The sequence below is a fragment of the Stenotrophomonas sp. GD03794 genome, from assembly GCF_029842145.1.
GTDB lineage: Bacteria > Pseudomonadota > Gammaproteobacteria > Xanthomonadales > Xanthomonadaceae > Stenotrophomonas > Stenotrophomonas riyadhensis.
The window spans coordinates 1-45,255 of sequence record NZ_JAOCFV010000037.1 but is presented as its reverse complement, the minus strand read 5'-3'; the positions used below and the strand labels follow the sequence as shown (position 1 = coordinate 45,255).

The 45,255-nt window shown below is 67.4% G+C and carries 39 protein-coding genes; 22 read left to right on the top strand and 17 right to left on the bottom strand.

The annotated features are described in order from the left end of the window. The first annotated feature begins 440 nt into the window (after window positions 1–440). The 6 genes from N5D91_RS17290 (at window position 441) to N5D91_RS17265 (ending at window position 10,348) form a co-directional block, all read left to right on the top strand. A complete protein-coding gene (locus N5D91_RS17290; protein ID WP_180855113.1) occupies window positions 441–2,906 on the top strand; it encodes a GH92 family glycosyl hydrolase in 2,466 nt (821 codons plus the stop codon). Between the two features lie 96 nt (window positions 2,907–3,002). Beyond that, window positions 3,003–4,052, top strand: coding sequence for a LacI family DNA-binding transcriptional regulator (locus N5D91_RS17285; protein WP_014037023.1), 1,050 nt, complete (start codon window positions 3,003–3,005; stop codon window positions 4,050–4,052). Window positions 4,053–4,112: 60 nt separating this feature from the next. Then, the gene (gene fucP, locus N5D91_RS17280) at window positions 4,113–5,426 is read left to right on the top strand and encodes an L-fucose:H+ symporter permease (protein ID WP_049398498.1); all 1,314 of its coding nucleotides are present in this window, start codon (window positions 4,113–4,115) and stop codon (window positions 5,424–5,426) included. Window positions 5,427–5,433: 7 nt separating this feature from the next. Beyond that, window positions 5,434–6,429 (top strand): carbohydrate kinase, encoded by a 996-nt coding sequence (locus N5D91_RS17275; protein ID WP_180855115.1) that lies wholly within the window; start codon window positions 5,434–5,436, stop codon window positions 6,427–6,429. After that, entirely contained in the window at window positions 6,426–7,652 is a 1,227-nt protein-coding gene (locus N5D91_RS17270) for an AGE family epimerase/isomerase (RefSeq protein WP_180855116.1), read from the top strand. The genes N5D91_RS17275 and N5D91_RS17270 overlap by 4 nt, the downstream gene beginning before the upstream one ends. A 77-nt stretch (window positions 7,653–7,729) precedes the next feature. Beyond that, a complete protein-coding gene (locus N5D91_RS17265; protein ID WP_180855118.1) occupies window positions 7,730–10,348 on the top strand; it encodes a glycoside hydrolase family 2 protein in 2,619 nt (872 codons plus the stop codon). Window positions 10,349–10,477: 129 nt separating this feature from the next. Here N5D91_RS17265 and mtnC read toward each other — a convergent pair whose 3' ends face one another. From mtnC to N5D91_RS17240, 5 genes are all read right to left on the bottom strand, one after another. After that, a complete protein-coding gene (gene mtnC, locus N5D91_RS17260) occupies window positions 10,478–11,173 on the bottom strand; it encodes an acireductone synthase (protein WP_019336325.1) in 696 nt (231 codons plus the stop codon). A 3-nt stretch (window positions 11,174–11,176) separates the two neighbouring features. Then, window positions 11,177–11,734 carry an acireductone dioxygenase gene (locus tag N5D91_RS17255; protein WP_153854912.1) on the bottom strand — a complete coding sequence of 186 codons (558 nt, stop codon included), beginning with the start codon at window positions 11,732–11,734 and terminating at the stop codon, window positions 11,177–11,179. 91 nt (window positions 11,735–11,825) lie between these two features. After that, window positions 11,826–12,467, bottom strand: coding sequence for a methylthioribulose 1-phosphate dehydratase (locus tag N5D91_RS17250; protein WP_153854911.1), 642 nt, complete (start codon window positions 12,465–12,467; stop codon window positions 11,826–11,828). 730 nt (window positions 12,468–13,197) lie between these two features. Beyond that, the gene (locus N5D91_RS17245; RefSeq protein WP_153854910.1) at window positions 13,198–14,625 is read right to left on the bottom strand and encodes an amino acid permease; all 1,428 of its coding nucleotides are present in this window, start codon (window positions 14,623–14,625) and stop codon (window positions 13,198–13,200) included. 82 nt (window positions 14,626–14,707) lie between these two features. Then, entirely contained in the window at window positions 14,708–16,183 is a 1,476-nt protein-coding gene (locus tag N5D91_RS17240; protein ID WP_110712147.1) for an amino acid permease, read from the bottom strand. Between the two features lie 133 nt (window positions 16,184–16,316). On the opposite strand from N5D91_RS17240, the gene N5D91_RS17235 reads away from it, so the two are divergent. Beyond that, a complete protein-coding gene (locus tag N5D91_RS17235; protein ID WP_180855120.1) occupies window positions 16,317–16,940 on the top strand; it encodes an NUDIX hydrolase in 624 nt (207 codons plus the stop codon). 101 nt (window positions 16,941–17,041) lie between these two features. Here N5D91_RS17235 and serA read toward each other — a convergent pair whose 3' ends face one another. After that, window positions 17,042–18,283 (bottom strand): phosphoglycerate dehydrogenase, encoded by a 1,242-nt coding sequence (gene serA, locus N5D91_RS17230; protein ID WP_153854909.1) that lies wholly within the window; start codon window positions 18,281–18,283, stop codon window positions 17,042–17,044. Window positions 18,284–18,452: 169 nt separating this feature from the next. Here serA and N5D91_RS17225 point away from each other — a divergent pair, with 169 nt between their 5' ends. The 3 genes from N5D91_RS17225 to N5D91_RS17215 all read left to right on the top strand — a co-directional run bounded on the left by N5D91_RS17225 (window position 18,453) and on the right by N5D91_RS17215 (window position 22,040). Continuing rightward, a complete protein-coding gene (locus N5D91_RS17225; protein WP_180855122.1) occupies window positions 18,453–19,841 on the top strand; it encodes an FAD-binding oxidoreductase in 1,389 nt (462 codons plus the stop codon). 62 nt (window positions 19,842–19,903) lie between these two features. Continuing rightward, window positions 19,904–20,203 carry a DUF2388 domain-containing protein gene (locus tag N5D91_RS17220; protein ID WP_014037036.1) on the top strand — a complete coding sequence of 100 codons (300 nt, stop codon included), beginning with the start codon at window positions 19,904–19,906 and terminating at the stop codon, window positions 20,201–20,203. 40 nt (window positions 20,204–20,243) lie between these two features. Then, window positions 20,244–22,040, top strand: coding sequence for a DUF4105 domain-containing protein (locus N5D91_RS17215; protein ID WP_180855124.1), 1,797 nt, complete (start codon window positions 20,244–20,246; stop codon window positions 22,038–22,040). On the opposite strand, the gene N5D91_RS17210 is transcribed toward N5D91_RS17215, so the two are convergent. Both N5D91_RS17210 and N5D91_RS17205 read right to left on the bottom strand, forming a co-directional pair. Continuing rightward, window positions 22,018–23,094: an ATP-binding protein gene (locus N5D91_RS17210; protein WP_110712152.1), complete on the bottom strand. Its 1,077-nt coding sequence runs from the start codon at window positions 23,092–23,094 to the stop codon at window positions 22,018–22,020. The genes N5D91_RS17215 and N5D91_RS17210 overlap by 23 nt on opposite strands. Beyond that, entirely contained in the window at window positions 23,094–23,810 is a 717-nt protein-coding gene (locus N5D91_RS17205; RefSeq protein ID WP_180847781.1) for a response regulator, read from the bottom strand. Before N5D91_RS17205 ends, N5D91_RS17210 begins: the two co-directional genes overlap by 1 nt. Before the next feature lie 129 nt (window positions 23,811–23,939). Between N5D91_RS17205 and N5D91_RS17200 the strand changes: the two genes are divergently transcribed. From N5D91_RS17200 to N5D91_RS17185, 4 genes are all read left to right on the top strand, one after another. After that, window positions 23,940–25,088 (top strand): efflux RND transporter periplasmic adaptor subunit, encoded by a 1,149-nt coding sequence (locus tag N5D91_RS17200; RefSeq protein ID WP_049444827.1) that lies wholly within the window; start codon window positions 23,940–23,942, stop codon window positions 25,086–25,088. Between the two features lie 36 nt (window positions 25,089–25,124). After that, complete coding sequence (locus tag N5D91_RS17195; RefSeq protein WP_279909109.1) at window positions 25,125–28,274, top strand: multidrug efflux RND transporter permease subunit; 3,150 nt, start codon at window positions 25,125–25,127, stop codon at window positions 28,272–28,274. Then, the gene (locus N5D91_RS17190; protein WP_180855128.1) at window positions 28,255–28,647 is read left to right on the top strand and encodes a nuclear transport factor 2 family protein; all 393 of its coding nucleotides are present in this window, start codon (window positions 28,255–28,257) and stop codon (window positions 28,645–28,647) included. The genes N5D91_RS17195 and N5D91_RS17190 overlap by 20 nt, the downstream gene beginning before the upstream one ends. Window positions 28,648–28,730: 83 nt before the next feature. Further along, entirely contained in the window at window positions 28,731–29,432 is a 702-nt protein-coding gene (locus tag N5D91_RS17185; RefSeq protein WP_110712156.1) for an MliC family protein, read from the top strand. Window positions 29,433–29,596: 164 nt separating this feature from the next. On the opposite strand, the gene yeiP is transcribed toward N5D91_RS17185, so the two are convergent. The 5 genes from yeiP to N5D91_RS17160 form a co-directional block, all read right to left on the bottom strand. Further along, window positions 29,597–30,163, bottom strand: coding sequence for an elongation factor P-like protein YeiP (yeiP, locus tag N5D91_RS17180; protein WP_005409468.1), 567 nt, complete (start codon window positions 30,161–30,163; stop codon window positions 29,597–29,599). A 48-nt stretch (window positions 30,164–30,211) separates the two neighbouring features. After that, complete coding sequence (locus N5D91_RS17175) at window positions 30,212–30,982, bottom strand: SDR family oxidoreductase (RefSeq protein ID WP_032128786.1); 771 nt, start codon at window positions 30,980–30,982, stop codon at window positions 30,212–30,214. A gap of 100 nt (window positions 30,983–31,082) precedes the next feature. Beyond that, window positions 31,083–31,979 (bottom strand): hydroxymethylglutaryl-CoA lyase, encoded by an 897-nt coding sequence (locus N5D91_RS17170; RefSeq protein ID WP_180855129.1) that lies wholly within the window; start codon window positions 31,977–31,979, stop codon window positions 31,083–31,085. Beyond that, window positions 31,976–32,377 carry a VOC family protein gene (locus N5D91_RS17165; RefSeq protein WP_164162652.1) on the bottom strand — a complete coding sequence of 134 codons (402 nt, stop codon included), beginning with the start codon at window positions 32,375–32,377 and terminating at the stop codon, window positions 31,976–31,978. Before N5D91_RS17165 ends, N5D91_RS17170 begins: the two co-directional genes overlap by 4 nt. Before the next feature lie 2 nt (window positions 32,378–32,379). Continuing rightward, complete coding sequence (locus tag N5D91_RS17160; RefSeq protein WP_110712159.1) at window positions 32,380–33,168, bottom strand: enoyl-CoA hydratase/isomerase family protein; 789 nt, start codon at window positions 33,166–33,168, stop codon at window positions 32,380–32,382. A 119-nt stretch (window positions 33,169–33,287) separates the two neighbouring features. Between N5D91_RS17160 and N5D91_RS17155 the strand changes: the two genes are divergently transcribed. From N5D91_RS17155 to N5D91_RS17145, 3 genes are read left to right on the top strand one after another with little or no spacing between them, the layout of a single operon-like run. Next, window positions 33,288–33,542, top strand: coding sequence for a FeoA family protein (locus N5D91_RS17155; RefSeq protein WP_005409473.1), 255 nt, complete (start codon window positions 33,288–33,290; stop codon window positions 33,540–33,542). After that, window positions 33,539–35,404, top strand: a complete 1,866-nt coding sequence (gene feoB, locus N5D91_RS17150; RefSeq protein WP_180855131.1) for a ferrous iron transport protein B — start codon at window positions 33,539–33,541, stop codon at window positions 35,402–35,404. The genes N5D91_RS17155 and feoB overlap by 4 nt, the downstream gene beginning before the upstream one ends. After that, a complete protein-coding gene (locus N5D91_RS17145) occupies window positions 35,404–35,649 on the top strand; it encodes a DUF6587 family protein (RefSeq protein ID WP_180855134.1) in 246 nt (81 codons plus the stop codon). The genes feoB and N5D91_RS17145 overlap by 1 nt, the downstream gene beginning before the upstream one ends. An 86-nt stretch (window positions 35,650–35,735) precedes the next feature. Here the strand turns inward: N5D91_RS17145 and N5D91_RS17140 are convergent, their stop codons facing one another. The 4 genes from N5D91_RS17140 to N5D91_RS17125 all read right to left on the bottom strand — a co-directional run bounded on the left by N5D91_RS17140 (window position 35,736) and on the right by N5D91_RS17125 (window position 38,198). Continuing rightward, entirely contained in the window at window positions 35,736–36,197 is a 462-nt protein-coding gene (locus N5D91_RS17140; RefSeq protein ID WP_153854898.1) for a DUF4304 domain-containing protein, read from the bottom strand. A 184-nt stretch (window positions 36,198–36,381) separates the two neighbouring features. Then, window positions 36,382–36,963 (bottom strand): NAD(P)H-dependent oxidoreductase, encoded by a 582-nt coding sequence (locus tag N5D91_RS17135; RefSeq protein WP_110712163.1) that lies wholly within the window; start codon window positions 36,961–36,963, stop codon window positions 36,382–36,384. A 55-nt stretch (window positions 36,964–37,018) separates the two neighbouring features. Next, window positions 37,019–37,414: a MerR family transcriptional regulator gene (locus N5D91_RS17130; protein WP_097048037.1), complete on the bottom strand. Its 396-nt coding sequence runs from the start codon at window positions 37,412–37,414 to the stop codon at window positions 37,019–37,021. Between the two features lie 4 nt (window positions 37,415–37,418). Next, the gene (locus N5D91_RS17125) at window positions 37,419–38,198 is read right to left on the bottom strand and encodes a 3-oxoacyl-ACP reductase (RefSeq protein WP_180847789.1); all 780 of its coding nucleotides are present in this window, start codon (window positions 38,196–38,198) and stop codon (window positions 37,419–37,421) included. A gap of 72 nt (window positions 38,199–38,270) precedes the next feature. On the opposite strand from N5D91_RS17125, the gene dapB reads away from it, so the two are divergent. From dapB to N5D91_RS17100, 5 genes are all read left to right on the top strand, one after another. Beyond that, on the top strand, window positions 38,271–38,990 hold the full coding sequence (gene dapB, locus N5D91_RS17120) for a 4-hydroxy-tetrahydrodipicolinate reductase (protein WP_180855136.1): 720 nt from the start codon (window positions 38,271–38,273) through the stop codon (window positions 38,988–38,990). A 335-nt stretch (window positions 38,991–39,325) separates the two neighbouring features. Continuing rightward, window positions 39,326–40,453, top strand: coding sequence for a glutamine-hydrolyzing carbamoyl-phosphate synthase small subunit (carA, locus tag N5D91_RS17115; protein ID WP_042358678.1), 1,128 nt, complete (start codon window positions 39,326–39,328; stop codon window positions 40,451–40,453). 148 nt (window positions 40,454–40,601) lie between these two features. Further along, the gene (gene carB, locus N5D91_RS17110) at window positions 40,602–43,844 is read left to right on the top strand and encodes a carbamoyl-phosphate synthase large subunit (protein ID WP_071229307.1); all 3,243 of its coding nucleotides are present in this window, start codon (window positions 40,602–40,604) and stop codon (window positions 43,842–43,844) included. An 8-nt stretch (window positions 43,845–43,852) separates the two neighbouring features. Continuing rightward, window positions 43,853–44,317: a transcription elongation factor GreA gene (greA, locus tag N5D91_RS17105; protein WP_026347191.1), complete on the top strand. Its 465-nt coding sequence runs from the start codon at window positions 43,853–43,855 to the stop codon at window positions 44,315–44,317. A gap of 4 nt (window positions 44,318–44,321) precedes the next feature. Beyond that, window positions 44,322–45,239, top strand: a complete 918-nt coding sequence (locus N5D91_RS17100) for a phosphoglycerate mutase (protein WP_180855138.1) — start codon at window positions 44,322–44,324, stop codon at window positions 45,237–45,239. The last annotated feature ends 16 nt before the right edge of the window (window positions 45,240–45,255 follow it).

Here is a 45,255-nt window from a genome sequence, read left to right as displayed (position 1 = left end):
ATTGATCGACGCATGGCGTGGATCTACCGCAGATCGCGGAGATCTGTCGAAGGCGGGGTGGGTCCGGTTGCGGGGGCGTGAGCCGCATGGATGCGGCGACCGAGCCTACATGGACGTATTTACGGCGTCCCCCGCAACCGGACCCACCCCGCCATCCCACGGACAGCCGGCTTTTGCTGTTGTTTCGGCTCCGGCTTCGGCTTCGGCTTCGGCTTCGGCAGGTGCAGGGCGCAGCCCTGCCGAACACCCCCTCTCATGCTGCGCCGCAGAATGCATTCGGCTGAACCTGCATGCTCTACTTGAATCGATCTAAATTCGCGGTCTGGTGGGTCGGGCGTCATTCCAGGGGGAGCTCTGTGCCAGTCGAGGCGGGGCTCAGCGGAACGGTGCCGGATGGCCCCGGCCGCCTGCCTCCGCGTCATCGACTACAGGAACCCGACATGCGTCCAGTGCCGTCCGCTCCCGCCGTCCCAGTGTCCTCGCGCCCGCTGCTGCGCCTGGCCTGCCTGCTCGCACTGTCGTCAGTGCCGGTGCTGCTGCAGGCCGCGCCGGCTGCGCTGGAGCGCGAGGTCAACACCTTCATCGGCAGCAAGGACGACGGCAATACGTTCCCGGGCGCGTCGGCACCGTTCGGCCTGATCCAGGTCAGCCCGATCGGCAGCCACTATTCGGGCTGGCGCTACGACGACGAGAAGATCCGCGGCTTCGGCCACTCGTTCATCTCCGGCGCCGGCTGCTGGGAACAGGGTGGCCAGGTGTCGGTGCTGCCGGTCACCGGGTCGATCGGTCCGGGCGGCGATTTCGACACCGGCAACGCCAAACAGTTCGACCACAAGGCCTACGCCGCGTCCTACACCCACGACGGCGAGGTTGGCCAGGCCGGCTACTACAAAGTGCGCCTGACCAGCTATGGCGGCATCGACGCCGAGACCACCGCGCGTACCCGTGCTGCGGCCGAGCGCTACACCTTCAGCCAGCGCAGTGGCGATGGCCACGTGCTGGTCAATGTCGGCCAGGCCAACGAACGCCACTCGGTGATCGGCAGCGTGGTTGATGTGGTCGGCGACCGCGTGGTGGAAGGCAAGCTGGTCACCAAGAGTTTCTGCGGCGGCCATCAGTACACCACCTGGTTCCGCATCGAGTTCGACCGCCCGTTCAAGGCGCATGGCACCTGGGGTGAGGGCGGTGGCCTGCCCGGCGCGCGCCACAGCATGGAAGGCGAGCAGAAGCCGAATGGTGCCTGGCTCAGCTTCGACCTGGCCAAGGGCCAGTCGGTGACGGCGGTCAGCGCGATCTCGCATGTGGATGCCGAAGGTGCGCGCACCAACCTGCGCGCTGACGGCATGCAGGGTGGGGCGCTGCTCGGTTTCGACCGCATGCGCGCGTTGTCGCAGCAGTCCTGGCGCGAGCAGCTGGGCCGGGTGCGCGTGCAGGGTGGCAGTGCTGATGACCGCACCGTGTTCTACAGCGCGGTTTACCACGCGCTGCTGCAGCCGATGACCGGCAACGATGCCGACGGCCGCTACCGCGGCTATGACGATGGTATCCATCGCGCCGATGGCTGGACGTATTACGAGTACTTCTCGCTGTGGGATACCTATCGTGCGCAGAACCAGTGGTTGGCACTGACCCGTCCGGACGTGGCACGCGACATCGGCCGCACCCTGCTGGCGATCGACGAACAGGGTGGCTGGCTGCCGCGCTGGGGTTATGCCAACTTCGAGACCAACATCATGACCGGTGATCCGGTCACGCCGTTCATGGTCGACCTGTGGCGCTTCGGTGCGCTCAAGGGCCGTGAATCGCAGGCGTGGGATGCGCTGCGCCGCAATGCGTTCGGCACGCCGCCGCTGAACTCGCGGATGGCCGGCCGTTCCGGCAACCCGACCTACCTGGACAAGGGCTATGTGGTCTACGACCGCGCGTTCCCGTCCAAGGGCATGGACGTCGATCCGCATCACGGCGGTTCGGCCACGCTGGAGTATGCGCTGGCCGACTGTGCGCTCTCGCAGATGGCCGATGGCCTGGGCCACGCCCAGGACGCGGCGACGCTGCGTGAGCGCGGCCGCAACTGGCGCAAGGTGTGGGACCCGCAGGTGCGCGACGCCGAAACCGGCTTCACCGGGTTCCCGCGCCCGCGTACCGAGGACGGCCAGTGGTACACGCCGGCCGATGGCCATTACAGCCCGCGCTCGCACCATGGTTTCCATGAGGGTACGGCGTGGCAGTACCAGTGGCTGGCGCAGCAGGACGTGCCGGGCCTGGTCGAAGCGATGGATGGCCGCGAACAGGCCGGCCGCCGCCTCGATGCGTTCTTCGCGATGGACGCGCTGCAGGCCGACCCGCTCAATGCCGCCCGCAAGGAGTGGGTGGTCGGGCCGTACAGCTACTACAACCAGTTCCGCTACAACCCGAACAACGAGCCGGACCTGCACTCGCCGTGGCTGTACACGCTGATCGGCCAGCCGTGGAAGACCGCCGCCGTGGTGCGTGCCGCGCAGCAGTTGTTCACCAATGCCCCGAATGGCGTGACCGGCAATGATGACCTCGGCACGATGTCGGCCTGGTACCTGTTCAGTGCCATCGGCGTGTATCCGGCGGTGCCGGGCAGCGGCCAGTTCCTGCTGCACACCCCGCGTTTCAGCAAGGTGGAAGTGGACGTGGGCAATGGCCGCACCCTGCGCATCGACGCGCCGGGTGCCGATGGCCGCCGCCTGCAGTACGTGCAGGGCGTGAAGGTCGATGGCCAGGTGCATGCGCCGGTGTGGCTGGACTGGAACCAGCTGCAGCAGGGCCCGCGCCTGCAGTTCGCGCTCGACGCGAAGGTGCCGGAGCAGGGTTGGGGTACGGCGGTGAAGGACCTGCCGGTGTCCTGGTGCGCGGCACCGGGCAGCCAGCTGCGCTGAGCCGGACTGTGCCGTTCGCGGTGACCCAGCGAACGGCACGGCACGACAGGGCCCTGATCCATTAGGCTTGAGCATCCAGCGGAGTCCGGGAAGACGATGAACGACAACGGCAGCAGTCCCAGCAAGCGCGCCGGCAAGGCGGTGACGGTGACCGACATCGCGCGTGCCATCGGCGTGTCACGGGCAACCGTGTCGCTGGTGCTGCGCGGCAGCCCGCTGGTCAACGTCGATACCCGCGCCAAGGTCGAGGCCGAGCTGCGTCGCCAGCGCTATGTCTACAACCGCGCGGCGGCCAACCTGCGCCGGCGGACCTCGTCGAGCATCGCGCTGGTGATCAACGATCTGTCCAACCCGTTCTTCGCCGAATTCGCGTCCGGCGTGGATGAGGCGCTGGGCGGACGCGGTTACGTGACCCTGCTCGGCAGTACCGGTGAATCGCCGGAGCGGCAGCAGGCGGTGCTTTCGACACTGATGGAACACACCCCGGCCGGCCTGATCCTGTCGCCGGCCGAGGGCAGCGATACCGCGCTGCTGCGGCAGGCGCTGGGCGCCAATGCCAACGTGCTGCTGTTCAACCGCGAACTGGAAGGGGCCGATTGGGACTTCCTGACCCTGGACAACCAGCACGGCGCCTATCTGGCCACGCGCCACCTGATTGAGCGCGGCCATCGCCAGATCGCCTTCTTCGGCGGCCACGCTGCATCGAGCTCGTGCCACCAGCGCCGTGCCGGTTTCCAGCAGGCGCTGGCCGAGGCCGGTCTGTCGCTGCCGCCGGGCTGGATGATCGAGTCGGCACCGAACCGCCTGGAGGCCGCAGCGCGCACCGATGAGCTGTTTGCCGATGGCCATCGGCCGAGTGCAGCGGTCTGCTACAACGACACCGTCGCGCTGGGCCTGATGCTGGGCTTGAATTCGCGTGGCATCCGCCCGGGTGGCGACTTCGCCGTTACCGGTTTCGATGATATTTCCGAGGCGTCGGTCGCGGTGCCGCCGCTGACCACGCTCACCGCTGACCCGCGCGAGCGGGGCCGGCAAGCTGCCGCGCTGCTGCTGCAACGACTGGACGAACCGGATGCGCCGCCACGGCGCACGGTCGCGCCGGTACAGCTGCGCATCCGCGAAAGCAGTGCCGCACGACCGAACTGATTCCTTCCATATACCCCTTCCACGCAACAACGACCTTCCGCGCATCGAGGCGCGTACCGCATGCCGATCTCCGCAACGCCCCGTCCATCGGGTACCTCCAGCAGCCAGGCGCCGGTCATGAATGTCCGTGCTGCTCTGGCGGTTGCCACCACCATATTCTTCATGTGGGGCTTCCTGACCAGCCTCAACGACGTGCTGATTCCGCACCTGAAGGCGGTGTTCGAACTGAATTACACCCGCGCGATGCTGGTGCAGTTCACCTTCTTCGGCGCGTACTTCCTGATGTCGGTGCCGGCCGGTCGGCTGGTGGCCCACCTGGGCTACAAGAAGGGCATCATCGCCGGCCTGCTGATCGCCGGCGTAGGCGCGCTGGGCTTCTGGCCGTCGGCCGCATTGCGCACCTATGAAGCGTTCCTTGGTTCGCTGTTCGTACTTGCTACCGGCATTACCGTGCTGCAGGTGGCAGCCAATCCCTACGTTGCGCTGCTGGGCCCGGAACAGACCGCATCGAGCCGTCTGACCCTGGCGCAGGCACTCAACTCGTTGGGTACCACGCTGGCGCCGCTGTTTGGTGGTTTCCTGATTCTGAGCACCGCAGTGAAGAGCGGCGACGAGATCAACGCGCTGCCCGTGGCCGAACAGATTGCCTACCGTACCGCCGAAGCGCAGTCGGTGCAGGGCCCGTACGTGGGCCTGGCCATCGCACTGGTGCTGCTGGCAGTGTTCGTCTACCTGTTCCGCCTGCCCAGCCTGACCGAGACCACCGAGCAGGCCGACAGCGGCCACCACACGCTGCTGGATGCACTCAAGCATCCGCACGTACTTTTCGGCGTGCTGGCTATTTTCTTCTACGTCGGTGCTGAGGTGTCCATCGGCAGCCTGATGGTGAACTACCTGGCACTGCCGGAGATCGGCGGCATGACTGAACAGCAGGCCACGCACTATGTGTCGGCCTACTGGGGCTGCGCCATGGTTGGTCGCTTTGCAGGTGCGTGGCTGCTGGCCAAGTACTCGCCGCGCGGCCTGCTGGCCGGATTCGCAGTGGCCAATGTGGTGCTGCTGGGCGTCACGCTGGCGTCGGGTGGCAAGGTCGCGCTGTACGGCATCGTCGCGACCGGTCTGTTCAATTCCATCATGTTCCCGACCATCTTCTCGCTGGCCATCGAACGCCTGGGCCCGCTGACCAACAAGGCGTCCAGCCTGTTGATCATGGCCATTGTCGGCGGCGCGATCATCCCGCTGCTGCAGGGCATGCTGGCCGACCGCATCGGTCTGCACCTCAGCTTCGTGCTGCCGGTGGTCTGCTACGTCTACATCATCTTCTACGGTCTGGTGGGTTCGCGCCCGCCGGCTTCCGCAACGCAGGGAGGCTGAGTCGGAAATGGGTGCCATTGTCTGCTTCGGCGAAATTTTGATCGATCTACTAGCGCAGCCGCCGGCCTCGGCCGACACGCCGCGCGCGTTCCTGCAGTACGCCGGCGGTGCGCCGGCGAACGTCGCCGTAGCGGCAGCGCGGCTGGGTGCGAAGACCCAGTTCGTCGGCATGCTGGGCCGGGACATGTTCGGTGACTTCCTCGCCGACAGCCTGGTCGAGCACGGCGTGGGCACGGATTACATCGTGCGCACCGACGCGGCCAAGACCGCGCTGGCCTTCGTCGCGCTGGATGCCAGCGGCGAGCGCAGTTTCAGTTTCTACCGCCCGCCGGCGGCCGATCTGCTGTTCCGTGACAGCGACTTCCAGGCTGCGTGCCTCGACAGTGCGCAGTGCTTCCACGTGTGCTCCAACAGCCTGACCGAGCCGGCCATCGCCGAGGCGACCTTTGCCGGCATGGATCGCGCCCGCGCGGCCGGTGCGGTGGTCAGCCTCGACCTCAATCTGCGTCCTGCCCTGTGGCCGGCGAACGAGGACCCGACGCCGCGCCTGTGGCAGGCGCTGGAGCGCGCCGATCTGGTCAAGCTGTCGCGCGAGGAACTGGACTACCTGGCCGCGCCGCTGGGTGCCGATGGCGAGGCGGCGGTGCTGCGGCGCCTGCTGGCCGCGCAGGCGCGCTGGGTGATCGTCACCGATGGCGCGGCCACACTGCATTGGTACACCCGCGACAACCACGGCACGGTCACCAGCTTCCGCGTGGCCACGGTCGATACCACGGCCGCCGGCGATGCCTTCGTCGGTGGCGTGCTGGTGGGCCTGCTGGAGCGGGGTGGGGCGGGTGCTGGTTTCGCCGCGTTCTGCCAGGACCCGGAGGCGATCACCGCCACGCTGCGCTTCGGCGCCGCCGTGGGTGCGCTGGCTGTTACCCGCAAGGGCGCGTTCGCCGCGATGCCCTCGCTCGATGAAGTGCAGCAGCTGCTGCAGGCCCAGGACATTACCGCATGAGCACCTCGCCCGATTTCCGTTCGCCCGCGTTCCTGCGCGCGCATATCGCCGACACGATGGCGTTCTACCATCCGCGCTGCATCGATCCGGACGGCGGCTTCTTCCATTACTTCCGCGATGACGGCAGCATCTACGATGCCAGCCACCGCCATCTGGTGAGCAGCACCCGTTTCGTCTTCAACTATGCGATGGCCTACCGCGAGTTCGGCAATGCCGAATACCGGGAGGCTGTCGAGCACGGCGTGCGTTACCTGCGCGAGGTGCACCGCAACCCGGCCACCGGCGGCTATGCCTGGACCCTGCGCGACGGCAAGGTCGAGGACGACATGAACCACTGCTACGGCGTGGCCTTCGTGCTGCTGGCCTACAGCTGCGCACTGAAGGCCGGCATCGAGCAGGCCCGCGACTGGATGGACGAGACCTGGCAGCTGCTGGAAGCACGCTTCTGGGATCCGCAGCATGGCCTGTATAAAGACGAAGCCGATGGCCAGTGGAACTTCACCGGCTACCGCGGCCAGAATGCCAACATGCACATGTGCGAAGCGATGCTGGCCGCGTTCGAGGCCAGTGGCGAGCAGCGCTATGTCGAGCGCGCGCTGCAGCTGGCCGACAACATGACCCGCCGCCAGGCCGCCAAGGCCGGTGGCCTAGTCTGGGAACATTACGATGTGAACTGGGAAATCGACTGGGACTACAACCTGGACGACCCCAAGCACCTGTTCCGCCCATGGGGCTTCCAGCCCGGCCACCAGACCGAGTGGGCCAAGCTGCTGCTGATCCTCGATCGCCATGTGCAGGCCGACTGGCTGGTGCCGACCGCGCAGCACCTGTTCGACGTGGCCGTGGCGCGCAGCTGGGACGACGCGCGAGGCGGCCTGTACTACGGCTTCGCACCGGAATCGCGCCGGCAGCCCGGCATGGACGGCGCCCCGATCGGCGGCGACAGCTTCGTCTGCGACGACGACAAGTATTTCTGGGTGCAGGCCGAAACGCTGGCCACCGCCGCACTGATGGCCAAGCGCACCGGCGACGACCGCTACTGGCAGTGGTACGAACGCATCTGGGCCTACTCGTGGGAGCACTTCGTCGACCACCAGTACGGTGCATGGTTCCGCATTCTCGATGCCGACAATCGCAAGTACAGCGACGAGAAGAGCCCGGCTGGCAAGGTGGATTACCACACCATGGGCGCGTGCTACGAAGTGTTGAACGTGGTGCGTTGAGGCGCGTGTCGCCGTACGCATGATGAGCCGGAATCGGTAGCGCCGGGCCTCGCCCGGCGGAAAAACAGGAGTATCACGTGCATCGCCTTTCCCTCGTTGTCCGTCTGCTCCTGCTGCTGATCGCAGCCTCCGCCTTCCCGGCAACTGCGGCTCCACTGCAGGCACAGTGGCAGTTCCGCATGCTGCCCGGTGACGCGCAGGGTGCTGCGCATCCGGGTCTTCAGCAATGGCGTGCGGCGAAGGCGCCGGGTAGCGTGCACACCGACCTGCTCGCTCACGGATTGATCCGTGATCCCTATGTCGGTGCACCCGAGGCCGAGCTGCAGTGGATCGGCCTGGCTGACTGGGAATACCGTGCCCGTTTCGACGTGGACGCCACGACGCTGGCCAAGCCGAATGCCGAGCTGCGCTTTGACGGGCTGGATACCTACGCCGAGGTCAGCCTCAACGGCAAGCCGCTGCTGCGCGCGGACAACGCGCACCGCACGTGGCGTGCACGTGTGGACGGGCGCCTGCGCGCGAGCGGCAATGAACTGCAGATCGTGTTCCGCTCACCGATCCGGACCCTGCTGCCGGGCGTGCAGGCGATGCCGCACAAGATCGCCGGCAATTACCCGTCGCCCTATGGCGATGAACCGAAGGACGCGATGGTCGGCAATTTCGCGCGCAAGCCGGCCTACCACTTCGGCTGGGACTGGGGCCCGCGCTATGTCACCGCCGGGGTCTGGCGCGGGGTCGACCTGCAGGCCTGGGACGCGCACCGCCTGGCCGATCTTGCCGTGCGTACCGATGCATTGAGCGCGGAGCAGGCGAAGCTGGCGGTGTTGCTGCAGGTGGAGCAGGGCAGCGCTGCCGGTTCTGCGATGGTCACTGTGGATGTGCAGGATCCGGAAGGCCGCAACGTGACCCAGGTGCAACGCACGGTGTTGCTGAAGCCAGGCCAGAATACGGTTGAGCTGCCGGTTGAGCTGGCCACGCCGCGGCGCTGGTGGCCGGTGGGCCATGGTGCTCAGGATCGCTATACCGTGCAGGCTCGCCTGGATGGTGGCGCCGATGCAACGCTGGTGCGCGAGCAGCGCATCGGCCTGCGCACGGTTGAGCTGCGCCGCGAGGAGGACGGCAAGGGCGGGCAGGGCTTCGCCTTCGTCATCAACGGCGTGCCGATCTTCGCCAAGGGCGCCAACGTCATTCCGTTCGACGCCTTCCCCGCACGCGTCGATGCCGCACGCCTGCGCCAGGTGCTGACCGCCGCGCGCGATGCCAACATGAACATGCTGCGCAACTGGGGCGGTGGCTACTACGAGGACGATGCGTTCTTCGACATTGCCGATGAGCTGGGCCTGCTGGTCTGGCAGGACTTCATGTTCGGTGGTGGCATGCAGCCGGGCTACGATCCGGCCTTCCGTGCCAGCGTGGTGGCCGAGGCGCGCGACAACGTGCGCCGGCTGCGCCATCACCCCAGCATCGTGCTGTGGTGTGGCAACAACGAGGAAGAAACCGCCTGGAAGGACTGGGGCCACGGCCGCGACCTGAAGGCGGCCGACCCGGCGTTTGCAGCGAAGGTGTGGCAGGGCTATGTCGACCTGTTCGGCAACGATCTGCGCCAGGTGGTGGGTGAGGAGGGGTTGGGCGTGCCGTACTGGTCCAGCTCGCCGAGCAATGATCTGGACGAGAAGGCCAACGATTCCGCCCGTGGCGACAAGCACTACTGGCAGGTCTGGGGCAATCCGGCACTGCCGGTGCAGGCCTACCTGCGCGAGACCCCACGCTTCATGTCCGAGTACGGGCTGCAGGCGTGGCCGTCGGTGGCGACGGTGGACCAGATCGCCACCCGCGCCGAGCAGCGCATCGACAGCCCGGTGATCCGCGCGCACCAGAAGTTCATGGCCGGCGAGGGCAACAGCCGCCTGCTGCACTACATCGAACTGGGCTACGGCACGCCGAAGGACTTCGAGGACTTCGTCTACCTCAGCCAGGTGATGCAGGCCGATGGCATCGCACTGGCGGCGCTGCATCATCGCGCCTCGCGGCCGTACACGATGGGCTCGCTGTACTGGCAGCTCAACGACGTCTGGCCAGGTGCTTCATGGTCCAGCGTGGACTACTTCGGTCGCTGGAAGGCGCTGCACTTCGCCGCGCGGCGTTTCTTCGCGCCGGTGGCGGTGGCGGCGTTGCGCGACGAGGGCAGTACGCGGGTGCGCCTGATCAACGACGGTGCCGCGCTGGATGCACGCTGGCGGTTGCGGGTGATGGATGTAGACGGCAAGGTGCTGCGTCGTCGCGAGAACGCGGTGACGTTGACGGCGGCGGGTGTCACCTCGATCGGTGATTTCCGCGATGCCGAACTCCTGGCCGGTGCCGATCCGAAGCGCACGGTGGCAGTGTTCGAGCTGCTGCAGGACAAGTCGGTGATCGCGCGGCAGGTGGTCGGATTCGTCGAAGCCAAGGATCAGATCCTGCCGCGGCAGAAGCTCAAGGCCAGCCTGTCCATTGAAGGCGACCACTACCGTCTGCGATTGGAAAGCGCGGCCTGCGTGCGTTCGGCGTGGATCGACTTCGGTGCATTGGACGTGCAGGTGGAAGACAATCTGCTGGATCTGCTGCCGGGTGAAACCCGCGACATCGCAGTGCGTGGCCCAGTGGATCTGGCCGCCCTGCGCGAAGCACTGAAGGTGAAGACCCTCAACGATCGTTGAGGGCAGGTGAACCATGCCCTGGTAGGTGTCAACCTTGGTTGACACATCGGTCGTATGCCAACCAAGGTTGGCGTCTACCAAGAGCGGTACCCGGTAGCCGATGCCGCAGAGCCCATCGGCAGGCGGCGTTTACAACTGGATCTGCTGGAAATTCTCGACCCGTTCGTGGCCGTTGGCGGCCTGGCCGGTGCGCGGCAGCGGGTAGTCATCCAGTCGATCAATCAGCCGGGTCTGCAGGCCGGCTTCGCGGGCAGCATCCAGTTCTTCCACCACATCCGACAGGAACAGGATCTCGCCGGCCGGCACGCCAATGGCCTGCACGATGCGGCGGTAGCTGTCGGCCTCACGCTTGCCGCCAATCTCGGTGTCGAACCAGCCCGACACCAGCGGGCTGAGGTCACCAGCATCGCTGAAGCCGAAGAACAGCTTCTGCGCCGGCACCGAGCCGGAGGAGTACACGTACAGCGGCAGGCCGGAGGCGTGCCAGCCCTTCAGCACCGGCGCCACTTCCGGGTAGAAGTGCGCGGTGTAGTCGCCGCGGCGGTAGCCTTCGTCCCAGATCAGGCCCTGCAGCGCCTTCAGCGCGGTGTGCTTGCGGTCCTGGTCGATCCAGCCCTGCAGCGTCTCGGCCACCAGGCTGTCCTGGCAGGCGCCGCCGATCTCGGTGGCCACCGCATCCAGCCAACGGCGGACTTCCGGCTGCTGGCCGTGCTCGGCGACGAACGCGGGCAGCGCCTTGCGGGCATAGGGGAACAGCACGTTCTTGACGAACGAGATGCTGCTGGTGGTGCCTTCGATATCGGTCAGGATGACGCGGGGCTGCATGGATCAGGATGCCTGGGTAGGTACGTAACGGGGGAATTTCTGCGCGATGTCGGTGCCGGTGAAGTGCCCGACCCAGCCGTCCGGCTCGGTGAAGAAGCGGATCGCCACGAAGCTGGGCTCATCGCCCATGTCGAACCAGTGGGTGGTGCCGTCGGGCACGGCGATCAGGTCGTCCTTCACGCACTCGATCTCATAGACCTTGTCACCCACGTGCAGGGTGAACAGGCCGGAGCCTGCCACGAAGAAGCGCACCTCGTCTTCCTTGTGGAAGTGTTCGTCGAGGAACTTCCTGCGCAGCTCGGCGCGGTTCGGGTTGTCCGGGGCGATCGAGGCCACGTCCACGCTCTTGAAGCCGCGCTCGGCAACCAGGCGGTCGATGTCGGCGCGGTAAGCGGCGAACACTTCATCCTGGCTGGCGCCCGGTGCGACCGGTGCGGTGGCCTGCCAGCGCTCGAAGGTGACGCCGATCTTCTGCAGCTCGGCAGCGATGATCGCGCCGTCCTGGGTGTCCAGAAGCGGCGATTCGGGGCGGGTGTCGTCGTAGATGCGCAGTCGGCTCATGGCGGCAGCTTGAACGTCTCGGGGGAAGACAGGGTAGCAGGGTGGGGGCAGGGCGCAGATTCCGGATCGGCATCTACACCTGCATGCGGGTTCAGCCGCGCAGCTTGCGCAGCTCCAGCTCGCAATGCAGCAGGAACTCGAAGGCTTCCATGTGCCGGCGCGCTTCGGCCATGTCGCGGCCCCAGGCATACAGGCCGTGGCCGTCGATCAGGTAGCCCCACAGGTTCTGACGGTCGAGCAGGTCATCGACCTGTTTCGAAAGCACGTTCATGTCCTGGGTGTTGGCGAACACCGGCACGTCGATGGCCATCTCGTGGGTGCTGTTGCCGGCGAAGGCTTTCAGCAGCTCGTAGCCTTCCAGGCGGATGTGGCCCTGCGGCGCGTACAGGCGCGAGGCAATGGTCTGCACCGGCGAGTGGGTGTGCAGCACGCAGCCGATTTCCGGGAAGCGGCGGTACAGCTGGGTGTGCAGTAGGGTTTCGGCGGACGGGCGCAGCGGGCGGCCGACGGCCAGGCCGTCGAAGTCCACCACCATGATGTCGTCCTCGATCAGGCGGCCCTTGTCCTTGCCGGAGACGGTGATCGCGGCGTGGCGGTCGTCCAGGCGGTGGGAGAAGTTGCTGCTGGTGGCCGGGGTCCAGCCGGCATGGGCCAGTTCGCGGACGTTGTCGATCAGCAGCTGGGCCAGTTCGCTCAGGCGCGCGGTGTCGTAGGGGAAGGTGGGGGCGTTCATGCGGCCGATTTTACTGGATTCGGCCAACGGCTGAGCCCCTCGTGGCTGGGAGGTGGTTGGTTGGTCACGGAAAGCGGTTCATGGGGGTGGCGGGGCGGGTGGGCCGTGCAGGGGACGCTGCAAGTCCCCCTCCGGGGCCCGGCCCAGCCGCTGGCGGCTGGGCGTTCGGTCACTCGCGAAGCAGTGCTTCGCAGGCAAAGCGCCCTCACCCCTGTAAGCTCGATGGCGCCATCCATGGCGCCAACGCCCTGCACGGCCCACCCGCCCCGCCTCTGACAGGTTCCGGCGTGCGGCCAGCCACGGAGTGAAGAAGGAAAAGCGAAAAGCGGGTCGCTTCGCTGTGCTTGCTCGGAGCGGAGCATGGCTCCGCTCTACAGAAACATTCATTCCGGAACATTCGTTCATGAGAACGTTTCATCCACGCATGGCGTGGATCTACTGGACGTGCCAGGAGACTGTCGGAGGTGGGGCGGGTTGGGTGCGCGGGGGTGTCCGCGGCATGGGCCCGAGGCATGCCTCGGGCGGGTTGGGCAGGAGGCCCAACCCCGGTCTTGCCGTGTGCGCAGGACAGCGCACGCGAGCAAGCCGCGGCCAAGCCCCCAGGGACGGGTTCACGGCGTCCCCCGCGCACCCAACCCGTCCCGCCAAACCCTCAGCCCAGCTGTTGCCGTTGCCGTTGCTCCGGCTTCAAAGGCGGGTGCAGGGCCGCAGGCCCTGCAATGCAAGAACCTCACTTACCCCGCAGGCGGCTGTGCTTGAAGCCATAGCAGAAATAGATCACGAAACCGACGAACGTCCACACCCCCATCAGCATCCAGTTGTGCATCGTCATTGCCGACAGCAGAGCAAGGCAACTCAGCACGCCCAGGCTGCAGATCAGCCACGCCATCGGCATGCGGAACGGACGCGGCAGGTCCGGCTGGGTGCGGCGCAGGATCAGCACGCCCGCGCACACTGCCGCAAACGCGATCAGCGTGCCCATCGAGGTCAGCTCGCCGAGGATATCCAGAGGGAACAGCGCCGCCAGCAGCGCGATGCCGATGCCGGTGATCACCGTGTTGATATGCGGGGTGCGGTACTTCGGGTGGATCTTGGTGAACACTGGCGGCAGCAGGCCGTCGCGGCCCATGATCATGAAGATGCGCGGCTGGCCGATGATCATCACCAGCACCACCGAAGACAGGCCGACCAGCGCGCCGACCTCGACCACCCAGCGCAGCCAGCCCAACTGCGGATGCGCGGCCACCGCGGTCACCACCGGCTCGTCGGTGCCCAACAGCTGGTAAGGCACCAGGCCGGTCATCACCGCGGCCATGGCGATGTACAGCACGGTGCAGATCACCAGCGACAGCATCATGCCGAACGGCATGTCGCGCTGCGGGTTCTTCGACTCCTGCGCTGCCACCGACACCGCCTCGAAGCCGATGTAGGCGAAGAACACCATCGCCGCGCCACGCAGCACGCCTTCCATGCCGTACTTGCCCGGGCCTTCATTGGCGGGAATGAACGGTGTCCAGTTGCTGGTGTCCACGTACTTCCAGCCGACCACGATGACCAGCAGGATCAGGCCGGTCTTCAGCACGACCATCGCCATGTTCATCGCCGAGGACTTGCTGATACCGACGTAGCACAGCCAGGTCAGCAGCAGTACCAGCGCGGCGGCCGGCAGGTTGGCGATCGCGCCGGTGGGGCGCAGCTGTGCATCGAGTGGGGCACTGACCAGCGCCGCCGGTAGATGGATGTCGAACTGGCTGAGCAGGCTGAGGAAATAGCCGGTCCAGCTGACCGCGACCGCCGAGGCGGAGACGCCGTATTCCAGCACCAGCATCCAGCCGATGAACCAGGCCGAAAGCTCGCCGAAGGTGGCGTAGGTGTAGGTGTAGGCGCTGCCGGAGACCGGCACCATCGAGGCGAACTCGGCGTAGGCCAGCGCGCAGAAGGCGCAGCAGATGGCGGCCAGCACGAACGACAGCATGATCGCCGGGCCGGCGTGGTTGGCGGCGGCCTGGCCGGTGATGACGAAGATGCCGCCGCCGATCACCGCGCCGATGCCGAGGGCGGTCAGGCCCCAGGGGCCGAGGTGGCGGCGCAGGCTCAGGCCGTTGGCGTCTTCATGGGCGGCATGCGGGTGCTTGGTGGCCCACAGTTGCTTGAACATGTGTGGTGGTCTTGTCGAAGCGCGCCACGGGCGGCGCGCGGGGAAAACGGACGGGCCGGCGCGAGGCCGGCCCGTAGGCGGATCAGGGCGACTTGGCCAGCTTGCTGTTGCGGATGCCGTAGCCCAGGTAGATCAGGAGGCCGAGCAGCGTCCAGCCAACGAACAGGTGCCAGTGCACCACGAACGCCTGCCAGAACAGGAACAGGCAGGTGGCTGCGCCGAGCGGGCAGATGATCCACACCGCCGGCACGCGGAACGGGCGGTGGATCTCCGGCTTGGTATAGCGCAGCACCAGCACGCCGATGCAGACCGTGGCGAAGGCCAGCAAGGTGCCCATCGAGACCAGTTCGCCCAGCACGTTCAGCGGCACCAGGCCGGCCAGTGCGGCGGCGATCACGCCGACCACGATGGTGGCGACGTACGGGGTGCGGAAGCGGGCGTGGACCCTGCCGAAGAATTTCGGCAGCAGGCCGTCGCGGGAGATGGTGTAGGCGATGCGGGTCTGGCCCATCATCATCACCAGCACCACCGAGGACAGGCCGGCGATGGCGCCGATCTCGACCAGGGTCTTCAGCCACGACAGGGTCGGGTAGGGTTCCAGCGCGGTGGCCACCGGCTTGTCGGTGCCCAGCAGGTGGTACGGCATCATGCCGGTCAGCACCGCACAGACGATGATGTAGACGATGGTGCACACCGCCAGCGAGCCAAGCAGGCCGATCGGCATGTTGCGCTGCGGGTCCTTGGTTTCGCCGGCGGCGGTGGAGACCGCATCGAAGCCGATGTAGGCGAAGAACACGATGGTGGCCGCACGGAACACGCCGCTCCAGCCGAACTCACCCGGCACACCGGTGTTTTCCGGGATGAACGGCTGCCAGTTGGCCGGGTCGATGTGGGCCGCGCCGATGCCGATGAACAGGCAGATGACGGTGACCTTGATCGCCACGATGATCGCGTTGACGAAGGCCGACTGGGTCACGCCCACGTACAGCAGGCCGGACACCGCCGCCACGATCAGCACTGCCGGCAGGTTGAACAGCTTGCCCGAGGCGATGAACTCGCTGCCGGTCCAGGCAATCGGGGCCGCGCTCAGGGCATCCGGGAACGGCATGTGCAGGGTGGTGGTGATGAAGCTGATCAGGTACGCCGACCAGCCCACCGCGACCGAAGCCGAGGCGAACAGGTATTCCAGCACCAGGCACCAGCCGATGAACCAGGCCATGCCCTCGCCGAGGGTGGCGTAGGAGTAGGAGTAGGCGCTGCCGGAGACCGGCATCATCGCCGCGAACTCGGCGTAGCACAGGCCCGCCAGGGCGCAGGCGAAGCCGGCGATCACGAACGACAGCATCACCGCCGGGCCGGCGTGGTTGGCCGCGGCCTGGCCGGTCAGCACGAAGATACCAGCGCCGATCACCGCACCCACGCCAAGCAGGATGAGGTGTTTAGCCGTGAGGGTCCGTTTCAACGTGGCTTCGCCGTCCAGGCTGCCTTCGATGGGTTCGCCAGCATCGACGTGCCCGGCCGGTTCAACCGGCTTGACCCTCAACAGAGCTTTCAGCATGCAGTACTTCCTAGTGATCGGATTGGGTGGGCCGCCGATACGTTGCCGGCAACCCTGGAATGGTGAAGGCCGCGCGAACGGCCCGCTGTACCTTAGCCAAAGCTGAAGCCAACGCACAAGCGCAATCGCAACAATGAACGGCGATAATGAGCAGTATTTTTCCAAACGCCGCCCATTCATGAGCCAGACCGCCGAAACCCTTGCCGTGCTTGACGATCGCCTGCGTGGCCTGCTGCGGGACTATGCCCGCCGCGAGCCTGCCCACGACGCACTGGCTGCCGAATTCGGCACATTGTTGGATGATCCGGATGATCCGGAAGATCCGTTCCGCCGCGAGCGCCTGGCCGGCCACTTCACCGCCAGCTGCTGGCTGGTCAGTGCCGATGGTCAGCGCCTGCTGCTGACCCATCACCGCAAGCTGCAGCGCTGGCTGCAGCTGGGCGGTCACGCCGACGGCGACCGCGACCTGGCCCAGGTGGCACTGAAGGAAGCCGAGGAGGAATCGGGACTGAGCGGCCTGGTGTTGGAAGACCCGGCCATCTTCGATCTGGACAAGCACTGGATTCCGGAGCGCAAGGACGTACCGGGGCACTGGCACTACGACGTGCGTTTCGTGATCCGGGCGCTGGGTGGCGAGGCCTTCGTGCTCAGCGAGGAGTCGCTGGAACTGGCCTGGCGGCCGGTGACCGAGGTCGCGGCCGACCCGGAATCGGACGAATCGATGCAGCGCATGGCCCGCCGGTGGCTGGCGCGCTAGCAGCCTGTAGAGCCGAGCCCATGCTCGGCTCAATGCGGGCCGGAACCGCAGCCGAGCATGGGCTCGGCTCTACAAATGCATGGCGGGATCCGCGTCAATAGTCAATACAGGATGCGCGTGCGCAGCGTGCCCGGAATCGCGGCCAGCTCGTCGCGCACGGCGGCGGCCTGTTCCTCGCTGGCGGTGATGTCGATCACCACGTAGCCCACCTTCGGGTCGGTGCGCAGGAACTGGCCGTCGATGTTGACGTTGTGGCGCGAGAAGATCTCGTTGACCTTGGACAGCACGCCCGGCACGTTCTGGTGGATGTGCAGCAGGCGCAGGCTGTCGGCGTGCTCGGGCAGGGTTACTTCCGGGAAGTTGACCGCCGACAGGGTGCTGCCGTTGTCGCTGTAGCGCACCAGCTTGGCCGCCACTTCCACGCCGATGTTGTCCTGCGCCTCCAGCGTGCTGCCGCCCACGTGCGGGGTCAGGATCACGTTGTCGTGGCGGGTCAGCGGCGATTCGAAGATATCGCCATTGCCCTTCGGTTCGACCGGGAACACGTCCAGCGCGGCGCCGCCGACGTGGGCGCTGGCCAAGGCCGCGTCCAGCGCATCGATGTCGACCACGGTGCCGCGCGCGGCGTTGATCAGGTGCGCGCCCTTGCGCATCTTCGCCAGCTCGGTGCTGCCGATCATCCACTGCGTGGACGGGGTCTCCGGCACGTGCAGGGTGACGATGTCGGCGCGCGCCAGCAGGTCGTCCAGGCTGGCCGCCGCACGGGCATTGCCCAGTGCCAGCTTGGTTTCCACGTCGTGGAAGATCACCTGCATGCCCAGCGATTCGGCCAGCACGCCGACCTGGGTGCCGATGTGACCATAGCCGATGATGCCCAGCGTCTTGCCGCGCACTTCATGGCTGCCGCTGGCCGACTTCGACCAGCCGCCGCGATGGCATTCGGCATTCTTCTGAGGGATGCCACGGGTCAGCATGATCGCTTCGGCGATGACCAGCTCGGCCACGCTTCGGGTGTTGGAATAGGGCGCGTTGAACACCGGGATGCCGGCCAGCTCGGCCGCGTCCAGGTCGACCTGGTTGGTGCCGATGCAGAAGCAGCCCACCGCGATCAGGCGCTTGGCCTCGGCCAGCACTTCGGCGCTGAGCTGGGTGCGCGAACGGATGCCGACGATGTGCGCCTCGGCGATGCGTGCCTTCAGTTCGTCCTCGGGCAGTGCCTTGGTGTGCGCTTCGATCTGGCTGTAGCCGGCGGCGCTGAATACCTCCACGGCGGTCTGGCTGACCCCCTCCAGCAACAGCACGCGGATATCCTGCTTCGGGAACGAGGTCTTCTTCGGCGACATGGGGCGACACGGCCAGTGGGACAGGGGCTGACCACTATGCCAGATCGCAGCGACCATGGTGCAGTGCGCAATTGGTTGCATCCGTAGCTATCTGCATGGCTGCGGGGCTGGACGCTGGCGCGCGCCACTGGCACGCTTGCCCGTTCTTCACGCACCGCGCTGGACCGTCATGACCGATTCCCGCATTGCCTCGCTGCAGCAGGCCTGTCCCGGCCTGAAGCTGAAGACCGACCCGTCCGACCTGGAGCACTACGGGCGCGACTGGACCCGGCGCTGGACGCCGGCGCCGCTGGCGATCGCACTGCCGGCAACGGTCGAGGAAGTACAAGCGGTGATGCGCTGGAGCGCAGGCGAGGGCGTGGCCGTGGTGCCGTCCGGTGGCCGCACCGGCCTCTCGGGTGGTGCGGTGGCCGCCAACGGCGAGCTGGTGCTCAGCCTGGAACGGATGAACAAGGCGCTGGCCTACGACGCGGTCGATCGCACCCTGGTGGTGCAGGCCGGCATGCCGCTGGAAGCCGTGCACAATGCCGCGCTGGACCATGGCTTGATCTACCCGGTGGATTTCGCCGCGCGCGGGTCCTGCTCGATCGGCGGCAACATCGCCACCAATGCCGGTGGCATCCGCGTGATCCGTTACGGCAACACCCGCGAGTGGATCGCAGGGCTGAAGGTGGTCACGGCTGATGGCGAGTTGCTGGAGCTCAACAAGGGCCTGATCAAGAATTCCAGCGGCTACGACTTCCGTCAGCTGCTGATCGGCTCGGAGGGCACGCTGGGCGTGATCGTCGAAGCCACGGTGAAGCTGACCGATCCGCCGCCGGCAAGCAACGTGATGCTGCTGGCCGTACCCAGCTTCGAGGTGCTGATGCAGGTATTCGCCGCGTTCCGCGCGCGCCTGCAGCTGCAGGCCTTCGAATTCTTTACCGACCGGGCGCTGGAGCACGTGCTGGCGCATGGCGCGCAGGCACCGTTCGACGAGGTGCATCCGTACTACGTGGTCACCGAGTTCGCCGCCGGCGACGACGCCCAGGAAGCGGCGGCGATGGCGGCCTTCGAGGACTGCATGGGCAATGGCTGGGTCAGCGACGGCGTGATCAGCGCCAGTGATGCCCAGGCGGCGCAGCTGTGGCGCCTGCGCGAAGGCATCACCGAATCGCTGGCGCGCTACACGCCCTACAAGAATGACGTCTCGGTGCGGATCTCGGCGATGCCGGCGTTCCTGGCCGAGACCCAGGCGCTGATCGGGCAGGCCTACCCGCACTTCGATGTGGTCTGGTTCGGCCATATCGGCGACGGCAACCTGCACATCAACGTGCTCAAGCCGGACGACACAAGCGACGCCGATTTCGTGGCGCAGTGCGAGCAGGTGACCAAGCTGCTGGCGCAGGTGCTGGCGCGCTTCGATGGCAGCATCTCGGCCGAGCACGGCATCGGCCTGGTCAAGAAGGGCTACCTGGACAGCACCCGCGGCCCGGCCGAGATCGCGCTGATGAAGGCGGTCAAACGGGCGTTCGATCCCCAAGCGCGGCTGAATCCCGGCAAGCTGTTCGACGCCTGAGCCGGGCAAATCCTTCACGTACCCGTTACGCTCCACGCACCTTCACAACCGGCTTCGAACCGATGACCCGTCCGCTCCTGCTGCTTGCCCTGCTGTCCCTGCCGCTGGCCGGCTTCGCTTCCAGCTTCGCTGGCACCTCGGCCGGCTCGGCCACCGGTGCGTCCTCCGGGTCGTCGGGCAGCAGCTCGGGCGATGACAAGGTGGTACTGGCTGCGCGCGACGATGCCGCCGCGTTCGTCGCCAGCGACGGCCAGATCCGTGGCGCCCGCCTGCAGGCGGCGCTGGTCCACCTGCGCGAGCAGAGCACCGCCGCACAGCAGCAGAGCGACCTGGAACTGGCCCGCGCGCTGCTGGCGCGTTGATCCCGCCTTCAGGTAGTGCCGGCCGCTGGCCGGCAACGCCATGACATCTGCACGGAACGCAGCCACGCATGGCGTGGCTCTACTGCTGATCGCTCATGCCGCGCACGCGGCTGATCGCCTGCAGCTTGATCCGTCCGGTCTCGATCCGGCGCAGCAGCAGCTCGCCAGCCAGACCCTGGCCGACGTGCAGTCATTGTTGCCAGATGGCCTGCTGCGCGCCTTGCCGGCGCAGGTGCAGGTGCGCTGGAGTGATGGCCTTCCCGCGGAGGTGCATGGACGTGCTTTCGCCGGCCGCATCACGTTGCGCCGCGATCTGCTGGATGACGGCACGCCCGGCGCCCGGCGTGCGCGACGCAGCGCGCTGGTGCATGAACTGACCCACGTCGCTGACCGTGGGGGGGCGGACTGGTCGCAGAGCATGCGTTGGCGTGACCTCGCGGGCTGGCAGCGCAAGCCCTGGCATCTCGGCCGTGGCGACAACGACTTCCATGACCGCAGTCCGGATGCCTATGAGCTGAAGGATCCGGCCGAGTACCTGGCAGTGAACGCCGAGCATTTCGTGCTCGATGGCGAGTTCGCCTGCCGGCGCCCCGCGTTGGCGCAGTGGTACCAGGCCCACTTCGGAACACCGCCGTCGCTGCCACAGCCGCAGTGCGCTACGACGCTGCCCTTGCTCCAGGCCGAATCGGAAGAAGGCGCTGCATCGCTGCTGCACCTCGACCCGGCGCGCGTCTACGCGGTGGACTACCTGTTCGCCGAAGGCAGTGCGCAGCCGATGAGTCGCTGGGGCCACAGCATGCTGCGGCTGGTGATCTGCAAGCCGGGGCGCGCACCTGGGCCGGATTGTCGGCTGGACCTGGAGTACCACCGCGTGCTGTCGTTCCGCGCCTTCGTTGGTGACGTGCAGATATCCAACTGGCGCGGGCTGACCGGTGGCTATCCGTCGCGCTTGTTCGTGCTGCCGTTGCAGCAGGTGGTGGACGAGTACACCAAGGTCGAGCTGCGCGGATTGCAGTCGCTGCCGTTGCAGCTGGAACGCAGCGAGATCGCCAGCCTGCTCGAGCGTACCGCACAGGTGCACTGGAGTTATGACGGGCGCTATTACTTCGTCAGCAACAACTGCGCGGTGGAAACCGCAAAGCTGCTGCAGGCGGGTGTGCCGCGGCTGGGCGAGGCCGGGCTGGCCCAGCTGAGTCCGCGCGGCCTGAAGCGGCGACTGGTGCGGCTGGGCGTGCTCGACGAGGGGGTACTGACGGACCACGATGCAGCGCAGGCGCAGGGCTACTACTTCGCTTCGGCGCGCGACCACTACCAGCAGTTGTTCGGCGTGGCCGCAGCCCAGCTGCCATTGCCCGCACGCGATGTGCGCGGCTGGTTGAAGCTGCCTGCACGGCAACGGGCGCCGTGGCTGCTGAAGGGGGACCTGCGTGCCAGTGCGGGCCTGTTGCTGCTGGAACAGGCCGCGCTGCGGCGGGCCGAGCTGCGCGCACGCGATGTGCTCAAGCGGCAGCTGCTGGCCGCACCGGACAGCGCTGAAATGCGCAGCCTGCGGGGGTTGCTGGAGCAGAGCGGGCAGTGGCTGCGCCCGGGGACGCTGCTGCAGGACAGCGGCTATGGATTGCCGCTGGGCGACGAGCAGGCGCTGCTGTCCGAGGCCGTGGCCACCGCCAGTGCGCAGGCGGTCCCGGCGTGGCAGGCGCTGCGCGTACAGCTGCGTCAGCAGCTGCCGGTGAAGCAGCGCGACGAAATGGATGCGATCGACGCCAATCTGGCCGCACTCGGTGCACATCTGCGCACGCAGGCAGCCCGTCCGGTTATTGACGCGGCAGTTCGATGACGAAGCGGCTTCCGCCGGTACTGCCCGGGATGCAGTAGACGCGGCCACCGTGCGCATCGGCAATGGCCTTGACCACCGCCAGGCCGAGCCCGCTACCGCCGCCCTGGCGCGAACGCGAACCGTCGGCACGCATGAACGGGGTGAAGATGTCCGCGTGCAGTTCCGGGTCGATGCCCGGGCCCTCGTCTTCGATTGCCACCTGCACGTGGCCGGGCGTGTCATGCACCGCAATCCGCACCTTGCCCGGACTGGCATAGCGTCGCGCGTTCTCCAGCAGCGCCAGCAATGCCTGGCGCAGGCGGGTCGGGTCGCAGTGCGCGTTGTGCTCCTCGCGGCTGGTTTCCAGCTCCAGCACGAAGCCTGCAGCGCGGAACTGCGGGTCGACCAGGGTCATCACCGAATGCACCTCGGCCACCACGTCGGTGCGTGCGCGGCGCACGTCCAGTCGCGCATTGTCGGACAGGCTCAGCACGCGCAGGTCCTCGATCAGGCGGGACAGCCCTTCGACCTGGGCCAGCAGGCTGCGGAACTGGGATTCGTCGGGCTGGAACACGCCCTCGGCCAGTCCCTGCAGGCGGCCGCGCAGGATGGTCACCGGCGTGCGCAGCTCATGGGCGATGGCCGCATGCCACATCGAACGCTCGCTCTCCATGTGCTGCAGGCGGCGCGCCATCGCATTGAAGTCTTCGACCAGGGTGGCCACTTCGCCCGGTGAGTTCTCTTCGACGCTGGCGCGCGCACCCAGGTCGCCGCCGGCAAGCGCGCGTACGCTGTCGACCAGCGAATTCAGCGGCGACAGGATGCGGTGCGCCAGGCGGAACGAGGCGGCGATGGCCAGCGCCAGCCCGGTCAGGATCACCCCGACCATCCACGCCAGTTCCGGCCCGGTCGGCAGCCAGCTCTCCGGTTCTTCGGCGCTGCCGGGGAAGAACTCGACCAGCACCGCGTACAGCAGCCATGACGACAGGATCATCATCACGATCACGCCGATCACCATCAGCGACATCGAAACGATGATGTGCCGGCTGAGCCCGGAGCGGCGCAGAGGGGCCATCAGCGGTCCGCCATCAACCGGTAACCGACACCGCGTACGCTGGCGGGCACATTGAGCATGCCCACTTCGTCCAGCTTGCGGCGCAGCTTGCTGACATGGCTGTCAACGGTGCGTTCCAGTGCTTCGCTTTCCGGCAGGCATTCGTGCATCAGCTCACTGCGGCTGAAGATGCGCGTCGGCGCCAGCGCCATGCAGTGCAGCAGCTTGAATTCGGTGAGGGTGAGCAGGACTTCGTGGCTGTAGCCTTCACCCTCCACGTGCACGGCGTGGGTGGCCGAGTCGATCAGCAGCGGGCCGACGCGCAGCGCGCTGGGTGCATCCACGCGCGAGGCGCGCAGCGTACGCCGCAGCACCGCGCGCACGCGCGCCGCCACTTCGGCCGGATTGAACGGTTTGACCACGTAGTCGTCGGCGCCCATGCGCAGTGCGGTCAGCTTGTCCAGGTCCTGGTCCAGCGCGGTCAGCATGATCACCGGCGTTTCGCCGCGCTGGCGCAGCTGGGTCAGCACGCTCCAGCCATCCAGGCGCGGCAGCTGCACGTCGAGCAGGACCAGGTCGGGGCGGGCGCTGCGGTGCAGGTCCAGGGCGCTGTGGCCGTCGGCGGCGCGCAGCGTGCGCAGTCCTTCACGTTCCAGATAGGCGGTGAGAATATCGGCGATCTCGGCCTCATCCTCGACGATCAGGACGAGGGCGGCGAGGGCAGGGGAGGCATGCATGCAGGGGCGGGGCCTTAAGGTGCTTGCCTCCATCGTATCTCCACAGTTCCTCCATCGAAACCCCATCATCGCCACGCACACTGGGTTCTTCAGAACCTTTCAGCCGCCTGCGCGGCATTGTGCACAGCAATGAGAACCTTCAGGACTCCGGTCGCGTTGATCGCGGCCCTCGCCTTGGCCATGACGGCCTGCTCCACCCCCGAAGCCACGCCGGAAGCCGCACCCCGCGTCAGCGTGGTCGCCGTCGGCCCACAGGTGGTGCAGCGTGACGACGAACTGCCTGGCCGCGTCGCTGCGGTGCGCACCGCGCAGATCCGAGCGCAGGTGGGGGGCATCGTGCAGCGCCGCCTGTTCGAACAGGGCGCCGAAGTGGCCGCCGGCCAGCCTCTTTTCCAGATCGATCCGGCGGCATTCCGCGCCGATGTCGATTCGGCGTTGGCCGCGCTGCAGCGCAGTGAAGCGGCGCTGGGCCGCAGTCGCGTGCAGTCGCAGCGCCTGCACGCCCTGGCTGCCGCGCAGGCGGTCAGCCAGCAGCATCGCGACGACGCCAGTGCCGAGTACGAGCAGGCGCGCGCGGCGGTGAATGAAGCGCGCGCGATCCTGTCCCGTCGCCAGCTCGACCTGCGCTATGCGACGGTCAGCGCACCGATTGCCGGCCGTATCGATCAGGCATTGGTCACCGAAGGTGCGCTGGTGGGCGTGGCCGATGCCGAGCCGATGGCGGTGGTGCAGCAGATCGACCAGGTCTACGTGGACGTGCGCCAGCCGGCGGCGCAGCTGGAGTCGCTGCAGCGCAGTGCCGCCGGTGGTGGCGAGCTGCCGGTGACGATCATCGGTGCCGCCGGCAAGCCGCTGCCCGAGCGCGGCCAGCTGCTGTTCTCCGGCATCAATGTCGATGCACGCACCGGCGATGTGATCCTGCGCATCCTGGTCGACAACCCGCAGCGCCAGCTGTTGCCCGGCATGTACGTGCGCGCGAAGGTGCCACGCGGTGCCCCGGCCAGTGCACTGACCGTGCCGCAGCAGGCCGTGCTGCGCAGTGCTGGCGGCCAGGCCTACGCCTGGGTGATCGGCGCCGACGGCAAGGCGGTGATCCGCACGCTGGAGGTGGACGGCAGCGTTGATCGCCAGTGGCTGGTGCGTACCGGCCTGAAGGCGGGCGAGAAGGTGGTGGTCGAGGGCCAGGAGCGCCTGCAGGAAGGCGTGGTGGTCGATGCGCGCGACTGGCAGAGGCCGGTCGCCAGCGCCGGTGCGATGCAGGCCGGCAGCAAGGGCTGAGCCTTTCCCGGGCCGGTCCCTCCAGGGAAATCCAACATGGCACGTTTCTTCATCGATCGCCCGGTGTTCGCCTGGGTGCTGGCGATCTTCATCATCCTGGCCGGCGTGTTGGCGATTCCGCGGCTCGCCGTGGAGCGCTATCCGGCGGTTGCGCCGCCGAGCGTCAGCATCTATGCCAGCTACCCGGGTGCCAGCCCGCAGACGCTGAACGATGCGGTGGTCGGCCTGATCGAGCGCGAGCTGTCCAGCGTCAAGCACCTGTTGTACTTCGAATCGTCGGTGGACACCTCCGGTGAAGCCTCGATCACCGCCACCTTCAAGCCCGGCACCAATCCGGAGCTGGCGCAGGTGGACGTGCAGAACCGGATCAAGGCGATCGAGCCGCGCCTGCCGCGCAGCGTGCGCCAGAACGGCCTGTTCGTGGAGGCCGCCGATTCCGGCTTCCTGATGCTGGTCGGCCTGCGTTCGCCGGACGCCAGCGTCAGCGAGGCCGCGCTGGGCGATTTCATGGCGCGCAACATCATCGAAGAGCTGCGCCGCATCGATGGCGTCGGCCGCGTGCAGCTGTTCGGTGCCGAGCAGGCGATGCGCGTGTGGCTGGACCCGACCCGGTTGACCGGCTACGGCCTGACCATGGGGGATGTGGCCACCGCCATCGAGCAGCAGAACCTGGAGATCTCGCCGGGACGCATTGGTGATTCGCCGGGTGTTCCAGGCCAGCGCATCACCGTGCCGCTCAGCGCCGAGGGCCAGTTGTCCACGCCGGAACAGTTCGCCGCCATCGTGCTGCGTGCCGGGGCCGACGGTTCACGGGTGGTGCTGGGCGATGTCGCCCGCGTTGAACTGGGCGCGCAGAGCTATGCCTGGGGTACCCGCGAGGACGGCCATCCGGCCACCGCCGCCGGCGTGCAGCTGCGCCCGGGCGCGAATGCGGTGCGCACCGCGTCGGCGGTGCGTGAGCGCATGGCCGAACTGGCGCCACTGTTGCCGCGCGGCGTGGAATCGAGCATTCCGTTCGACACCGCACCGTTCGTCAAGATCTCGATCCAGAAGGTGGTACAGACGCTGCTTGAGGCGATGCTGCTGGTGTTCGCGGTGATGTACCTGTTCCTGCAGAACTGGCGCTACACGCTGATTCCGGCGCTGGTCGCACCGATCGCGCTGCTCGGCACCTTCGCGGTGATGCTGGCGCTGGGTTTCTCGATCAACGTGCTGACCATGTTCGGCATGGTGCTGGCGATCGGCATCATCGTCGACGACGCGATCGTGGTGGTCGAGGGCGTGGAACGGATCATGGCCGAGGAGGGCCTGCCGCCGCGCGAGGCGACCATCAAGGCGATGCGCGAGCTGACCGGTGCGGTGATCGGCATCACCCTGGTGCTGACCGCTGTGTTCATTCCGATGGCCTTGGCCAGCGGCTCGGTGGGCGCGATCTACCGCCAGTTCACCGTGGCGATGGCAGTGTCGATCCTGTTCTCGGCGCTGCTGGCATTGAGTCTGACGCCGGCGCTGTGCGCGACCCTGCTGCGCCCGAACACCCATGGCCACCATGGTCGGGGCGGGCTGTTCGGTGCCTTCAATCGTGGCTTCGAGAAGATGACCGGGCGCTACCAGCGTGGCGTGGCCTCCGTGCTGCGGCGAAGCGGGCGGGTGATGGGCGTGTTCGCCGCACTGGTAGTGGCGCTGCTGCTGGGCCTGCACTGGCTGCCGGGCGCGTTCCTGCCGGAGGAGGACCAGGGCTATTTCATGACCTCGATCCAGCTGCCGGCCGAAGCCACCGCCGAACGCACGCTGGCCGTGGTCGAAGCCTACGAACGGCATGTGGCCTCGCGCCCAGGCATCGGCTCCAACCAGTCGATCCTTGGCTACAGCTTCTCTGGCTCCGGCCCGAGCGCGGCGCTGACCTACACCATGCTGAAGGACTGGGGCGAGCGCGCAGGCGCCACCGCGGCCGGCGAGGTGGAGGCCGCGCAGAAGGCGATGTCCACGATTGCCGAGGGCGAGGTGATGAGCGTGATGCCGCCGGCGATCGACAGCCTGGGCCGTTCGTCCGGGTTCTCGCTCGCCCTGCAGGCGCGCACCGGGCAGAGCCAGGCCGAGCTGCGCGCGGCCCTGCAGCAGCTGCTGAAGCTGGCCGAGGCCAGCCCGCTGCTGTCCGAGGTGCATGCCGATGGCCTGCCTGCAGGCACCAGCGTGCGGCTGGACATCGACCGCGCCAAGGCCGAGGCGATGGGCGTGGGTTTCGGTGACATCAGCAGCACGCTGTCGGCGGCGATGGGCTCGCAGTACGTCAATGACTTCCCCAACAAGGGCCGGTTGCAGCAGGTGATCCTGCAGGCCGACGCGCCGCACCGCATGGAACTGGAGGACGTGCTGAAGCTGTACGTGCGCAACAGCGAGGGCGGCATGGTGGCGCTGTCCGAACTGGTGACCCCGCACTGGACCGAGGCGCCGCTGCAGCTGCAGCGCTACCTCGGCTTCCCGGCGCTGAACCTGTCCGGCGCCCCGGCCTCCGGGGTGTCGACCGGCCAGGCCATGGCGGAGATGGAGCGGCTGGCCGAAAAACTGCCGTCCGGCTTCGCCCTGCAGTGGACCAGCCAGTCGCTGCAGGAGCGTGAGTCGGGCGCGCAGGCGCCGTGGCTGCTGCTGTTGTCGATGCTGGTGGTGTTCCTGGTGCTGGCGGCACTGTACGAGAGCTGGTCGATTCCGCTGGCGGTGATGCTGGTGGTGCCCTTGGGCCTGCTCGGTGCGGTCGCCGCCGTGTTGTTGCGCGGCATGCCCAACGACGTGTTCTTCAAGGTCGGCATGATCACCGTGATCGGGCTGTCGGCGAAGAACGCGATCCTCATCGTCGAGTTCGCGCGGCAGCTGCAGCAGCAGGGGCGCGGCCTGGTTGAAGCAGCGCTGGAGGCGGCGCGACTGCGCCTGCGGCCGATCGTGATGACCTCGCTGGCGTTCGCGCTGGGCGTGGTGCCGCTGATGCTGGCGCAGGGCGCGTCGAAGGAAACCCAGCAGGCGATCGGAACCGGCGTGTTCGGCGGCATGGTCAGTGCGACCGTGCTGGCGGTGTTCTTCGTGCCGGTCTTCTATGTTGTGGTGCAGGGCGCGCGGCAGTGGATCGCGCAACGCCTGCGCAGGCGCCGGCCGATGCCGGAAGGATCCGTGGATGGAACGGGATATCGTTGAAGACCTGCATGAGCGGCAGCTGGCAGTGCTGGAACAGCGCCTGCGGCAGGCATTGCTGGAAGACGACCACGATGTGCTGACCGCGCTGGTATCGCCGGCCTTGTTCATGATGGACGGGCAGGGCGGGCGCATGCTCGATCTGCCCTGGCTGGGCGACTGGCTGGCCGGGAACCTGCAGGTGCGAAGCCTGCAGTCGTACGCGGTGGAAACGCTGCTGTGTGGCCGTCTGGCGTTGCTCTCCAGCGACGTGCGATTGGCGGTGTGCCGGCACGGCCGGGAGAGCGAATTGAAACTGCGCCTGCTGCGGGTCTGGACCTGCAGTTCCGGCGGCAGCGGCGCGCAGCTGCTGTCCATGGCGGTACTGGCTGCATGAGTGCGGTCAGGCCGCTTTCAGGCCCCGCTCACCGACAGGTGGTAGGGTCGAGCCTCTCTGTAGTGTCGACAAGGAGTCGAGCCATGCGTGTAGTTCCCAGTCTGTTGGCAGCCTCCCTCGGGTTGGTGCTGGCCGCGTGCCAGCCGGCCCAGCCGCCCGCCGCGAGCGGCAGTGATGCCGCGCCGCCGGCGGCGCCCGAACCGGCTGCCAGCACCGGCGCCGGTACCGGCAGCGAGACCACGTACCAGTGCGGTGATCTGAGCGTGCGCGCGACCTTCAATGGCGAGGATGCGGCGACGGTAGTGATCGGCGACCGTACCTTCGCCATGACCTCCGAGCGTGCGGGGTCGGGCGCGAAGTATGGTGATGGCCAGGGCAACAGCTTCTGGACCAAGGGTAGCGATGACGGCCTGTTGAGCCTGAAGGGCGAAGCCGATCGCGAGTGCCATGCGGTGGAAGCCACTGAAGGCGATGGCAGTGCCGGCAATGCCGCGTTCCGTGCCACCGGCAACGAGCCGGGGTGGCTTGCGGTCGTTGATGGCGACACGCCGGGCCTGCAGGTGGAAGTCGACTATGGCGAGCGCCGCTTCGATGTGGCCAAGCCCACCGAAGGCGCTGACGGCTGGAGTGGCAAGGCGTCCGACGGTACCGACGTCAAGCTCAGCTTCCAGCGCACCAGCTGCCAGGATGACATGAGTGGCGAGGCATTCGATGCCAAGGTGAACCTGACCATCGGCACCCGCCAGTACCACGGTTGTGGCAACTTCGGCGCGAAGCAGCCGTAAGCTCTCTGTAGAGCCGAGCCCACGCTCGGCTGCTGTGTGCGTTGGGCAGGCACTGCAGCCGAGCGTGGGCTCGGCTCTACACAACCGTTGTCGCCGATGATCCGTCCGCTGCCTGCGGCGAACACGCCGCAAGCAGGGACAGGCAGGCGATCAGCGCGAGGCGCTTAGTCGGCACGGCCAGCGAATTCGCCGGTGGCGGTGTTCACCAGCACGCGCTCGCCGTTGACGATGTACTCCGGCACCATGATCTCGATGCCGGTGTTGAGCTTGGCCGGCTTCGGGCGCTTGGTGGCGGTGCCGCCCTTCAGTTCCGGCGGCGTCTCGATCACTTCCAGCACCACCGAGGCAGGCAGCTGGATCGCCACCGGCTGCTCGTCGATCACCTGCACGTAGATGCCGGTCAGGCCGTCGGTGATGTAGCCGGCGTCGTCGCCGATCACGTCCGCGTCCAGGGTGTACGGGGTGTAGTCCTCGTCATCGAGGAACACGAAGGCATCGCCATCCTTGTACGAATAGGTGGACTGGCGGCGCAGCAGTTCGACCTCGACCAGGTTGTCGTCGGCATCGAAGCTGGCGTCGAGCTTGTTGCCGCCCGGCACGCTGTACATGATGAAGCGGAAGCGGACGTTGCCGCCGCGACCCTGCGGCGAGCTGCGCTCGATGTCGCGGATCTGGTACACGCCGTTGTTGTACTCGACGACGTTGCCCTTCTTGATGTCGTTGGCTTTCATGGTGATCTAGGTCGTTGGGGGAGGGCGCCGTCCCGGCGCCCGGGGGAATCACTTCGGAGCGAGGCGGGTAGCGCCGTCCAGGCGGATGGTCTCGCCATTGAGGTAGGTGTTGCCGAGGATGAAGCCGACCAGGCTGGCGAAGTCTTCCGGCTTGCCCAGGCGCGACGGGAACGGGATCGAGGCGGCCAGCGACTGCTGCACGGCCTCGGGCATGCCGTCCACCATCGGCGTCCAGAACACGCCTGGAGCAATCGTATTGACGCGGATGCCGAAGCGCGACAGTTCGCGCGCCATCGGCAGCGTCATCGACACCACGCCGCCCTTGCTGGCGGCATACGCGGCCTGGCCGATCTGGCCTTCATAGGCGGCGATGCTGGCGGTGTTGATGATCACGCCGCGCTCGCCGTCGGTGCCGGCCTCGTTGTGCTGCATGCGGTTGGCTGCGGCCTTGGCCACGTTGAAGCTGCCGACCAGGTTGACCATCACCGTGCCCTGGAAGCCGGCCAGCGGCATCGGGCCTTCCTTGCCCAGCACGCGGCCGGCGCCGAGGATGCCGGCGCAGTTCATCGCCACGTTCAGGCCACCGAGGAACTCGTGGGCCTGGTCGATGGCTGCCGAGACGGCGGCTTCATCACTGACGTTGACGTTGAAATAGCGGGCCTTGTCGGCACCCAGATCGGCAACGGCGGAGGCGCCCTTGTCGTCGTTGAGGTCGAACAGGGCCACCTTGCCGCCCTGGGCGACGAGGTGCTGGGCCACGGCCAGGCCGAGGCCGGAGACGCCGCCAGTGATCACGGCACGTACGGAAGACAGCTGCATTGCACGGTCCTGCAGGTTCGAGAACCGCCGATTCTAACGGAAGCCGCGACCGCCGCTGTTGTGCACTGCGCCGCCGCTGCAGGGCGGCGTAGTGCAGCGGTCAGCCGGCGGCGGCCAGCGCCTGGCCGGTGCGGCTGGCGGTGGCGCGTCCGAGCAGGCCGGCCAGCCAGCGGCCGGTTTCGGCCAGTGCCGGCAGGTCCACGCCGCTGTCCAGGCCCAGGCCCTGCAGCAGGTAGACCACATCCTCGCTGGCGACATTGCCGCTGGCGCCCTTGGCATACGGGCAGCCACCGGCGCCAGACACCGCGCTGTCGACCACGCGCACGCCTTCTTCCAGGCAGGTGGCGATGTTGGCGATGGCCTGGCCATAGGTGTCGTGGAAGTGCACGGCCAGTGCGGCCATCGGAATCTCGGCGGCGACCGCCTGCAGCATTGCCCGGGCCTTGCGCGGGGTGCCGACGCCGATGGTGTCGCCCAGCGAGATTTCGTAACAGCCCATCTGGTGCAGGGCACGCGCCACCCGCACCACGTCGGCCAGTGGCACCTCGCCCTGGTAAGGGCAGCCGAGCACGGTGGACACGTAACCGCGCACGCGCACGCCATCGGCGGCGGCGCGGCGCAGGATCGGCTCGAACCGGGCCAGCGATTCGTCGATGCCGGCATTGGTGTTGGTGCGGTTGAACGCCTCGGACGCTGCGGTGAACACCGCCACTTCCTCCACGCCCACCGCACGGGCGCGGTCGTAGCCCTGTTCGTTCGGCACCAGCACCGGGTAGTGGATGCCGGGCCGGCGCTGGATGCCGGCGTAGACCTCGGCGGCATCGGCCAGCTGCGGGATCCACTTCGGGCTGACGAAGCTGGTCGCCTCGATGCTGCGCAGGCCGGTGGCCGACAGGCGGTTGATCAGTTCGATCTTGTCGACGGTGGACACCGACTGCTTTTCGTTCTGCAGGCCGTCACGCGGGCCGACCTCGACGATGCGGACGTAGTCGCTCATGCGGCCACCTCGTCGGCGGGGCGATGGCAGACCGCCTCGATGTTGTTGCCGTCCGGGTCGAGCACGAAGGCGCCGTAGTAGTCGGGGTGGTACCACGGGCGCAGGCCCGGCGCGCCGTTGTCGCGGCCACCGGCGGCGAGGGCGGCGGCATGGAAGGCATCCACCTGGTTGCGGCTGGCGCAGGCGAAGGCCACGTGCACGCCGTGGCTCGCGGTACCGCCATTGCCGAGCCAGAAGAACGGCTTGCCGTCGCTGCCAAAGCCGATGTGGTCGTGCGCGCCGGTCTGTTCGGCGGTCACTTCCATCACCACTCCGATCTGCAGCGGCGCCAGTGCCTGCAGGAAGAAGGTCTTGCTGCGCGCCAGGTCGGCGCTGGTCAAACCAAGATGATCGAGCATGTTCAGGCTTCCGTGACCCAGTGGGGCGCGCGCTTGTCGAGGAAGGCGCCCAGGCCTTCCTGGCCCTCGGCGGACACCCGCAGGCGCGCGATCAGGGCGGCATTATCGCGATCCAGGGCGTCGCGGTCATGGCTGTCGCGGACCTGCCGCACCAGCTGCTTGGCGGTGGACGAGGCGATCGGGCCGGCCTTGTCGAGCAGGGCCAGTTGGCGCTCCAGTGCTTCATCCAGGCGTTCCGGCTCGACCAGCTGATGGACCAGGCCGATGCGCAGCGCTGTCTCGGCGTCGAAATGCTCGCCGGTAGCGAACCAGCGCCGGGCCTGGCGCGGGCCGATGGCCTCGATCACGTAGGGCGAGATCACCGCCGGCAGCAGGCCCAGGCGACTTTCGGTCAGGCCGAAGCGCGCCGAGCTGCTGGCGATGGCGATGTCGCAGCAGGCGACCAGGCCGACGCCGCCACCGAAGGCCGCGCCATGGACCCGGGCCAGGGTCGGTTTGGGCAGCTCGTCCAGGGTGCGCATCAGCCGCGCCAGGGCCAGCGAGTCCTCGCGGTTGTCGGCCTCGCTGGCGGCGGCCATGCCGCGCATCCACTGCATGTCGGCGCCGGCCGAGAAGGAGGCGCCGTGGCCGGCGACCACCACGGCGCGGACCGAATCATCGCGGCCGGCGGCTTCCAGTGCGGCGGTCAGCCGGGCGATCAGGCTGGCGTCAAAGGCGTTGTGCAGCTCCGGCCGGTTCAGCCAGAGGGTGAGGACGGCGCCACGGCGCTCGATCTGCAAAGCATCGTTCATGGGATTCCAGGGTCACTCCATACCTGTATGGATCATAGCGGGCCATTGGTCATGGGCCATGACGCGACGCGGGAATGTTAGAATCGAGAACCATTTACATCCAGCAGAGAACACGCTAGATGACGCTGTCCGAACTGCCGCTGCACACCTCGGCCGTGGTCGAGTCCGTGCAGGACCTGCATGCCAACGATGCCATTGCCCGTCGCCTGCGCGAGCTGGGTTTCGTGAAGGGCGAGGAAGTCCGCCTGGTGGCCAAGGGCCCGGTGGGCGGCGAGCCGCTGCTGGTGCAGGTCGGGTTCACCCGGTTCGCGCTGCGGATCAGTGAAGCCAAGCGCGTCGTGGTCGACGCCGCCAGCCAGGAACGACGCGCATGACCGCTACCACCGCCACCGCCCCCCTGCGCATCGCGCTGGTCGGTAACCCCAACAGCGGCAAGACCGCGCTGTTCAACCAGCTGACCGGCAGCCGCCAGAAGGTCGCCAACTATACCGGCGTCACCGTCGAGCGCAAGGAAGGCCGCCTGCGCGCGCCGTCCGGCCGCGAGTTCGCCGTGCTTGACCTGCCGGGCGCCTACAGCCTGCATCCGGCCAGCCTGGACGAGGCGATCACCCGTGACCTGTGCCGGGGCTTCTACCCGGGCGAGGCCGCACCGGACGTGCTGCTGTGCGTGATCGACGCCACCAACCTGCGCCTGCACCTGCGTTTCGCGCTGGAACTGCGCGAGCTGGGCAAGCCGATGGTGGTGGCCCTGAACATGGTCGATGCGGCCCAGCGCCGCGGCATCCAGGTGGATGTGGCCGCGCTGGAGCGCGAACTGGGCGTGCCGGTGGTGGAAACCGTGGCGGTGCGCAAGCAGGGTGCCAAGGCCCTGGTCGAGCGCCTCGATGCGATGGTGCCGCACCTGGATGCGCCGGTGCCGGGCCCGGAAGGTGGCATCGATTACCACGCCAAGGTGCGCGAGATCCTGTCAGTGGCCGTGCGGATGCCGGCGCGGACCGCCAAGGTCGACGACGCGCTGGACCGCTGGCTGCTGCACCCGGTGTTCGGCCTGATCAGCCTGGCGGTGGTGATGTTCCTGATCTTCCAGGCGGTGTACGCCTGGGCGACGCCGCTGATGGACGCCATCGAGGCTGGTTTCGCCTGGCTCGGCGCCTTCGTCGGCAGCGTGCTGCCGGAAGGCCCGCTGGCCAGCCTGCTGACCGACGGCATCATCGCCGGTGTGGGTGGCGTGGTGGTGTTCCTGCCGCAGATCCTGATCCTGTTCTTCTTCATCCTGGTGCTGGAAGAGTCCGGCTACCTGCCGCGAGCAGCATTCCTGCTCGACCGCATGATGGCGGCCGCCGGTCTGTCCGGTCGTTCGTTCATCCCGCTGCTGTCCAGCTTCGCCTGCGCGGTGCCGGGCATCATGTCCACGCGCAGCATCCAGGACCCGCGTGACCGCCTGGCCACGATCCTGGTCGCGCCGCTGATGACCTGTTCGGCGCGGCTGCCGGTATATGCGCTGCTGATCGGCGCGTTCATTCCGCAGAAGACGGTGTGGGGCGTGTTCAACCAGCAGGGCCTGGTGCTGTTCGGCCTGTACGCGGCGGGCATTCTCAGTGCGCTGGCGATGTCGTGGATCATGAAGAAGTGGCGCCGCGACAAGAGCGAGCACCCGCTGATGCTGGAGCTGCCGTCGTACCGCCTGCCGCATGTGCGCGACCTGGCGGTCGGCCTGTACGAGCGCGGCATGATCTTCCTCAAGCGCGTTGGCGGCATCATCCTAGCGCTGACCATCCTGCTGTGGGTGCTGCTGTCGTTCCCGGCGGCCCCGGCTGGCGCCACCATGCCGGCCATCGACTACAGCTACGCCGGCCAGATCGGCCATGCGATGGCGGTATTCTTTGCACCGCTGGGGTTCAACTGGCAGATCTGCATCGCGCTGATTCCGGGCCTGGCCGCGCGCGAAGTGGCAGTGTCCTCGCTGGCCACCGTGTACGCGCTGTCGGCGGCCGATGACGATGCCGCCAGCCAGGCGCTTACCCCGCTGATCAGCGACGGCTGGTCGCTGGCCACCGCGCTGTCGCTGCTGGTCTGGTACATCTACGCCCCGATGTGCATCTCGACGCTGGCCACCATCAAGCGTGAGACCAATTCGTGGAAGACGATGGCCTTCTCGGCGTTCTACCTGTTTGCTGCGGCCTACGTGGCGGCGCTGATCACCTACCAGGTGACCAAGGCGCTGGGAGGCGGCTGATGGATGCCGGCCTGCTGCTGCAGTACCTGATCATCGCGGTGGCCGTGCTGGTCAGTGCCTGGGTGGTGCTGAAGAAGCAGTTCCCCGGCACCGTGCGCAAGCTGCGCGGGGCGCTGGCGCTGGCCCTGCTGAAGCCGGGCCGCGCTGCCTGGCTGCAGGCGCTGGGTAGGAACATCGCGCCGCCGGCCACGGGCGGTGGTGGTGCCTGTGGCGGTTGCGACAGCTGCGGGCCGACCAAGAAGTAGCATCGAGCCATGCTCGACTGCGGCCGCCCTGTGGGTGCGAACCTTTGCCCTGTGGGTGCGAACCTTGGTTCGCACGCTCCCCGGGTTCAGACCTCTCTGCGGATGAGCGCGCGGAAGTTCCCGTCCTGATTCAATCGCCGCACCGACTCGCGGTTTCCATGGGTTGCCGCGAAGCCCGCCACGTCGGCAAGGGCACCGAGCAGCAGGCATTTCATCCCATCGCGATTGCCGGCCTCCAGCAGATCATCCAGATCCTGCTGGATAAAAGCCCGGCGCAGGCCCGGCGTCTCTTCGATCCGCCAGTCGACATGGGGCGTGGGAATGCTGGAGCGGTACCTGAACGCGGTTTCAAGGTCGTCAGGCGCAAGGGGATACGCGAGCAGTTCTGGAAAGTAGAGCCCGGCATTCACATAGAAGCCCCGGCTTTCGCTGGCGCGTTGGTGATTGACGACAAGCAGGGCGGCATCCAGCAAGCGGTAGCGGGTCGTCGACGTGCCGGCAAAGCCGGTCTTCCTGGCGCACTTGCTGAAGACAGTCGAGGATTTCATGGGCTTTGCCTGGGCCGGAAGAGGGGTCCACAGCCTTGAGGCGCAGTGCCTGGCGGTCAATTGGCAAACGCGACACTCGCAACGAGTACCCCCCAGGTGGGAGTGAACCTTCCAGGTGGGGGGCAAACCTTCCAGCCAGGTGGGTGCGAACCTTGGTTCGCACGCTTTGCCCATGGCCGCGGATCTACCCGGCCCGTGAACCCAGCTCTGCTGCCAGCGCCAGCCACTTGCTGCGTTGTGCTGGGGTACTGCTGCGCACCGCACCGAGACGGCTGATCCGCACCGGGCGGATGCCGCAGAATTCCAGGAGGGGCGCGCGGATCTGGGTGATGCCCGGGTCGCGGTAGATCCAGCGGTAGTACCAGGGCGGCGTATCCAGCGTGGTGATCACCCGCGCGCTGCGCCCGGCCAGCAGCCGGTCCCACCACACCGAATCGCGCCGGTAGCGGAACGCGTACCCCGGCAGCAGCACGCGATCGAAGAAGCCCTTCAGCAGCGCCGGCATCGCGCCCCACCAGGTCGGGTAGACCAGCACCAGATGGTCGCAGGCCTCGATCGCATCCGCGGCGTCCTGCAGGTCGGCTTCCAGTGGCTGGATCTGGCGGTAACCGTGGCGCAGCACCGGGTCGAATTCAAGGTCGCCCAGTGCGATCAGGCGTACCCGGTGGCCGGCGTTTTCGGCGGCGGTGGCGTAGCGCTGGGCGAGGGCGCCGCACAGGCTGTCGCGGTCGGGGTGGCCGAGCAGGATCAGGATGGAACGGGACACGGCAACCTCGGGCAATGGAAAGTGCGCGAGGTTGGCCTATGCCCCAGGGACAGAGTCAAACGCCAGAGGTGCAGCCGCTGGGTTGCAGGATGCAGTCACCGCTGCCAGAGCGCAGCCACTGCTGCAGTTCGTCGCTGACCTGCTGCAGGTCGAGCTCGACCTGCGCCAGCCGTGCCCGCTCGCTGGCAATGCGGCTGCGCTGCTGCTCAAGCAGGGCCAGCACCGCCGGCCAGTCGAGCCGTCCATCGCGTCCCTGCAGGCGGGAGATTGCGGCCAGCGTGATGCCCAGCGCCAACGCCTGCCGGATCAGCTGTACCCAGGCCACGTCCTGTTCGCTGTAGTCGCGATAGCGGTTCAGGCGCGGCACCGGTGGCAGCAGTCCGCGCGCCTCGTACAGGCGGATGGCCTTGGCGCTGGCACCGGTGAGGCGGCTGACCTCGGAGATGCGCATCGGCTCAGTCCCGCACCAGTCCGCCATCCACCACCAGGTTCTGCCCGGTCACCGCGCGTGACCACGGGCTGGCGAAGAACAGCGCGGCATCGGCGAATTCGGTCGGGGTGGTGACGCTGCGCAGCGGGGTGTTGGCGGCGATGTAGTCGAATACCGCTTCGGGCGTGGCGGCGCTGGCATCGGTGGTGCGCAGCAGGCCGCCGGACAGCATGTTGACGGTGATCCCGTGTGGACCGAGGTCGCCGGCCAGGGTGCGGGTCAGCGACAGCAGTGCGGCCTTGGCGGCGGTGTAGTCGTGGTAGGGCACGACCGGGTTCTGGAACAGGTTGGTGCCGATGTTGATCACCCGGCCGAAGCGACGGGCCTGCATCCCGGGCAGGGCGGCCTGCACGGTGTTCAGTGCGCCACGCACGCTGCCCTCGAACTGCGCCTGGAAGGCCGGCCAGCCGATATCGGCGGCGGCGGCGCGGGCATCGCCATTGAACGAGAACGCAGCGAGTGCGTTGTTGACCACCGTGGTGACGCCCTGGCCGAAGTGCGCCAGGGCGTGCTGCAGCATCGCGTCCACCTGGCTGCGGTCAGTGACGTCGGCCGGCAATGCGATCGCCTGCCCGCCCAGCTCGGCGGCCAGCGCACGTGCGGCGCCTTCGCTGCGGTGGTAGTTGACGATGATGCGCGCGCCCTGCGCCGCGAACGCGCGGGCGATGTGCTGGCCAAGGCCGCGGCCGGCACCGGTGACCAGCACCAGCTGTTCGCTGATCTGCATGAGGGGGCTGCCATCCATTGCATGAAAGGGCATGCAGCGTAGCAGTGATGGCGCTTGCCGGAGCAGGCGTGCTGCCGCTAGCCTGCAGGCATGAACCAGACTCCCCTGCGATTGCTCATTCACGGTGCCTCCGGGCGCATGGGCCAGGCCCTGCTGCGGCTGGCCGCCGAACATCCCGAAACCCTGCAGATCGTGGCTGCGGTAACCGGCCGTGCGCCGACCCAGCGCGTGGTCGATGGCGTGCCGTTCTTCGGCGCCAGCGAACTGCCTGGCGCGCCGGTGTTCGATGTGGCGATCGACTTCAGCCTGCCGGAGGGCTTCGACCCGATGTTGGCGCTGTGCGTGGAGCGGGGTGCGGGCCTGGTCTCGGGCACCACCGGCATCTCCAGTGCGCAGCGGCAGGCGTTGGAGGCTGCTGCGGCGTCCATCCCGCTGGTCTGGGCGTCGAATTTCAGCCTGGGCGTGGCGGTACTGGACGAGCTGGTCGAGCGCGCGGCGCAGGCGCTGGCCGGCTGGGACTGCGACATCGTCGAATCGCACCACACGCAGAAGAAGGACGCGCCGTCGGGCACCGCGCTGACCCTGGGCGCGGCCGCGCAGCGGGGTGGGGCGGAGCCGCATTACGCCAGCCTGCGTGCCGGTGACATCGTGGGTGAGCATCTGGTGCAGTTCACCGGGCTGGGTGAGCGCATCGAGCTGGTACACCGGGCCGCCAACCGCGACATCTTCGCCCGCGGCGCCCTGTTCGCCGCCCGGCAGCTGCAGGGCCGGGCCCCGGGCAGCTATCGGGTGCGGGACCTGCTGCAGTAGGGCAGGCTGATTCCTGGGGTCGGATCCCTTTCCAGTGGAAAGGGCTCTGACCCCATCCGAGGGCGCCTGGGGTCAGAGCCTTTCCCATCCGGGAAAGGATCCGACCCCGCCTCCGGCCCGCATACGCCGCCGGATTGAAATGAATGCGCAATCGCCTGTTCATGAAGCGCGATAACCGCTGGCGCGAGCGCCCCGGCAGCGCTACAATTCGCACTCGCCGAATCACGAAAGCCGGACCGGTCCCAGACCGTACGTCCGCGCTTTTTTGCAACCGGATTTCCGTGAAGCGCAGGCGTGACTTCGGCAGCCCCCTCGGTAGCCAAAGTGAGATTCCCGTGACCCAAGCCGCAATCCTCGTCCTCGAAGACGGCACCGTATTCGAGGGCGAATCCGTAGGCGCGCCCGGCCTGTCCGTCGGTGAGGTGGTGTTCAACACCGCCATGACCGGCTACCAGGAAGTGCTGACCGACCCGTCCTACGCCCGGCAGATGGTCACGCTGACCTATCCGCATATCGGCAACACCGGCATGACCGACCAGGACAATGAAGCGTCCAAGGTGTGGTCGGCCGGCCTGATCGTGCGCGACGTTCCGCGCCGTCCCAGCAACTGGCGCAGCCAGGTGTCGCTGCAGGACTGGCTGATCCAGCGTGGCGTGGTCGCCATCGCCGGTATCGACACCCGCAAGCTGACCCGCATCCTGCGCGAGAAGGGCGCGCAGAACGGTGCGCTGATGGCCGGCGACATCGACGTGGAAAAGGCACTGGAAGCCGCCCGCAAGTTCCCGGGGCTGAAGGGCATGGATCTGGCCAAGGTCGTCACTACCGAGAAGACCTACACCTGGACCGAGGGCCAGCTGGACCTGGATGCCAATGCCTTCGTCAGCGTGCCGGCGAAGTTCAAGGTCGTGGCCTACGATTTCGGCGTGAAGACCAACATCCTGCGCATGCTGGCCGAGCGTGGCTGCGAAGTGACCGTGGTGCCGGCACAGACCCCGGCCGCCGAAGTGCTGGCGCTGAAGCCGGACGGCGTGTTCCTGTCCAACGGCCCGGGTGACCCGGAACCGTGCGACTACGCCATCGAAGCGATCAAAACCTTCATCGACGTGAAGATCCCGACCTTCGGCATCTGCCTGGGCCACCAGCTGCTGGGCCTGGCCTCGGGCGCGCAGACCATGAAGATGGGCCACGGCCACCACGGTGCCAACCACCCGGTGCAGGACCTGGACAGCGGCCGGGTGATGATCACCTCGCAGAACCACGGCTTCGCGATCGATGAAGCGACCCTGCCGGCGACCCTGCGCGTGACCCACCGCTCGCTGTTCGACGGCACCAACCAGGGCGTGGCCCGCACCGACGTGCCGGCGTTCTCGTTCCAGGGCCACCCGGAAGCGTCGCCGGGCCCGACCGATGTCGGTCCGCTGTTCGACCGCTTCGTGGTGCTGATGGAGCAGGCCAAGGCGTGATCAGTACGCCGCCGGCCCCCCGGTGGCGTCGCGATGGACCGTAAACCCCGCAACGCTGCTGCCGCTGGCGCGGCGCTGCGGATCAAGATTCCTGATCGACAGCGTGCGATCACCCCCCTTGTCACGCTGTACTGACTTAGAGAAGAAAATGCCCAAGCGCACTGACCTCAAGACCATCCTCATCATCGGTGCTGGCCCGATCGTCATCGGCCAGGCCTGCGAGTTCGACTACTCCGGCGCCCAGGCCTGCAAGGCCCTGCGTGACGAGGGTTACCGCGTGGTGCTGGTCAACAGCAACCCGGCCACGATCATGACCGACCCGGAGATGGCCGACGCCGTCTACATCGAGCCGATCAACTGGCAGACGGTCGAGAAGATCATCGCCAAGGAAAAGCCCGATGCGCTGCTGCCGACCATGGGTGGCCAGACCGCGTTGAACTGCGCGCTGGACCTGGCCGACAACGGCGTGCTGGAGAAGTACAACGTCGAGCTGATCGGCGCCAAACGCGAAGCGATCCGCATGGCCGAAGACCGCGAGCTGTTCCGCGTCGCCATGGGTGAGATCGGCCTGGAATGCCCGACCGCCGCCGTCGCCCACACCCTGGACGAAGCGCTGGAGATCCAGACCCGCGTCGGTTACCCGACCATCATCCGCCCCAGCTTCACCCTGGGCGGCAGCGGTGGCGGCATCGCCTACAACCGCGAAGAGCTGGTCGAGATCGTCAGCCGCGGCCTGGAACTGTCGCCGACCACCGAAGTGCTGGTGGAAGAGTCGGTGCTGGGCTGGAAGGAGTTCGAGATGGAAGTGGTCCGCGATACCGCGGACAACTGCATCATCGTCTGCTCGATCGAAAACCTGGACCCGATGGGCGTGCACACCGGTGACTCGATCACCGTGGCGCCGGCGCAGACCCTGACCGACAAGGAATACCAGCGCCTGCGCGACGCCTCCATCGCCGTGCTGCGCAAGATCGGCGTCGATACCGGTGGCTCGAACGTGCAGTTCGGCATCAACCCGAAGACCGGCCGCGTGGTCGTCATCGAGATGAACCCGCGCGTGTCGCGTTCCTCGGCACTGGCCTCCAAGGCCACCGGCTTCCCGATCGCCAAGGTCGCCGCCAAGCTGGCCGTGGGCTACACCCTGGACGAACTGAAGAACGAAATCACCGGTGGCCTGACCCCGGCGTCGTTCGAGCCGTCCATCGACTACGTCGTTACCAAGATTCCGCGCTTCGCCTTCGAGAAGTTCCCGGCTGCCGACGCCCGCCTGACCACCCAGATGAAGTCGGTGGGCGAGGTGATGGCGATGGGCCGTACCTTCCAGGAGTCGGTGCAGAAGGCGCTGCGTGGCCTGGAAACCGGCAAGGTCGGCTTCGACCCGACCGGCCTGGACCTGAGCAATGAAGAAGACCTGCAGACCCTGCGCCGCGAGCTGAAGGCCCCGGGCCCGGAGCGCCTGTTCTTCGTCGCCGATGCGTTCCGTGCTGGCATGAGCGTGGAAGAGATCTACGCACTGTCGTTCATCGATCACTGGTTCCTGGACCAGATCGAGGAAATCATCGCGGCCGAAGCCGACGTCGCTGCCGGTGGCATCGACGCGCTGGACGCCGCCCGCCTGCGCAAGCTGAAGCGCGCTGGCTTCTCCGACGCGCGCCTGGCGCAGCTGACCGGCACCAACGAAGCCGCCATCCGCGCGCTGCGTCGTGCGCACAAGGTGCGCCCGGTCTACAAGCGCGTGGATTCCTGCGCCGGTGAGTTCTCCACCGGCACCGCCTACCTGTACTCGACCTACGAGGACGAGTGCGAGGCCGCGCCGAGCAACCGCGACAAGATCATGATCCTGGGTGGTGGCCCGAACCGCATCGGCCAGGGCATCGAGTTCGACTACTGCTGCGTGCACGCGGCACTGGCGCTGCGCGAGGATGGCTATGAAACCATCATGGTCAACTGCAACCCGGAAACCGTGTCGACCGACTACGACACCTCCGACCGCCTGTACTTCGAACCGCTGACCCTGGAAGACGTGCTGGAAATCGTCGAACTGGAACAGCCGAAGGGCGTGATCGTGCAGTACGGCGGCCAGACCCCGCTGAAGCTGGCGCGCGCGCTGGAAGCCAACGGCGTGCCGGTGATCGGCACCAGCCCGGACTCCATCGACCTAGCCGAAGACCGTGAGCGCTTCCAGCAGCTGGTGGACAAGCTGGGCCTGAAGCAGCCGCCGAACCGCATCGCCCGCAACGACCAGGAAGCCCTGCTGCTGGCCCGCGAGATCGGCTACCCGCTGGTGGTGCGCCCGAGCTACGTACTGGGCGGCCGTGCGATGGAAATCGTCTACGGCGAAGCCGACCTGGCCCGCTATGTGCGCGACGCGGTCAAGGTGTCCAACGATTCGCCGGTGCTGCTGGACCGCTTCCTCGACAATGCCGTGGAGTGCGACGTCGACATCATTGCCGATGCCCAGGGCAACGTCCTGATCGGCGGCGTGATGGAGCACATCGAAGAAGCCGGCGTGCACTCGGGCGATTCCTCGTGCTCGCTGCCGCCGTACTCGCTGTCGGCTGAAACCCAGGCCGAGCTGCGTCGCCAGGTGGTGGAACTGGCCAAGGCCCTGAACGTGGTCGGCCTGATGAACACCCAGTTCGCGATCCAGACCAGCGATGAAGGTGCCGACACCATCTACCTGCTGGAAGTGAACCCGCGTGCTTCGCGCACCGTGCCGTTCGTGTCCAAGGCCACCGGCATGCCGCTGGCCAAGATCGCCGCCCGCTGCATGGCCGGCAAGACCCTGGCCGAGCAGGGCGCGACCAAGGAAATCGTGCCGGACTACTACTCGGTGAAGGAGGCGATCTTCCCGTTCGCCAAGTTCCAGGGCGTCGACCCGATCCTCGGGCCGGAGATGCGCTCCACCGGTGAGGTGATGGGCGTCGGCCGCACCTTCAACGCTGCCTTCGCGCGTGCGCAGGAAGCCGGTGGCATCAAGGCACCGCCGGTCGGCAAGGCCTTCGTCTCGGTCCGCGATCCGGACAAGAAGCGCGTGCTGCCGGTGGCCAAGGCGCTGCTGGCGCGTGGCTACAGCCTGGTCGCCACCCGTGGCACCGCCGCGTGGCTGCAGCAGCACGGCATGGACTGCGAGATCATCAACAAGGTGGTCGAAGGCCGTCCGCACATCGTCGACTCGATCAAGAACGGCGAGATCGTCTACATCGTCAACACGACCGAAGGTCGTTCGGCGATCAACGACTCGTTCTCGATCCGTCGCGAGGCGCTGCAGCATCGCGTCACCTACTCGACCACCATTGCCGGCGCCAAGGCGCTGGTGGATTCACTGGAATTCCGCGGCACCGGCCCTGTCTGGTCGCTGCAGGAGCTGCACAAGGAGTTGAATGCATGAGAGCCCCCATCACGATGAAGGGCGCGCAGAAGCTGCGCGACGAACTGGATCACCTGAAGTCGGTCAAGCGCCCGAAGGTGATCGCTGCGATCGCCGAAGCGCGTGAGCATGGCGACCTGAAGGAGAACGCCGAGTACCACGCCGCGCGCGAGGAACAGGGCTTCATCGAAGGCCGCATCAAGCAGCTGGAAGGCGAGCTGTCGCACGCCGAGATCATCGACGTGAGCAAGCTCAACGCTGGCTCCAAGGTGGTGTTCGGCGCCAGCGTGACCCTGGCCGACGTGGAAACCGACGAAGAGAAGAAGTACCAGATCGTCGGTGACCTGGAAGCGGACATCAAGCTGGGCCTGATCGCGATTTCCTCGCCGGTGGCGCGCGCGATGATCGGCAAGCTGGAAGGCGATTCGATCGTGATCGACGCCCCGGCCGGCCAGCGCGAGTACGAGATCGTCAGCGTCAGCTACGTGGACTGACCCGGTGGCAACGGCGACCCTGCTGTTGCCCGCGCGCAGCCGCTTTGCCGCGGCTGCGCTGCCTGATGACGTGGCGCGTGCCCTGGGCCGCGCCAACGCCTCGCAGTTCGAAGCCGGCGAGCGGGCGCAGCTGCAGCGCCATTTCACGGTCGCCGCGCCGCACTGGCCGGTGGCCGCACTGAGCCGCCAGCGTGACGTCGGCGATGCTGCCGGCGCGTGCTGGCTGCGTGCCGATCCGGCCCGCATGGTGCCGGACATGCACGGCGCGCGGATGATGGCCTACGGCGAAACGCTGCGGCCGACGCTGGCCGACTGTCTGGCCCTGCTGCCGGTGCTGCAGCCGTTGTTCGCCGATGCCGGGTTCGTGCTTGACGCGCCCGACCCCTCGCGCTGGTACCTGCGGCTGCCGATCGACAGCGAGCTGCCGGACTTCGACAGTCCGGACGAGGTGCTGGGCGATGACCTGTTCTCGCACCTGCCGGAAGGCGAGGGTGGCCGCCGCTGGCGGGCGTTGATGACCGAGGCGCAGGTGTTGTTGCACAACCATTCCTGGAACCAGCAGCGCGCCGCGCAGGGACAACAGCCGATCAATTCGCTGTGGTTCTGGGGCGGTGGCGTGATGCCGGTATCGGTCAGCACGGCGCATGCGCAGGTGCGCAGTCGTGATGCCCTGCTGCAGGGCCTGGCTCTGGCGGCAGGCGTCGCCGTGGATGGCGAGCAGGCGGTGGATGCACTGGTCGACCTGCGCCAGCTGCGCTCCCTGCATCAGCTCGGCAATGATGCGATCCGTCCGCTGCTGGCTGCGCTGAAGCGTGGCGAGCTGCAGCGACTGGTGCTGGATTTCGAGGATGGCCTGCAGTTCCAGCTGGATCGTGGCCAGCGCTGGCAGTTCTGGAAGAAGCCGCGGCAGCTTCACGATTGATCGGGGTCGGATCCGT

Bases quoted from the DNA above. Each gene is read 5' to 3' on its own strand.
- N5D91_RS17290 (WP_180855113.1), top strand. From the start codon at position 441: ATGCGTCCAGTGCCGTCCGCTCCCGCCGTCCCAGTGTCCTCGCGCCCG.
- N5D91_RS17285 (WP_014037023.1), top strand. From the start codon at position 3,003: ATGAACGACAACGGCAGCAGTCCCAGCAAGCGCGCCGGCAAGGCGGTG.
- fucP (WP_049398498.1), top strand. From the start codon at position 4,113: ATGCCGATCTCCGCAACGCCCCGTCCATCGGGTACCTCCAGCAGCCAG.
- N5D91_RS17275 (WP_180855115.1), top strand. From the start codon at position 5,434: ATGGGTGCCATTGTCTGCTTCGGCGAAATTTTGATCGATCTACTAGCG.
- N5D91_RS17270 (WP_180855116.1), top strand. From the start codon at position 6,426: ATGAGCACCTCGCCCGATTTCCGTTCGCCCGCGTTCCTGCGCGCGCAT.
- mtnC (WP_019336325.1), bottom strand. From the start codon at position 11,173: ATGCAGCCCCGCGTCATCCTGACCGATATCGAAGGCACCACCAGCAGC.
- N5D91_RS17255 (WP_153854912.1), bottom strand. From the start codon at position 11,734: ATGAGCCGACTGCGCATCTACGACGACACCCGCCCCGAATCGCCGCTT.
- N5D91_RS17250 (WP_153854911.1), bottom strand. From the start codon at position 12,467: ATGAACGCCCCCACCTTCCCCTACGACACCGCGCGCCTGAGCGAACTG.
- N5D91_RS17245 (WP_153854910.1), bottom strand. From the start codon at position 14,625: ATGTTCAAGCAACTGTGGGCCACCAAGCACCCGCATGCCGCCCATGAA.
- N5D91_RS17240 (WP_110712147.1), bottom strand. From the start codon at position 16,183: ATGCTGAAAGCTCTGTTGAGGGTCAAGCCGGTTGAACCGGCCGGGCAC.
- N5D91_RS17235 (WP_180855120.1), top strand. From the start codon at position 16,317: ATGAACGGCGATAATGAGCAGTATTTTTCCAAACGCCGCCCATTCATG.
- serA (WP_153854909.1), bottom strand. From the start codon at position 18,283: ATGTCGCCGAAGAAGACCTCGTTCCCGAAGCAGGATATCCGCGTGCTG.
- N5D91_RS17225 (WP_180855122.1), top strand. From the start codon at position 18,453: ATGACCGATTCCCGCATTGCCTCGCTGCAGCAGGCCTGTCCCGGCCTG.
- N5D91_RS17220 (WP_014037036.1), top strand. From the start codon at position 19,904: ATGACCCGTCCGCTCCTGCTGCTTGCCCTGCTGTCCCTGCCGCTGGCC.
- N5D91_RS17215 (WP_180855124.1), top strand. From the start codon at position 20,244: ATGACATCTGCACGGAACGCAGCCACGCATGGCGTGGCTCTACTGCTG.
- N5D91_RS17210 (WP_110712152.1), bottom strand. From the start codon at position 23,094: ATGGCCCCTCTGCGCCGCTCCGGGCTCAGCCGGCACATCATCGTTTCG.
- N5D91_RS17205 (WP_180847781.1), bottom strand. From the start codon at position 23,810: ATGCATGCCTCCCCTGCCCTCGCCGCCCTCGTCCTGATCGTCGAGGAT.
- N5D91_RS17200 (WP_049444827.1), top strand. From the start codon at position 23,940: ATGAGAACCTTCAGGACTCCGGTCGCGTTGATCGCGGCCCTCGCCTTG.
- N5D91_RS17195 (WP_279909109.1), top strand. From the start codon at position 25,125: ATGGCACGTTTCTTCATCGATCGCCCGGTGTTCGCCTGGGTGCTGGCG.
- N5D91_RS17190 (WP_180855128.1), top strand. From the start codon at position 28,255: ATGGAACGGGATATCGTTGAAGACCTGCATGAGCGGCAGCTGGCAGTG.
- N5D91_RS17185 (WP_110712156.1), top strand. From the start codon at position 28,731: ATGCGTGTAGTTCCCAGTCTGTTGGCAGCCTCCCTCGGGTTGGTGCTG.
- yeiP (WP_005409468.1), bottom strand. From the start codon at position 30,163: ATGAAAGCCAACGACATCAAGAAGGGCAACGTCGTCGAGTACAACAAC.
- N5D91_RS17175 (WP_032128786.1), bottom strand. From the start codon at position 30,982: ATGCAGCTGTCTTCCGTACGTGCCGTGATCACTGGCGGCGTCTCCGGC.
- N5D91_RS17170 (WP_180855129.1), bottom strand. From the start codon at position 31,979: ATGAGCGACTACGTCCGCATCGTCGAGGTCGGCCCGCGTGACGGCCTG.
- N5D91_RS17165 (WP_164162652.1), bottom strand. From the start codon at position 32,377: ATGCTCGATCATCTTGGTTTGACCAGCGCCGACCTGGCGCGCAGCAAG.
- N5D91_RS17160 (WP_110712159.1), bottom strand. From the start codon at position 33,168: ATGAACGATGCTTTGCAGATCGAGCGCCGTGGCGCCGTCCTCACCCTC.
- N5D91_RS17155 (WP_005409473.1), top strand. From the start codon at position 33,288: ATGACGCTGTCCGAACTGCCGCTGCACACCTCGGCCGTGGTCGAGTCC.
- feoB (WP_180855131.1), top strand. From the start codon at position 33,539: ATGACCGCTACCACCGCCACCGCCCCCCTGCGCATCGCGCTGGTCGGT.
- N5D91_RS17145 (WP_180855134.1), top strand. From the start codon at position 35,404: ATGGATGCCGGCCTGCTGCTGCAGTACCTGATCATCGCGGTGGCCGTG.
- N5D91_RS17140 (WP_153854898.1), bottom strand. From the start codon at position 36,197: ATGAAATCCTCGACTGTCTTCAGCAAGTGCGCCAGGAAGACCGGCTTT.
- N5D91_RS17130 (WP_097048037.1), bottom strand. From the start codon at position 37,414: ATGCGCATCTCCGAGGTCAGCCGCCTCACCGGTGCCAGCGCCAAGGCC.
- N5D91_RS17125 (WP_180847789.1), bottom strand. From the start codon at position 38,198: ATGGATGGCAGCCCCCTCATGCAGATCAGCGAACAGCTGGTGCTGGTC.
- dapB (WP_180855136.1), top strand. From the start codon at position 38,271: ATGAACCAGACTCCCCTGCGATTGCTCATTCACGGTGCCTCCGGGCGC.
- carB (WP_071229307.1), top strand. From the start codon at position 40,602: ATGCCCAAGCGCACTGACCTCAAGACCATCCTCATCATCGGTGCTGGC.